The organism is Phenylobacterium sp., assembly GCF_041919955.1.
GTDB lineage: Bacteria > Pseudomonadota > Alphaproteobacteria > Caulobacterales > Caulobacteraceae > Phenylobacterium.
On record NZ_JAYRSU010000014.1, the window covers coordinates 56178 to 111409 of the forward strand.

Genomic DNA, 55232 nt, shown 5'->3' on the forward strand with positions numbered 1-55232 from the left:
GGCCCTGGTGGGGCGCGAAATGCCCGATCCTATCGGCTCGGAGTTCGGCATGGCCTCCGACGAGATCGCCTATGGCGCCACCTTGGAACAGGCGGTGGATCGCATGGCCTTGCGTTGCCAGCATCCTGATGTCGATCTCTTCGCCGCGACGGTGCGACTGCAGGAGCGGGCCGGCGGCAACCTGACCGGCCTGCTCAAGCTGAACGCTGCGACCGTGCGCGATCGCCTGCGCATGCGTCTGAAGGTGAAGGCGGCCTCTGCGGAGGGCAGGGCCTCGGCGCTGATCCTGAGCGCGGCGCCGTTCGTAGCAGGGGGCGCGGTCACCCTGCTGTCGCCGGAATTCTACGGCGATGTGATCCACGAAAGATTCGTGCAGGTCGGGCTGGCCGTCATTGGCGGATGGATGCTGATCGGCAACCTCGTCATGCGCAAGATGATCGACATGCGGATCTGACCGGGATGGACGCCCTGCAGTTCCAGAACCTGCTGACCATGGCCGCCTTCGCCTTGCTGGCGGTTGCGGTGCTTGGCGGAGCCATGGTCCTGGTCGGCGAAATGCGCCTGCGAGCCCAGCGCCAGGCCCGCTTCCAGAGCCCGGCGGCCGCCGCTGCGCGCGGACCTGCCTTGGGCGAGGTGCGGATCTTCGGCCACGCCGTCGATGGTCTGCGGCGGCTTGGCCAGCAGGCGGCCGTGCGTGACCCGTCCAAGGTTTCGGACGTGCGGATGCGGCTGATGCGGGCCGGCTTTTTCAACCGCGATGCGGCGATCTTCTATCTCGGCGCCAAGGCGGCGGCCCTGGCTGTGGCGACCGTGGGAACGATCGTGCTGCTTCCGTTCGCGCTGAAAGGCGGCGGGATGGCGCCGGCTGCGCTGGCGGGTGTTTTCGCGGTAGCCGCCCTGCTGGGGCCCGACCAGGTGCTGAAGTCGCGCCAGAAGAGCCGGGAACTGGAGTATGCCGACGGCTTCCCGGATCTGCTTGACCTGCTGGTCGCCTCGGTCGAGGCGGGGCTCAGCCTGGACGCCGCCGTCGCCAGGGTCTGTGACGAACTCGCGCGCCGCTATCCGCGCCTCACGATCCACCTGAAGATGCTGACCCTGGAACTGCGGGCAGGCAAGTCGCGCAAGGACGCCTGGATGGCGTTCGCCGACCGGCTGGGGATCGACGATGCGCGGGCGCTGGCGACCATGCTTCGCCAAGCCGAGGAGATGGGCACCAGTCTCGGCGAAACGCTTTCGGTGTTCTCCAGCGACATGCGAAGCAAGCGGATGCTGCGGGCCGAAGAGAAAGCGCTTGCTTTGCCCGTCAAGCTGACCGTCCCGCTGATCCTGTTCATCTTCCCCTGCCTGATCGGCGTCCTGCTGTTGCCGGCTATCGTGCGGGTCATGCAGACCATGAGCCATTAGGGATGGCCTGCGCCGCGGAATAGGTTAGAGAGCCGCTTTACCCCTCCAGCGGAAATCCCATGGACAAGGCTGCCCTGGCGCGGAACGCCCATCGCGTCCTGCGCGACGCGATCATTCCGGAACTGCCGAACCCCTATTACGGCAAGGTGCGGGACAATTACGATCTGCCGGATGGGCGGCGCGTCATCATCGCCAGCGATCGGATCAGCGCCTTCGACCGCATCCTGGCGGCCATCCCCTTCAAGGGGCAGGTGCTGACCCAGACAGCCCGATTCTGGTTCGAGCGGACCGGCGACATATGTCCGAACCACGTCATCGAGTATCCCGACCCGAACGTCGTCATCGGGCGGCGGCTGGACATCCTGCCTGTCGAGATCGTCGTGCGCGACTACCTGGCCGGCACGACCGGAACGTCGATCCTGACCCTCTACAAGAAGGGCCAGCGGGAGATGTACGGCCATCGGCTGCCCGATGGTCTGGCCGACAACCAGAAGCTCCCGCAGCCGATCATCACCCCGACCTCCAAGGCGTTTGACGGCGGCCATGACGAGCCGCTGACGCCGGAGCAGATCGTCGAGCAGGGCCTGCTGAGCGCCGAGCAGTGGGAGACGCTGTCGAGATACGCCTTGGCCCTCTTCGCCCGCGGCCAGGAGATCGCCGCGCAACGCGGACTCATCCTGGTCGACACCAAGTATGAGTTCGGGACCGACGCGGACGGCCAGATCGTGCTGGCCGACGAGATTCACACGCCCGATTCCAGCCGCTACTGGTTCGCCGCCAGCTATCCCGAGCGTTTCGCCGCGGGCCAGCGCCCGGAGAGCTTCGACAAGGACTTCGTACGCGCCTGGGTGGCCGAGCGCTGCGATCCCTACAATGATCCGATTCCGGAGATCCCGGAGCAGATGCTGGTCGACACGGCCGCCGTCTACATCCAGGCCTTCGAGACCATCACCGGCCAGACCTTCGAGATCGAGGATGGCGACGAACCCGTCCTGGAACGGGTCCGCCGCAATCTCGCGCGCTACTTCTAGAACGACTTGCGGATGGTGACGCCCACCGTTCGCGGCTGGTTGGTCTGGTAGCCGTAACGCGCGCGCAGGCCGCGCTCGCGGTCAACCGACAGCCAGGCTCGCTCGTCAGTGACGTTCTGCACGAAGATCGCCGCCTCGAAGGCCCCGTACCGGAGACCGCCGCGCAGGTTGACGACCTGGTAGTCGGGCAGTTCCAGCGGGAAGCTGAGCGTCGAGACCGTCGGCGCGCCGATGCCGAACAGGCTGACGGTGCGAGGGTTGTCCTCCTGGTCCGAGATCTGGGTGAAGCGGTCGCCCACATACTGCCAGGTGACGTTGGCGAAGGGCCGCCAGCCGTTTTCCATCTCGTGGGAGAAGTTCAGGCTGATTGCGGCCTGGAACTCCGGCACGGTCGGCAGACGGTTGCCGTCGCGCAGGCCTTGCAGCGGCTTGCCCGAGGAGTCGAGTACGCTCGAAGTCAGTTCGGCGTTGTTGTAGGACGCCGACGCGGCAAGATCGAAGTCGTCGCTGAGCCGGTAGGCGAACTCGGCCTCGACGCCAGCCGACTTGGCGTCCGGCACGTTGACGATCACCCGCGAGGAGCAGCTGCCGGCGTCGATGGTGGCCTGCAGGTTTTCGATGTCGGCGTAGAACGCGGCGACGGTCAGCGACCCGCGGCCCCCGAGCGAAGCCTTCAGCCCGGCCTCGTAGTTCCAGACCGTCTCGTTGTCGAAGCTCGGCTTGGAGAGGGCGTTGAAGGTCGCGAAATCGGCGGCGGTGCAGAGCGGCCGGTTCAGCGGGTCGTTGATGCCGCCTAGCCGGAAGCCCTTCGAGGCCTGGGCGTTGAGGGTCAGAGCGTCGTTGACCTTGTAGGCGACGATTACGCGCGGGGCGAAGTCGTCGGCGTCGGTGCTCCCCGGGACGCCGATGGTGCGTTCGGCGAAGATGCCGTCGAAGGTGAGGCTGCGGGTCTCTTCATAGCTGGACCAGCGCAGGCCGGCGGTGACGTCGAGCCGGTCGTTGACCGACCAGGTCGCCTCGCCGAACAGGGCGTACTGCTTCTGCTTGTACGGGACGGTCGAGTAATAGAGCACATCCTTGGGGGCCGCCGGGCCCTGGGTCGGGATGCCGGTCAGGGCTTCGAAGCCGATCACCGGCAAGGCCTGGGAGTAGTCACGGTCGATGTGGCTGTAGAAGCCGCCGATCACCCAGGTCAGCGGGCCGTCGCCGTTTGACGCCAGGCGGATTTCCTGGGTCAGCGATTTGACGTTCGTCTCGTCCAGCAGCGGTGCGTCGAGCGTGTAGACCGCGGCCGGCAGGCCGATCGAACCGCCGGTGATCGAGCCGGTGAGAGCGGTCGCGTCTCGGACCACCAGCACATCGCGATCGGTGAAGGTCGAGATCGAGGTCAGGGTGACCGGACCGAAGTCGTACTCGATGTTGAGGTCGCCCAGCAGGAAGTCGTCTTCGAACTTCTCCTGGAGCTGGGTGAACTGCTGCAGGTCGCCCAGACGAACGGGCGGCTGGGTGGTTGTGTAGGGGTTGGCGAAGATGTTGAAGAGGTCGACGCGGTTGAACCCGTCGACGTCGATCGTCTGATAGACGACGCGCGGCGTGATCTTCAGCTGCTCGCTCGGTTGGATCAGCATCGAAGCCCGGAAGCCCAGGCGCGAGCCGCCGTTGACGTCGCTGTTGATCTTGCCGCCCGGTTGCACCGCGTCGATGAAGCCCGGGAAGCTGGTGGCGTAGGCGGCGACCCGCAGGGCCAAGCCGTCGGTGATCGGAATATTGACCGCCGCCTTGAGTTCGCCGCCGGTCTCGCCGGACTTGACGCTGTTCACCGTCGCTTCGACCGCGCTCTCGAACTTGTCGAGCTTCGGCTGATTGGTGATGTAGCGAACGGTGCCGGAGAGCGACCCGGAGCCATAGAGCGTGCCTTGCGGCCCGCGCAGAACTTCCACGCGGCTGAGGTCAAAAAGGTCGAGGTCGGGCGTGAACAGCGAAAGCGATATCACAGACTCGTCGAGGTAGACGCCGACCTGTTCCTTCACGCCGGGCTGGTCGCGGACGATCTGACCCGCAGAGATGCCGCGGATGGCCACCTGGCTTTGGCCGGGGCCGAGATTCTGGACGGTGAAGCTGGCGACGTTGCGCGACAGATCCTCGATATTGCTGACCCCCTTCTCGCGCATGCGTTCTTCGCTGACCGCGTTGACGGAGAACGGGACGTCGATCAGGGCTTCATCCCGCTTGCGGGCGGTGACGATCAGTTCCTCGACTTCGGACTGGGCGAAGGCCTGGCCGGCGGGCAAGGCCATCATCAAGGCAAGCAGACTCACCTGAGCCGCCGCACGACTGCGGTGGTACGCCATGTGTTTCCTCCCTATGTCCCCAAGCTCGGCGATCTTTCAGCAGATGCTCGGCATGGGTGTTCTGGGAGGCAGGTAATCCTGCGCCGCCTCAGCCTGTCCAGGGGGCGCGGCGGCGCGAAAAATTAAGCATCTCCAACGCTCTAGGTTGTTTTTGTGCGTTCGCGTCAAATCCCAAAGCCTTGCCGGGCTGGGGTTTGCGCTCGCCGATCTAGGGTGCGGGATCGCCGGCGCGACTGTCACCCAAAACGCACACCTGCGCGGCATTCATCCGGTCATGCCCAGGGCGATGATCGCGACGAGGAAGAGGGTGAAGGCGACGCTGCAGAAGACCAACAGCAGGAAGGTCCGCCAAAGGGCCGAGAAAACCGAGAGGCGGTAGGCGCCCTTCACCTGCGCGAACATGTGCGCGGGAATGACGAAGGGCAGGGCGGCGGACACGGGCGCTAGTGGTCCGCCGTATCGCGCGAAGCCGGCGACCACCATGATCAATATGGCCATGAAGGTCAGCGAATAGAGCACGAAGACGCCATGATCGTAGAGCGTGAAACCTCGCTTCCACACGAAGAGCAGAGCCACGAATGGGATCGATATGGGGATCAGCAGGAACGAGAACTTGTAGAAAGTCTGCTGCAGCTTGTAGAGCGCCAGCTCAGGGTTCTGGAGCTTCTTGTCGAGCTTCTTGTCCAGAGCCTTGTCGCCGGTGTTCGACTTCAGCTCTCCCGACTTCGCCTTGGCGCGGATCTGGTCGGCCCAGCCGGCTCCGATCGCCGCCAGGTCCGGCGCGGACGGCGACTTGGCCATCGCCGCGTCCGCCGCCTTGAGTTCCGTCTCCGCGACCTTCAGCTTCGCCTGCAGCTCGGCGCGGCGCGGCGCCGTCGCCGCGGCCTCGGGGAGGCTTTGGAGTTCGTTTTCGATCTGCACCACGTTGTTCGTGGCCGAATACAGCTGCGTGCCGGTGGAGACGGGGCCGCTCCTTGCGGCGCTGGTCGCGGCCTCGACTTCGTGCTCGCTGACCGGCGCGAAGCTCAGAGCCATGAACATGACGAACACGGTGAACAGGTACATGCCCAGCGGCGAGACATAACGTGTACGCTTGCCCTCGACCCATTCGCGGGTCAGGCGGCCGGGATTGATCAGCAGCAGCGGCAGGGTGCGCCAGATCCTGCTGTCGAAGTGCATGACCCCATGCAGGATCTCCTCGCCCAGGTGCAGCAGGGTCCGATGGGTGTGAGCCGCCTGGCCGCAGTTCGAGCAGAAACGCCCGGTCACCTCCGCGCCGCAGTCGTCGCAGGTTCCGTGGTGCTCGCCAGCCTGTCCGGTGGGTTTTTCGACCGCCGCCGCGATCATCGCGCCGGTCACCACACCACCCGCCGTATCGAGTTCCATCGGAGCCCCCATCCTCAGGCGCCGAGTGTTAGACCCGTTCTTGCGGCCTGCGCTAGCGGCTAGGCCGCTCGGTTGGAATCCGTCATGGTCGCGCGCCATGTCCAAAGAGCCCTTCTTCCGCCGCGTCGGCGCGCTTTACCAACCCACGATCGCCGGCCGCGGCCCATGGAATCCGAACTCCCTCCACGGTCGGGTCGTGATTGGCCTGCTGGGGCTTGTGCTGGAGGAGCGCCACGGCGATCCCGACTTCATTCCGGCGCGGCTGACCGTCGACATGTACCGGCTTCCCGGTTTCGATCCGGTCGAGGTGGCGACGCGCGTCGTGCGCGACGGCGGGCGTATCCGCGTGGTCGATGCAGAATTCATCTCGGGCGGCGTCAGCATGGCGCGAGCGACCTGCCAGTTCCTGCGGCGCGGCGACATGCCGCCCGGCCAGGTCTGGCGCCCAGAGCCCTGGGCCGCGCCGAAACCGGGGGAGATGCCGGCGCCGGACGACAATCGCGCGGGCATGGGCGGCATGTGGGCGATGCGGACGATCTCGGGCGGCTTCGGCCTGGCCGAGCAGCGCCGCACCTGGATGAGCGAGGTCCGCGACGTGGTCGAAGACGTGCCCCTGACGCCGTTCCAGCGCGTGGCCGTCGCCGCCGACTTCGTGAGCCCGATCGCCCATGTCGGCGACCAGGGGCTGGGCTACATCAACAGCGACGTGACGCTCTACCTCCACCGACTGCCCAGCACCGAGTGGGTCGGTTTCGAGACCACCTATCACGGCGCCGACGACGGCGTGGCCGTGGGCGAAGCGCGGCTCTACGACGAACTGGGACCGATCGGCCTAGCCAGTTGCGCGGCGCTGTCGCAAAGGCGGCCGCCCGCGCCGCCGGCCAAGTAGGGGCGCGCCGTGGCGCCGGCGCTGGAGATTTCGGGGCTCCGCAAGTCCGTGCCGGGCGGGCGCGTGTTGTTCGAAGGCCTCCAACTGCGTCTGGAGCCAGGAGACTTCGTCGCCGTGATGGGGGAGTCAGGTGTCGGAAAGTCGACGTTCCTGAATCTGATCGCGGGTCTCGACGTCGCTGACCGGGGCGAGATTCGGGTCGGCGGGGTTGATCTGGCCAAACTGGACGACGACGCTCGGACCCGACTTCGCCGCGATCGGATTGGCTTCGTCTTCCAGGCCTTCCATGTGTTGCCGCACCTTACCCTGGGTCAGAACGTGGCGCTGCCGCTGGCGCTGCAGGGCGCGCGCGAGCCCGGGGCCCTCGCCAAGGCCGGCGAGATGCTCGAAGCGGTCGGCCTGCATGGCCGGGCAAGCGACTATCCCAAGCAGCTCTCCGGCGGCGAGATGCAGCGCGTCGCCATCGCCCGCGCGCTGGTCCACGAGCCGGCCCTGATCCTGGCCGACGAGCCGACCGGGAACCTCGACCCCGAGACCGCGTCGCGCGTACTCGATGTCTTCGCCGAGCAGATCCGGCGGTCCGGGGCCGCGGCGCTGCTGGTCACCCATTCCGAGGTCGCCGCGGCGGCGGCCCACCGGACTTTGGTGTTGGGGCGTTCGGGCCTGACGGCGCGCCATGCGGGGTGAGCACGCAGGCCTCGCCGCGCGCTGGATGATCCTGGGCGAGTGGCGCGCGCATCCGTGGCGGGTGGTGGTGGCCGCCGCCGCGATCGCGATCGGCGTGGCCCTCGGCCTGGCGGTGCACGTGGTCAACGCCTCGGCGCTCAGCGAATTCTCCAAGGCGGTCAGCGCGGTGAACGGCGAGGCGCAGCTCCAGGTGCGCTCGGCGAGCGCCTTCGGCTTCGACGAGCAGCTCTATCCCAAGGTGGCGCGCACGCCCGGCGTTGCGGCGGTCAGCCCGGTCGTACAGGTCGAGGCCGGAACGGGCCGGCCGAACGAGACGATCACGGTCCTGGGGCTCGACGTATTCCGCGCCGCCCAGGTCACGCCCCGGCTGTTGGCGCGCCCGCTCGCAGAACGCGTGGGCGGCGGGCCGACTCCCACGGCGCTGCTGGACGAGGACGCGATCTTCCTGTCGGCGTCGGCGCTGGAGGGGCGGACGGCGGGCCAACAGATCGTACTGGACGCCGGCGGCCGCCAGGCGACGTTCCGGATTGCAGGCGTGCTGCCGGGGGTTGAGGCGGGCCGCAAGGTCGCGGTCCTGGACATCGCCGCAGCGCAGTGGCGGCTTGGCCGCGTGGGGCGGCTGCAACGCCTCGACCTGCGGCTGGAGCCTAGTGCGGACGAGGGACAGGTGCGCGCGGCGATCACCAGCATCCTTCCGGCGGACGCCCAGCTCTCGTCCGGGCGCGACCAGGACAATCGCAGCGACAGCCTTAGCCGGGCCTACCGTGTGAATCTCGACATGCTGGCCTTGGTGGCGCTGCTGACCGGCGGGTTTCTCGTCTACTCCGCCCAGTCGCTCTCGGTCGCGCGACGGCGGCCGCAGTTTGCTCTGCTGCGGGTGCTGGGCGTGCGCCGTCGTTCGCTGCTGGCTCAGGTGCTGACGGAGGGAGTCGTTCTGGGCCTGGTCGGAGGGGCGATAGGCGTCGCCCTGGGCTTCGGCCTCGCCGTCGGGGTGCTGCAGGTGCTCGGCGGCGACCTGGGCGGAGGCTATTTCGGCGATGCAAGGCCGCAGCTGGTGCTGACGCCGGGCGCAGCCTTGACATTCCTGGCGCTGGGCGTGGCGACTTCCGTGGTCGGCACCCTGGCGCCGGCGCGGGAGGCCGCGCGTGCTCAGCCGGCCGTGGCCCTGAAGAACGTCGGCGATGCGGTCGACCCATCGGACGTCCCGCCGATCTGGCTGGCGCTCGTCCTGCTGGGGATGGGCGGCTTGACCGCGCTGGGACCGGCGATCGGGGGCGTGCCGCTGTTGGGCTACGCCTCCATGGCGCTGTTGCTGGCCGGCGGGGTCGCGGCCATGCCGCGTCTGGCGCGCCAGTTGCTGGCGTTGGCCGGTCGACGCTCGGCGGGGAGCGCGCCGGTCGACCTGGCGGTGAAGCGATTGTGGGGCGCTCCGTCACAGGCCGCCGTGGCGCTCTGCGGCGTCGTCGCCAGCACCAGCCTGATGGTCGCCATGGCCGTGATGGTCTCCAGTTTCCGCGGCTCGGTGGAGGAATGGCTCGACCAGCTCCTGCCGGCCGATCTTTATCTTCGCGTCGCCGCCGGAGCTGGCGGCGGTTTCACGCCGCAGGATCAGAAGAGCCTTGCCTCGACGCCGGGCGTGGCCTCGATCGGCTTTCTGCGCACAACCATGCTGCAGATCTCGTCGGACCGGCCGCCTGTCGCCCTGATCGCGCGGCCGGAGGGAGGACTCGGCGCCGGCGCGCCGCCGATGATCGGGGCGACCGCGCCGGCTCCGCCTGGACTGATCCCGGTCTTCGTGTCCGAGCCGGCGTCATGGATCTATGGCTGGCGCCCGGGCGATCGGATCGAGTTGCCTGTCGGCCCGCCGCAGGCCGGGGGCGCGCCACGCTTCTTCGTCACCGGCGTCTGGCGCGACTATGCGCGTCAGCACGGCGCGGTCACGCTGGACAGCGCCGACTATACGCGACTGACCGGCGACGGCGCGCGCGGCGAGGCATCGGTCACCCTGAAGCCCGGCGTCTCGTCCAAAGCCGCCGCACGGTCGCTATTGGCGCGGCTGGATACTGAGACCGCCCGGCTGGTCGAGGTGGCCGAGCCACGCACGATCAAGGCCATGGCCCTGCGGCTGTTCGACCGCAGTTTCGCGGTGACCTACGGACTGGAGGCCATTGCTGTCCTGGTCGGGTTGGCCGGCGTCGCCGCGACGGTCTCGGCCCAAACCCTGGCGCGCACCAAGGAGTTCGGGATGCTTCGGCACATCGGCGTGACGCGCGGCCAGGTGATGACCATGCTGTCCACCGAGGGCGCGCTTCTGGGCGCGGTCGGAGCGGCGGCGGGGGTGAGTCTCGGCCTGGTGATGAGCCAGGTGCTGATCCACGTGGTCAACCCGCAGTCCTTCCACTGGACCATGGAGACACGGCTGCCGTGGGGCCTGCTCGCCCTCGTCGTAACGGCCCTGATCGCCGCCTCGGCCGGGACCGCCGTGCTGGCCGGCAAGCGCGCCCTGTCCCAGGATGCGGTGCGCGCAGTTCGGGAGGACTGGTGATGCGACGCATCCTCTGCGCCTTGAGCCTGATCGGGCTGCTGGCCGCGCCCGCCGCGGCCCAGGCGCCGACCTATCCTGTCGTTCGGCCGGGCGTCGGCCTGACCTTTCCGGCCGATCACGGCGCTCATCCGGCGTTCCGGACCGAGTGGTGGTACGCGACCGGCTGGCTGCGGACCGAGGCCGGCGAGGAGCTCGGCTTCCAGGTGACCTTCTTCCGCTCTCGGCCCCTGCTGGCGGACGGCAATCCGAGCGCCTTCGCGCCTCGACAGGTGCTGTTCGCGCATGCCGCCCTTTCCGACCCCAAGCGTGGGCGGCTGCTGCACGGCCAGCGCATCGCTCGCCAGGGCTTCGGCCTGGCGCAGGCCGCAGCTGGCGACGCAGACGTCGCCATCGACGACTGGCGGCTGCGACGGGCCTCCGACGGCCGCTTTCTGGCCAAGGCGAAAGGCGAGGGTTTCGCGCTCGACCTGGCCTTGACGCCGACACAGCCGGTCCTGTTGCAAGGGCAGGGCGGCTACAGCCGCAAGGGGCCGAAGCCTGAGCAGGCTAGCTACTACTACAGCCTGCCGCAGATGATGGTCGCCGGCTCCGTGGTCCGCGGGGGCAAGGCCGTGAAGGTCACCGGCGTCGCGTGGCTGGATCGGGAATGGTCCTCGACCCTGCTCGATCCGGCCGCGGTCGGTTGGGATTGGGTCGGCCTGAATCTGGACGACGGCGGCGCGCTGATGGCCTTCCAGGTGCGCGACCCCGCCGGCCGGGCGCTGTGGACCGGCGGGGCCTATCGCAGCAAGGCTGGCGCGACGACTCGGTTCGGCCCCGGAGAGGTCCGCTTCGCCACAAGCCGCAGCTGGAAGTCGCCTCGAACTGGCGCGACCTATCCCGTCGAGCGCACGGTCGCCGTGCGGCTGGACGGGACTGAGCGGCGCTGGAGGCTCAAGCCGCTGTTCGACGATCAGGAACTCGACAGCCGCGCCTCGGGCGGGCCGGTTTATTGGGAAGGCGCGGTCAGCGGCGACGGCGCGCGCGGCTATCTGGAGCTGACCGGCTACTTGACGCCGATGAAGCTCTAGGGCTCGACCAGGATCTTCACGTGCGCTTCCGGATCGCCTAGGTCCTTGAAGGCTTGGGCGACGCCGTCCAGGCCGACCTTGCCGGTGACCACGTCGCCGACGTCCAGCCGGCCCTCGGCGATGTCGTGCAGCGTCGCGGCGAATTCCTCAGGCGTGTAGCCGAAGACGAAAGTCAGCTCGATCTCCTTGGTGATCGCGATGGCCGGTTCGATCCGGTCGGTCTCCATGCAGACGCCCGCGACGACGATCTGCGAGCCGGCGGGCGAGGCCTCGATCAGGCTCTGCAGCACGCCGGGCGAGCCGACGCACTCGAAGACGATGGGGCGACCGAATGTCCCACCCATCATCCGGACCATGTTCTGGGCGGCCCGCGCCGTGGGCACGCCGAAGCCTTCCCAGCGGGCGTGCGGGCTTTCGATCGCCGGATCGACGACGACGTCTGCGCCCAGGCGCTCGGCCGCCGCACGGCGGCGCGGCGAGAAGTCGGCGGCGATGACGGGCCCGTGGCCGCGCGCCTTGAGGCCGGCGATGACCGCCAGACCCACCGGACCGCAGCCGACCACCAGGACCACGCTGTTCGGCTCGAGACGCGCCTTGGCCACGGCATGCGCGCCGACCGCGAAGGGCTCGGTCAGCGCCGCTTTGTCGGTCGGCAGGCCGTTAGGCACTGGGAGGAGCATCGCCTCCGATAAGATCATCCGTTCGGAGAAGCCGCCCGGCAGGGTGTTGGAAAAGCCCAGCAACTCGACGCCGCCGGCCGGGGTCAGGGTGGCCGGCACGGACACGACGCGGGTCCCTGCCTTCAGGGCGCCGGTCGTGCCCGGGCCATGTTCGAGGATCTCGGCGCAGAACTCATGGCCGAAGACCGTGTCGGCGGTCGGATCGAAACCCGCGCCCATGCCGCCGGCCCGCCGCGTCAGGTCGATCATGTGCTCCATGTGATGCAGGGCGTGCAGGTCCGAGCCGCAGATTCCGCAGGCGAGGGTGCGGACCAGCACCTGGCCGGCCTCTGGCTTCAGATCCGCGATTTCGTCGCAGACGAGCTGCTTGTTCCGCCGGATCACCGCGCGCATGTGGGCCTCCCGATCTTGTCTTGCGCCGGAAGCTAGCCCCGCCTGGAGCGGGCTGACCAGCCTGTCGTTAGGGAAAGGCCAACTTGCCCGCCCGGGCCTAATCCCCTAACCCTCCGGCTCTGAATCGTAAGGAACTTGGGAGGGCCTTCATGAGCCTCGCCTTCATTTTTCCCGGCCAGGGCAGTCAGGCTGTCGGCATGGGCGCCGACCTCGCCGAGGCCTTCGCCGCGGCGCGCGAGGTGTTCCAGGAGGTCGACGACGCCCTGAACCAGAAGCTCTCGGCGCTGATGCGCGAGGGGCCGGAAGGCGACCTGACCCTCACCGAAAACGCCCAGCCGGCGCTAATGGCGGTCTCGCTGGCCGTGACCCGCACCCTGGAGAAGGAATTCGGCGTTGGGATCGAGAAGGCCGCGTTCGTCGCCGGCCACTCGCTAGGCGAATACTCCGCGCTGGCCGCGGCCGGCGCGATCAGCCTCGCCGACACCGCGCGCCTGCTGAAGCTGCGCGGCCAGGCCATGCAGCGCGCCGTCCCGGTCGGCGCCGGCGCCATGGCCTCGCTGATCGGCCCGAAGACCGACGTGGCCCTCGCCGAAGCCGCCGCCGAAGCGGGTTCGGCGGTCGGGGTGTGCGTCGTCGCCAACGACAACAACAATGGCAATGTCGTCATCTCCGGCGACAAGGCCGCGGTCGACCTGGCCATCGAGAAGGCCAAGGAGCTGGGGGCGCGGGCGATCCCGCTCAACGTCTCGGCGCCGTTCCACTGCCCCCTGATGCAACCAGCCGCGGACGAGATGGCCCAGGCCCTGGCTGGCGCGACCATCATCGCCCCGCGCGCGCCGGTCGTGGCCAACGTCACGGCTCGTCCCACCCTCGATCCGGAGGAAATCCGCCGCCTGCTGGTGGAACAGGTGACCGGCCGCGTCCGTTGGCGCGAGAGCATGATCTGGCTGGCCGGCGAGGGCGAGGTGACCCGCTTCGCCGAGGCCGGCGCCGGCAAGGTGCTGTCGGGCATGGCCAAGCGCATCGCGCCCGACGCAGAGGCCTTGCCGCTCAACACGCCAGCCGACCTCGAAGCCTTCGCCAAGGGACTCTGACATGTTCGACCTGACCGGAAAGACCGCTCTCGTCACCGGCGCCACCGGGGGCATCGGCGGGGAGATCGCCAAGGCGCTGCACGCGGCCGGCGCCCACGTGGTGCTGTCGGGCACGCGTGAAGCGGTGCTGCAGGACTTGGCCCAGCAGTTGGGCGAACGAACCTCGGCCGTGGCGGCCAATCTCTCCGACCCGGAATCGGTCGACAGCCTGATCGCCCGGGCGGAGGAAGCGGCGGGCCGCCCGCTCGACATCGTCGTCGCCAACGCCGGCATCACCCGCGACGGCCTGCTGATGCGGATGAAGGACGAGGATTGGGACGCCGTCCTGAAGGTCAATCTCGAGAGCTATTTCCGCCTCAGCCGCGCCGCCATGCGCGGCATGATGAAGCGTCGTTGGGGCCGAATCATCGGCATCACCTCGGTCGTTGGCGTGATGGGCAATCCGGGCCAGGCCAACTACGCCGCTTCGAAGGCTGGGATGATCGGCTTTTCCAAGGCCCTGGCCCAGGAAGTCGCGACCCGTGGCATCACCGTCAACTGCGTCGCGCCGGGCTTTATCGAAAGCCCGATGACCGACGCGCTGAACGAGCAGCAGAAGGCTCAGATCATGGGCACGATCCCCGCCGCACGGCTGGGAACGGGCGCCGAGGTCGCGGCCGCCTGCGTCTATCTGGCCAGTGAGGAAGCCGGCTACATGACGGGTCAAACCCTGCATGTGAACGGCGGCATGGCCATGATCTGAGCCCGCTGGCGTGGCCGTGGCGAACATGCTACGTCGCCGCGCGAACCGGCGAGGCGAAGGTCTCTACCCGTTATCCGCCACGGTTGACATCCCGTCGGCCGTCGCGGATGGATTTAGCGAAACACAAGGGACTTAAGCGAATGTCCGACATCCTCGAGCGCGTGCGTAAGATCGTCATCGAACATCTCGACGCGGATCCGGAAAAGGTCACCGAGAAGGCGAGCTTCATCGACGACCTGGGCGCCGACAGCCTCGACAACGTCGAACTGGTCATGGCTTTCGAAGAAGAATTCGACATCGAAATCCCGGACGACGCCGCCGAACACATCCAGACCGTCGGCGATGCGGTGAAGTTCATCGGTGAGCGCCTAGGCGCCTAAGGCGAACCAAGGAATTCACTGACTATTTGACCGCCGCGAAGCTCTCCGGAGTTCGCGGCGGTCTGCGTTTGGAGGCCCGCTCATGCGTCGTGTCGTCGTCACCGGCATCGGTTTGCTGACCCCTCTTGGCCAAGGCGCCGAGATCACCTGGAAAGCCATCCTCGATGGCAAGTCAGGGGCAGGGCGGATCACCACCTTCGATCCCACCGACTATGCCTGCCAGGTCGCCTGCGAGGTGCCCCGGGTGGACGGTCGCGGCGGCGGCGGGGCCGATGTTCCGGGCTCGTTCAATCCGGACGACACTCTGGCGCCGAAGGATCAGCGCCGGGTCGACGACTTCATCCTCTATGCGATCGCCGCGGCCGACGAAGCCGTCAAGGATTCGGGCTGGGTCGCCGAGACCGAGGAGCAGAAGGAACGGACCGGCGTCATCATCGGCTCGGGGATCGGGGGCCTGGCCACCATCGAGAAGACCAGCGTCGAGCTGGCCGAGAAGGGCCCGCGCCGCGTCAGCCCGTTCTTCATCCCCTCGGCTCTGATCAACCTGGCCTCGGGCCAAGTCTCGATCCGTTACGGCTTCAAGGGGCCCAACCACTCGGTCGTCACCGCCTGCGCCACTGGCGCGCACGCGATCGGCGACGCCGCCCGCCTGATCAAGTACGGCGACGCGGACGTGATGATCGCGGGCGGCGCCGAGGCGGCCATCTGCCCTGTGGGCATCGCCGGCTTCATCGCCTGCCGAGCGATGTCGACGGGCTTCAACGACAACCCTGAGAAGGCCAGCCGCCCTTACGACAAAGACCGTGACGGCTTCGTCATGGGCGAGGGCGCGGGCGTCCTGGTGCTGGAAGAGTACGAGCACGCCAAGGCGCGCGGCGCGAAGATCTACGCAGAGGTGGCGGGCTATGGCCTGGCGGGCGACGCCTACCACATCACCGCTCCGGCGGAGGACGGCGACGGCGGCTTCCGGGCCATGCGCGCGGCGATCAACGACGCCGGCATCGACGTAGCCGACATCGACTACGTCAACGCCCACGGCACCTCGACCCCGCTCGGCGACGAGATCGAGCTGGGCGCGGTCACCAGGTTGCTGGGCGATGCGGCGAAAAACCTGACGATGTCTTCGACGAAGTCGGCGACCGGCCACCTGCTGGGCGCGGCCGGCGCCATCGAATCGGCCTTCACGGTTCTGGCCATCCGCGACCAGATCGCGCCGCCGACCATCAACCTTGAAAACCCCTCCGTCGAGACCGAGATCGATCTCGTGCCGAACAAGGCCAAGCCGATGAAGATCGATGTGGCTCTTTCAAACAGCTTCGGATTCGGCGGCACCAACGCCTCCGTGGTGTTCAAGAAGGTCTCGTGAGCCGCAAGCCTCGCAAGGGCGGGAAGGGCGGAAGCGGCCGGCGCAAGGCCGCCGGCGGACTGACGCCCCTTCGCCGTCTAACGATCATGCTGGGCAGCGCAGCGGCGACTCTCGGGGTCGTACTGGCGCTCGCTTTCGCCTGGGCGCTCTGGTCCTATCAAGGCCCCGGACCGTCGACCGACGGCGGCGAAACCCGCGTGGTGATGCTGCGGAAGGGCGCGGGCCTGACTGAGATCGCCTCGACCTTGGAACGAGCCGGCGCGATCCGCTCCAAGGCGATGTTCGCCGCCGCGGCCCAGTTCACCGGCGCGGCCAAGTCGCTGAAGGCCGGTGAGTACGAGTTCAAGAGCCGGGCCTCGATGGCCTCGATCCTGCGCGATATCCGCGAGGGCAGGATCGTGATCCATCAGGTGACGATTCCGGAGGGCATGACCTCGGAAGCCGCCGTCGCGGCGCTGATGGCCAAGGCGGACCTGACCGGCGACGTCGCAGCCCCACCTGAGGGATCGATCCTGCCGGAAACCTATCAGTACGAGCGCGGCGAGGACCGCTCGGCCGTGCTGAAGCGAATGATGGACGCCCAGAACGAACTGCTCGCCCTGCTCTGGGAAAAGCGCCAACCGGGCCTGCCGCTGAAGACGCCGCAGGAGGCCGTCACCCTGGCCTCCATTGTCGAGAAGGAGACCGGCATCGCCACAGAGCGGCCGCAGGTCGCCGCGGTGTTCGTCAACCGGCTGCGCAAGGGCATGCGGCTGGAGAGCGATCCGACCATCATCTACGGCCTGAACGGCGGCAAGCCGTTGGGTCGCGGCCTTCGCGCTTCGGAATTGGCGCGGCCGAACGCCTACAACACCTACCAGATCGACGGTTTGCCACCGACGCCCATCGCCAGCCCGGGGCGCGCCGCGCTCGCTGCGGTGCTCGATCCCCCGGCGAGCGACCACCTGTTCTTCGTCGCCGACGGTAGTGGGGGACACGTCTTCGCCTCGACCTATGAAGAGCATCTGAAGAATGTCGCCAAGTGGCGCGCGGTCGAGAAGCGGCAGGCCGAGGCTGCGGCTCTGCAGGAGAAGGCGGCCGGCTTGAAGTCTGACGCGGCCGGGCGCTAGACGCCGGCCGAAAGGCCCCGAGCGTAACGTCCGGGCGACTGGCCGACATGGCGGGTGAAGGCCGTGCTGAAGGCCCCGGTCGAGTTGTAGCCGACGTGTTCGGCGATGTCGGCGAGCGGGGTGCGCCGCTCGCGCAGCAGATGGCGAGCCACCGCCATGCGCCAGCCGAGCAGGTACTCCATGGGCGCCGCGCCGACCACACGGGTGAAGCGCTCGAAGAAGGCCGAGCGCGACATCGCAGCCTCCCGCGCCAGCTCCGTGACCTTCCAGGGGCGTGAGAGATCGCCGTGCATCCGGCGGATCGCCGCCGCAAGGCGGGGTTCGGCCAGGCCGCGCAGCAGGCCCGGCGGCGCCTCGTCGCCCTGGACAGCGCGGACCGCCTCGATGAGCAGGACCTCGACCAGACGCGCCAGCACGAGATCGCGGCCTGGCGCCTGCTGGACCGCTTCCTCCCGGACCAGGCGGACCAGCGTCGCCAGACGCTCGGCGCCGCGCAGGTGGATCAAGGGCGGCAGCAGCGAAACGAGCAGGTCGGCGTCCGGCGAGTCGAACACGAAGTAGCCGCCCTGCAGCCGGACCTCTGGTTCTCCCTCCGACGCGCCGTAACGAATGTCGTCCTGGACCGCGGCGGTCACGTTGGGATCTAGGAGCCGCGGTTCGGCAGGCTCGAAGCCCGACAGCACGAAGCCCGGGGTGGCGGGCAGCAGTACGAAATCGCCGGCCTCGAGGGTCACAGGCGCTTGGCCGTCGACCGCAAGGAGGCAGGCGCCGTCCATCACCGCGCAGAAGCTCGGCTGGCCGAAATCGGCGTAGCGCACGGCCCAGGCCCCTGCGCCGGCAATGCCCTTGGTGAACACGGTCCGTGGACGCAGCAGGGCGATGAGTTCTGAGAGTGGATCGCTCATGACTGGACTATCGTAGATAAATGGTGGACGTAAACGCATATATCGTCTGGATGCGCCGACCTATCGTTCCAACGTCAAGAGACGAAGGAACATTCCCATGAAGACCGTGCTGATTACCGGCTGCTCCTCGGGCTACGGCCTGGAGACCGCCCGCCATTTCCACGCCCAGGGCTGGAACGTCGTGGCGACCATGCGTATGCCCCATCCTGAGCTCCTGCCGATCGACGACCGGATGCGGGTCCTTGCCCTCGATGTCACCGATGCGTCGAGCATCGCGGCGGCGCTGGGGGAGGCCGGTCCCATCGACGTACTGGTGAACAACGCCGGCATCGGGCTGATGGGCGCGCTGGAAGCGGCCACCATGGACAAGGCCCGGGAGATCTTCGAGACCAACACCTTCGGCGTCATGGCGATGACCCAGGCGGTCGTGCCGCAGTTCCGGGCGCGGCGGTCGGGCGTGATCGTGAACGTGACGTCCAGCGTCACCCTGGCAGCGATGCCGTTGGTCTCGATCTATACCGCCAGCAAGACGGCGATCCAGGGCTTCACCGGCTCGCTGGAGCATGAACTGAAGCCGTTCGACGTGCGGGTGAAGCTGGTCGAACCGGGATATGGTCCTGGCACCCGGTTCACCGAGAACACCGACGTGAAGCTGGAAGACGCGATCCCCGAGCCGTACGTGCCTTTCGCGCGGCCGATCCTGGAGGCGTTCGGCCGCCCTGGCGGCGTGACCACGACGGCGCAGGACGTGGCCGAGACGGTCTGGCAGGCGGCGAATGATCGCTCGGACAGGCTGCGCTGGCCGGCCGGGCCGGACGCCGTGGCCTTGGCGCGGAGCGCGGCTGGCTAGTCGCGGTGGACGAGGTCCATCCAGTTGGCGGGCAGCCGGTCGGCGGGCGCCGGGACCGGCTGATCCAGCGGACGCGAGACGGGCGGGGCGAGGTCGGGGCCGGTGAAGGCCTTGCCCGTCCTGTAGTCGTAGAACCAAACTTCGCCAGGCTCGAAGCTGTGGATGATCGGATGACCGGTCTCATGGAAGTGGGCCGTGGCGTGCCGGCTGGGGGAGGTGTCGCAGCAGCCGACATGGCCGCATTCGGCGCAGCGCCGCAGGTGAACCCACCAGCCGCCGCTCTCCAGGCACTCCTTGCAGCCGGTCCCGCTGGGCGGGATCGTCGGGTCGATGCCTTCGCGCATGATGGTCTCCCGGTTGGCGTGGGGACACAGGAGCCCATCGGCGCTCCGATCTCTAGAAAAACTTCGCGCCTGCCTGTCGATCCGCCGGATCGCCGTTCGTCGAGGTTTATGGAAGCGCGGTGATGAGCGCCGGGCCAGACCATAGGAGATACGACGATGGCGAAGTTCATGGCGGTTTACGTGGGCGCCCCGAACCTAGGCGGGCGACCGGATATCGACGACAAGACCATCGCGGCAGGCATGGCCGCCTGGCAGGGCTGGGCTGAACGCTACGCCGGCCGGACCCTCGATGGCGGCGGGCCGCTGGGCAAGACCAAGCGGGTTTCCCGCGAGGGGGTCAGCGACGTCAATAACACGATGACCGGCTATGTGATCATCCAGGCGGATACTCACGAGGCCGCCGCGCAGATGTTCTTGAACCACCCGCACTTCTCGATTTTTCCAGGCGACGCCGTGGAGATCATGCCTTGCATGCCGATCCCGACGGTTTGAGGCGGGATCAGGCGGGGCGTCGCCGATCCGGCGGCGTCCCGTAGCAGGAGTGCTTCTTGTGAATTATGACGAAGGAAGAAGTGCGTAAATTGCGCAATAATTGTCTTCACGATTGCGGTGAATAGACAATAACCAAGTCACTCTGATCGATTGATAGGTTCAGATTTTACAATTCAGGTCGCCAGCTTATCGTCGATCTAAACCTGATGTTGATCTTACCTGCTCTAGATGTCCGGTTGAGCGGGGTAATGCCCTCGGGGCGAGCGGGTGGAACTGGACACCGGGGATTTGCAGGCGAGCGCTGAGCCAATAGGCCGACATCGGGCCGTTGCGGCCGGACAGGATCACGTCCGGCTCGCGCCGCTGATCTACAGCGCGGCGATCTTCATTGTCTCGGTGGCGCTGGTGGCCGCGCTCGGCTTCGCCGGCATGGAGGTGAGCAATATCACCCGGGCCTATGCGGCCGGCGAAGCGCAGTATTCGAAAGCGCAGAAAGAAGTCGTGATCGGCCTGATGCGCTACGCACAGTCTGGGACCGACAAGGACTACGCGCGACTGCAGGGGCCGTTCGAAATTCTCCACGGCGACCGCAAAGCGCGGCTGGCTCTTGAGGCCAACGACCTCGAGCGGGCGGCGGAAGGCATCCTTCAGGGGGGCAACCCACCGCAGGACGTACCGGCGTTGATTATCGGGTTCCGGGTGTTTCATCGCTGGCCGCCGTTCGCCGCCGCGGTGGATGACTGGCGGATCGCTGACGCCCAGTTCGTGCGGCTGGAGCAGTTGGCTTGGGAAATCCGGGCGCGTGTCGTGGCCGGCGGGCGGGTCACGCCAGAACAACTCGCCGAGTTAGAGCGGCTGGATCATGTCGCCAGCCGCAGCGAGGAGCGCTTTTCTAAGCAGATGGGCTTCGTGGCGCGGCAGGTCATCGCCCTGGCCTACCTGTTGATCGGTGGGCTGAGCCTGCTGATCGGTGTCGTCGGTATGGCGGCGGGTTGGCGGCTGCAGCGGGTGCTGCTGCAGGCCAGCGCGCAGCTGGCCGAGGGAAAGCGGCTCGCCGAGGATGCGAACCAGGCCAAGGGCGATTTCCTGGCCAGCATGAGCCACGAGATCCGTACGCCACTGACGGGGATCATGGGCTTTGCGCATCTGCTGAAGACGGTCGGTGGGCTGCCGCCGCGGGCCGGTGATTATGTCGGCCATATCGAGACCGCCGGCCAAGCGCTGCTGGTGGTGGTCAACGACATCCTCGACTTCTCCAAGATCGATGCCGGGCGGGTCGAACTCGAGCCGCAGCCGTTCGAACCGCGGATGCTGCTGAGCGAGACCCTGGCCCTGGTCGCAGCTCAGGCGGAGGGCAAGGGACTGGCGCTGACGCTGGACATCGATCCTGCGGTCCCGAACATCCTGAGGGCAGACCCGGCGCGGTTGCGCCAGATCGTGCTCAACCTTCTGAACAACGCGGTCAAGTTCACCGGCGAGGGTCTGGTGGCGCTGAGCGCCCGCTACGAACCAGACGTACGGCGGCTGCGGGTCGGCGTTAAAGACACTGGGCCCGGCGTGCCGGCCGACCGGCTGGACCGACTGTTCCGGCGCTTCAGCCAGGCGGATGGATCAGTAAGCAGGCGTTACGGCGGTACGGGTCTGGGGCTAGCCATCTGCAAGAGCCTATCTGAGCTCATGGGCGGCGAAATCGGCGTGGTGACGCGCGAAGGCGAGGGGGCCGAATTCTGGTTCACCGTCGAGGCGCCTCCGGCCGCGGCGAGCGCGCATAGGGACCTCTCGGAGGTGTTCGACCCAGGCGAGGCGACGGGCGCGCGCCTCTTGGTGGTCGACGACACGGCGATCAATCGCGAACTGATCGGCGCGATGCTGGCTCCGTTCGGCCATCGGGTGGTCGAGGCCGATGGCGGGGCGCAGGGCGTGGCTATAGCCGAGACCGAGGACTTCGACCTGATCCTGATGGATCTGCAGATGCCGAACATGGACGGCTTGGCCGCGACCCGGGCCATCCGCCAGGGGGCGGGTCCCAACCGCCGCACCCCGATCCTGGCGATCAGCGCCAATGTCCTGCCGGCTCAGGTGGCGAGCTGCCTTGCGGCGGGGATGAATGATCATATCGCCAAGCCGATCAGGCCCGCGGAACTGTTGGCGAAGGTCGAGGGCTGGGCCGGTGCGCCGGTGGATGACCAGATTCCGCCGCCGATCGCCGCCAACGGCTGAGGTGTCGCCCGACTTGGCAAAGGGGCGTCGGATGTGCGACCCCTCGCGGCTTGCCGGAGGTACGTGCAATGCCGTTGAGCGGAATGACCGGGTTCGGACGAGCCGAGGGCGCGGCGGGCGACTGGTCGTGGGCGGTGGAGGCGCGGTCCGTGAACGGCCGAAACCTGGAGGTCCGGTTTCGAGGCCCGCCCGGCTTCGACGGCCTGGACCGTGCAGCGCGTGAGGCCGCACAGAGCCGGTTCGCGCGAGGCCAGGTGACCGTGGGCGTGCAGGCGCGCCGGTCCGAGGGCGCGACCGAAGTGCGGATCAACGAGGCGGTGCTGGAACGCTATCTGGCGCTGGGTGCGCCGCTGGTCGCGGCGGGCCGCGCCAGTCCCCCGGCTCTGGACGGCCTGCTGGCGCTGCGCGGGGTGATCGAGGCGGCAGAGGCCGACGATGATCCGGAGGCGCAGAGTGCGCTGGAGGCGGCCGTCGCCCTGTCGGTCGGCGCGGCGCTGGAAGCACTGGCGACCTCGCGCCGGGAGGAAGGGCTGGCCTTGACGTCGGTGCTGATCGGACTGGTCGACAAGATCGAGGCCCTGGTCGGCCAGGCCTGGACCTTGGCGGAAGGTCAGCCGGCGGCGATCAAGGAGCGGTTCGAGAAGCGCATGACCGAACTGGCCGGCGAGACGGTGGGGGCGGACAAGATCGTCGCAGAAGCCGCAGCCATGGCGGTGAAGGCTGATGTGCGTGAGGAACTGGACCGTCTTCGCGCGCATGTGGACGCAGCGCGCGGCCACATCGCCGCCGATGGTCCCCAGGGGCGGCGGCTGGACTTCCTGACACAGGAATTCATGCGTGAAGCCAACACCCTGTGCTCAAAATCGGCGCTGGGGGCTTTGACCACGGTCGGGCTGGAGCTTAAGGCCACCATCGAGCAGTTCCGCGAGCAAGTGCAGAACGTGGAATAGGTTTCCTTCCCCTTCGCAGGGGAGGGCGGGGAAGACGAGAGAATGACTGACGGACACGACCATCCCCGCCCCTGGGAGACCACCCGACGCGGCATGATGCTGCTGGTCTCCTCGCCCTCGGGGGCGGGCAAGACCTCGCTGTCGCGGCGGCTGGTCGCTGACCACAGCGACCTGATGCTGTCGATCTCCTGCACCACGCGCGCGCCGCGGCCGGGAGAAGAGGAGGGGCGAGAGTACTACTTCGTCGATCGTCCGAGTTTCGACGCCATGATCGAGCGTGGCGAGTTCCTCGAATGGGCCGATGTGCACGATAACCGCTATGGCACGCCCAAGGCGCCGGTGATGGCCGCGCTGGAAGCCGGCAAGGATGTGCTGTTCGACATCGACTGGCAGGGCGCCAAGCAGGTGGCCGACGCTGCCCCCGCGGACAGCGTGCGGGTATTCATCCTGCCGCCGTCCTGGGAAGACCTTTCGCGCCGGCTGCATGCGCGTGCGCAGGACAGCGAAGAGGTGATCCAGAAGCGCCTGGTCAAGGGCAAGGACGAGATCGAGCACTGGCGGCTCTATGACTACGTCATCGTCAACAAGAACTTCGACCGCGCCTATGCCGACCTCGGCCACATCTACCGTTCTGAACGGATGAAGCCGGGTCGCAATCCGTGGCTCCCCGACTTCGTCGATGCGCTTCTGAAGGAGTAGGCGCCGGCCCACAGGGTCGTGCACAGAAATTCGCGTGAGGGCCAGCGCCGGGCGGTTCCGGCGTGGACCGACTCTCCAGATGTTGTGGACCGGTCGAAGGTCACAACCCTGGCGGAGTCGCGCATGTCGACAAGTTCTGCTTTTGTTCTCATTCAGGCTTTGGCTGGAGGAGAGGCGATGACGAGCGGGCTGAACATGCAGCAGGAGCCTTTGCTCGCCTGTGTAGGAAGCGACAAGCATCTGGTCGCGCGGTGTGCGGCTCCTGGCTGTGAGCGGGCGGCGCCGTGTGATCCGACCCACTGGGTGGCTCAGGGTCTGGGGGGGTTGCCCCTGCGGGCGTTCTCAGAGCGGCTGCGCTGCGTCTGCGGCGGGCGGCGGGCCGAGCTGGTGGTGGAGTCGGGACCGCTGCCCGAGCGCGTGGGCGGCGAGGTGTACGTCTTCCGCTGAGGTGATGCAGACCGGCCTAAACGGCTCGATCGGATTCTCGAAAACCGTCGCCAGCGCCGGCCCGAAAGGCGCGGCCACGCAGTAAGCCCGTTGCTGTCGTGCACGGGCTGGTCGGAGGGATCCGGTCGATGACCGGCTCGCTACGTCAACCCGAGACATTCGGGCAAGAAGAAGCGCTCCGCTGGAGGTCGGAGCGCTTCACGCCGAAAGGCTGTCGGCCTACTTCTTGAGCATGGCCTTCAGTTCGTCGGCGGTGGCGTTGATAGTCGCCGAGCCATCGGCGACCGCTAGCTTGTCGGTGTCGACCGTGAAGGAATCGGCGCCCATCTTGATGGTCGCGACCTGCTTGCCCGCAGAGTCCGGCTTCACAGCCGATACGGTGCCGATCGTTGCGCCGGTCTTGTCCTTGACGGTGGCGCCGACCGCCAAGGTGGCGGCCGCGGCGCTCGCGTCGGAACCTTGGGCGTTCGCCGCGGGCGGAGCCTGGGTTTGATCCTGCGCGAAGGCCGGCGCGGCCAGCGAGAGAGCGAGGGCCGCGGCCCCGAAGGTGAGAATGGAACGCATGAGGTCTCCCAATACTGCTGTGAGGCCTCCCCCGAGGACTTGCAGGTTGACCGGTCAATCGGGCGCGGGAAGGGCTGGTTTTGGGCGAAATAGTGTTATTGGTATGTAGCAAAAGCCATCAAAAACAGACGTCCAACAGATGATTTGATGAAGAGGTATGCTCTTCCGGGGGGCGACTGCCCAATCCCGGGAAACTAGTGTAGAGCTTGTTCGTGCAGCCCAGGCGCGTGGCTGGCCGTGGGGATGGACGATGAAGCGCGTAGGGTTGGGATTGGTTGCGGCGCTCGCCTGGGGCGGATTGGCGCAGGCTGCGCAGATCAAGGTCGAGCTGATTCAGACCCTGGCTGCGCCGGTCGAATATCGGGACGGCATGGCCGGCGCCCGATCCACACAGCCGCACAGCGTGGCGGGGCTGATGATCATCCGCGGCATCGTCGATGAGCGCGAAGGGCCGATCCTGGGTGTGGCGGTCGAGAACCAGGGCGTCGTCGCCTTCAATCTGACGCCGCAGGAAGTCGAGGTGCGAACCGACGCAGGCGTGCTGGTGCCGCTGCTGACGCGCGACGAGTTCGTCAGCGCGGCCGAAGAGGTCGCTCGCAAGCGTGAGAAGCGCGCGCGAATAGCGATGGCTCTAAACAGCATGGGCGGCGCTATGCGCGATCAGCCGGAAAGGGCCGATCCGTCTTTCGCGCGTAATCTGGAGCGCGAGCGGGTCGACGGAGCGGCTCTGGTGGAGGCGGCGGAGACCCGTGGCTTCTTGGCTCAGACGGTGGACGCCGGTGAGCGCCACGTGACCGACCTCGGCCTGACCGCCTTGCCGAAGGGAACGACCGGGCTGACGGTGACCGTCACCGTCGGCGGCGAGACCCACACCTTTCCACTGCGCGTGACGCGTTATCGCTAGACGTCCACTGGCTGGGCGATGCGACCGGCGTCGCCGAACACCTGCAGGTAGCGCGCGATCTCGGCCGGATCGCCGGTGGCCTTCTGAGGATTGTCGGACAGTTTCACGGCCGGCCGGCCGGCGGCCTGCGTCACCTTGCAGACCAGCGACAGCGGATCGAGCGCATCGCCGCCGCCGGGCAGGCAGCCCCGGAAGTCGTTGGTCAGGTTCGTGCCCCAGCCGAAGCTCATCCGCACGCGGCCGTGGAAATGGCGGTAGGCCGCCTCGATCGAGTCGATGTCCATGCCGTCGGAGAAGACCAGGAGCTTGCGGCGCGGGTCGACGCCCTTGCTCTTCCACCAGGCGATGATTTCTTCGCCGCCCTCGATCGGTGGAGCGCTGTCGGGTCGGAAGCCGGTCCAGTCGGCGACCCAGTCAGGGGCGTCCTTCAGGAAGGCGCGAGTGCCGAAGGCGTCCGGGAGAGCGATGAGCAGGTTGCCGCCGTAGGTCTGCCGCCACTCGTCCAGCACCTGGTAAGGGGCAGCCCTCAGTTCGGCGTCGTCGCGCGCCTGGGCCGCAGCGACCATAGGCAGTTCATGCGCGTTGGTGCCGATGGCTTCCAGGTCGCCCTCCATGGCCAGCAGCACGTTGGAAGTGCCCAGCAGAACCTTTGGGCCGAGGCCCTCCTTCAGCGCCTCCGCGCACCAGCGTTGCCAGAGGAAGGAGTGACGTCGGCGGGTGCCGAAATCCGAGATGGCGAGGTCAGGAAGGGCGCGCAGGCGCTCGACCTTCTCCCACAGCTTGGCCTTGGCCCGGGCGTAGAGCACATCGAGGGCGAAGCGCCCTTGGCCGCGCAACGCTGCGCGGGTGCGCAGTTCGTTGACGATGGCCAGGGCGGGGATTTCCCACATGGTCGTGTGGGTCCAGGGACCATGGAAGCTCAGTTCGTACTGGCCGTTGCGACGCGCGAGCTCGTAGTCGGGAAGGCGGAAGTCTCGTAGCCAGGCGATGAACTCCGGCGCGAACATCTGGGTCTTGCCATAGAAGGTGTTGCCGGCCAGCCAGATCAGCTCCCGATTGGTGAAGGTCAGGGTGCGGGCGTGGTCGAGTTGCGCGCGCAACTCGCCCTCGTCGACGATGTCGGCCAAGCGCACCGTGCGACTGCGATTGATCATGGAGAAGGTGACGGGCACGTCTCGATGCCGCCGCCAGATGAGCTGCAGCATCAGCAGCTTGTAGAAGTCCGTGTCGAGCAGGCTGCGGATGATTGGATCCAGTCGCCAGCCGTGGTTGTAGGTCCGTGTCGCGATGTCGGTGTGCGCCATACGCCGACTAGAGCACGCCGGCCCGGGCAGCGCAGCCCTTCGCAGGTCGCCCACGCGCAGACCCGCGCTATAATGGGCGCATGCACCGGATCAGCACCGAAGTCGTGATTCCCGCATCGGCCGGTGACGTTTGGGCCGTGCTTGCCGATTTCGCGCGTTACGGCGAATGGAACCCACTCAACCTGGAGGCCAGGGGAAGGGCGCAGGTCGGCGCTCGCGTGGCCATGGTCTTCCGCAACCTCGCTAAGGATGGCGACGCTGTGGTGCGGCAGACCGTGCGGATCGTCGCGGCTGAGCCGGAGCGCGAACTGGCGTGGTCCGGCCACGTGCCCCTGATCTTCGCTGGCCGTCACGGCTTCCTGCTCACCCCACAGCGGGGCGGCACGCACGTGTTGCATACCGAGGTGCTGGGCGGGCTGTTGCCAGCGACCTGGAGCAGGGCGCGGATCGCGCGCGACTTCACACCCGCCTATGAGGCGGTCAACCATGCCCTAACTGCGCGTGTCGCGGCCCTGGCCGCGGCGATGGGCTAGTCGCGGCGCGTTTTCCCCTATCGTTCGGCGATCTTTTGAGAGAGACTCTCAACTGCATGGCGCGCACAGTCTTTCTGCTTCTGGGTCTCGGGTTTACGGCGCTGGGAATAGCCGGCGCGTTCCTGCCGCTGCTTCCGACCACCGTCTTCCTGATCCTGGCCGCGGGCTGCTTCGCGCGCTCCTCGCCGAGGCTGGAAGCCTGGATCTTGAACCACAAGCGTTTCGGGCCGCTGGTGCGGGCCTGGCGTGAGAACGGCGCGATTCCGCGCAAGGCCAAGATCCTGGCCTGCGCAGGCATGGCGGCAGGCTTTGCGATCTTCTTCCTGTCGGCTCATCCGGGCCTTTGGCTGGCGCTCGGCGTCGCCGTCGCACTGGGGGCTTGCGCGGCCTTTGTCGTTTCGCGACCGAGCGCGCCTCAGTAGCCGTTGAATCGGCGTACACTGACCGAGGCCGCCCGACGTCGGCGCGAAGTGGAGCATCCGATGGCTGAGCCGAAGGGAAAACGGGACTTCCGGGACAGCGTGCGGCTCGACGTTCGCGAGCGCCACGAGGTCGCGTTCTGGGCCAAGCGCTGGGGCGTGAAGCCCGAGCAGGTCGTTGCGGCGCACCGCAAGGTCGGTCACAACGTCAAGGACATCGCTGCCGAACTGGGCAAGCGTAAGTGACCTCGCCCTGCTGACAGATCCTTTCTTCTACGCTGTCGCCATCCCTGCGGTGATCCTGCTGGGCTTGGCCAAGGGCGGCTTTGCGGGGATCGGGGTGATCGCCGTTCCGATGATGGCCTTGGCCGTCTCGCCTGTGCTGGCCGCGTCCATCACCTTGCCGATCCTGATCGTCCAGGACGTCGTCAGCGTATGGTCGTTCCGCAAAACCTGGGACGGCAAGATTCTCGCCCTGATGCTGCCCAGCGCGGCGGCGGGCATCGCCCTGGGCTACGCCCTGGCCGCTTTCGTTAAGCCAGGAGCCGTGGAACTGGCGGTTGGCGCGGTCTCCATCGTCTTCGCCCTGATGCGCCTCTGGGCCGAGCGGGCAAGTGCGCCGGTGCGTGTGGCGCGCGCCGAGCGAATTCCCTGGCGGGGCGTGGTCGCCGGCGTCGCGGCGGGCTTCACCAGCCAGATCGCCCATGCCGGGGGGCCGCCGTTTCAAATGTATGTCCTGCCTAAGAACCTTCCACGCGACACCTTCATCGGGACCAGCGCAATCTTCTTCGCCGTGGTCAACTGGATGAAGGTCCCAGCCTATTGGGCGCTGGGCCAATTTACACGCGAAGCGATGCTGACCGCCGCGGCCCTGCTGCCGGTGGCGATCGCCTCGACCTATGCCGGGGTGTGGCTGGTGCGCCGCGTGCCGGCCGCAAACTTCTATCGGATCATCTACCTGCTGCTGATCGCGGTCGGGGCCAAGCTGGCCTGGGACGGCGCGGCCTCGCTGATGGGCTGACCGCGCCATATGCTCGCCGCTTTCATATGGCCCCTTGGACAGCCTTACCGGAGCATCGACCATGCGTAGCCTCGCTCTGACCATCGTCTGTTTCTTCGTTGGGGCCACGGGCGCCTTGGCCCAGGAGGCAATGAGCACGGCTGGCGCATCGGGCAATCCGCCCACGGCCGAGACCGCGCGCCAGATCGACGCCTGGATCGCCGGGTCGCCCGCGGTCCGCGACCAGGAGGAGGGCGTGCTGAGCGGCTTCGGCCGGCCGCGCGATGGCCGCATCCACGGCCAGGTCGAATTGGGTGTCGGCACGGGCGGCTATCGCAGCGGGTCGATCACGACTGTCGCGCCGATCGGCGACAGCGGCACGCTGATGCTGCATTTCGGCCAGTCGAAGAATGACTATCGCTACTGGATGGACGGCTATCGCCTGCGCGACGGTCGACCGCTGCTTCCGTAGGCGCTGCGGCTTCAGCCAAGAGAGCGCAAGACTGAAATCGCCGACGTGGCCGTCACCGGGACGCCCGCCAGGCGTCGGCGAGGGCGAGGAAGCCGGCGACATCAACGGTCTCGGCGCGGGCCTCGGGCGACAGTCCGGCCGCTTCGCAGAGCTCGGCTCCGCCCATGACCTTGAGGCTGGAGCGAAGCATCTTTCGACGCTGCCCGAAGGCCGCCGCGGTAACGGCCTGGAGCGCATCGAGCCGCGCTGGCTCGGGACGATCGGCGCGAGGCGTCAGCCGCACGATGGCGGACGCGACCTTAGGCGGTGGGGTGAAGGCGCGGGCCGGCACGTCCATCACCACCTGGGCGTGATTGGTGGCCTGGGCGATGACCGAGAGGCGGCCATAGGCGTCCTCATCCGGTCGGGCGGCGATGCGATCGGCGACTTCCTTTTGAAACATCAGCGTCATCGAGGCGGGGACGAAGGCGCCCGTCATCCACTTGATCAGTAACGGGGTGCCGACGTTGTAAGGCAGGTTCGAGACCATATGGGCCGGTGCGCCGGCCGCCACCGCCGCCTCGTCCGTGGCCAGAGCGTCCTCAAGCCGCAAGGTCAGGGCGCCGTCGCTGGCGGCGGACAGCTCTTCGAGCAGCGGCGCGAAGCGCGGGTCCGCCTCCACGGCGGTGACGCGAGCACCGGTCTCCAGGAGAGCGCGGGTCAGGCCGCCGGGGCCGGGGCCGACTTCGATGACGTGGTCGCCTTCACTGACCTGAGCCAGGCGCGCGATCTTGCGGGTGATGTTGAGGTCCAGCAGAAAGTGCTGGCCGAAGCTCTTCTTGGCGAGCAGGCCGTGTTCGGCGAGGGTGTCGCGCAGGGGCGGGAGCTGGTCGAGGGTCATTGCGCCCCCGCATAGCAGGCTTGCAGGCGAGACGCCAAAAGGACCGGCGCGGCATGAACGCGGCCGTGCAATTTTACCTAACGATGTTCGTCGAATGCTTGATGCGCGCTGGGCGGGCGGGTATTCTCAACCTGTGGGGGAGATATCATGCTGACCAAGCGTGGGTTGATTTCAGGCGCGGCGGCGTTCGGGGCGATGAGCGCGGTTCACGGTGCGGCGTTCGCCGAAGAGTCGTTTCGGACGCTCTACGATCAGGCGCTGAGCGACCCGTCGCTGATCACGGATGAGCGCGCTGACACCGAAGACAAGAAGGCCGATTTCGAGACACGAGCGGTCGCCCCCCGGGTGAAGCCGTCGGCCTTGCGGATCTCGGATGACGCGGTGGACCTGATCGTCCTCTTCGAGGTCACGAGCAGCAAGCTGTACGAGCAACGGTACCAGAAGCCCGTCTGGCCGGGCGGGGATTCGGGCGTGACCATCGGGGTCGGCTACGACCTGGGCTATGTGAAGCCTGAATGGTTCGACGACGACTGGGGCGGGCGTCTGACGCCCGAGACGCTGAAGCGCCTCAAGCCGAGCTGCGGAAAGCGGGGCGATGCGGCCAAGGCGCTCTACAAGGGCTATGCCGATGTCGCCATCCCCTGGGGCATCGCCAGGCCGCAGTTCCGCGAGAAGCTACTGCCGCTTTACACCGGCCTGGCCGTGGCCAACCTGCCGCCGAGCGCCAAAACCCTACCGCAGGATTGTCTCGGAGCGCTGGTGTCGCTGGTCTACAACCGCGGCGCTCCGTTCAAGAGCGAAAAGGCCCGCTTCAGGGAGATGAAGCGGATCCACAATCATTTGGAAGACGGTGCTCTGGAGAAGATTCCGGCTGAGTTCCTCAGCATGCAGCGGCTGTGGAAGGACAAGCCGAAGATGAAGGGGCTGGTGAAGCGCCGGGAGCTTGAGGCCGCGCTCTTCCGCCAGGGTCTTGAGAAGGCGTGACATGCGCAGGCTGCTTGTTCTGATCGGCCTCTGCCTTGCCCTGGCGCCCGCGGCCGCGACGGCCGAGGCGCCCAGGCGGATCGCGATCCTGGTCGGAAACTGGGATTACGACCTCGACGACGCCTTCACCGATCCGACCAAGCCGGAGTTTGTGAGCGACCTGCGCAACCCCTGCCGGGATGTGGCGCTTGTGAAGGCTGAGCTGAAGAAGGCCAACTTCACGATCCACGACTACTGCAACGTCAAGCAGGGGCAGTTCGCCGGCGAGATAGACAAGATCACCGGCGACCTCGCGACCTTGCCGAAGGGCTCGGTGATCTTCGTCTACTATTCCGGCCACGGCATGCAGTCGGGCGGACGGAATTTTCTGATCCCGGTGATGTTCCGATGGAACGCCGACCAGGTGAATGGGCTCAGCGACGCCAAGCAGCTGGAGTTCTTTCGGGCCCAGGCCAATGAGGTTGGCGCTTTGTTCCGCAAATTGCCGGACGATCCGGATGTGGCGCTGATCGTCGCGCTGGACAACTGCCGCGACAATCCAGTGGACCAGAAGACCGTCTACAACGAAGCGGTCTCAATGCGTACGCCGCCGAACGCCGTCGTGCTGTATGCGACGACAGCCGGCGACACGACCGCCGACCGTGGCGGCGGCGACAACAGCGACTTCGCGCGAGAGCTGGCCGACCAGCTCTCCAAGGGCAAGGACCTGGGCGATATCCTTAGTCAGGTGAACGTGAGGCTGTGGGAGCGCTTTCGGGCCGACAAGCGCGACACCTATGCCGAGCTCGACGCCGGCGCGGCTTTCACGGCCATGCGCAGCGTGCCGCTGCGGGTCGAGACCCCGGTCGCGACCGGCGCCGTCAGCGACGCTCTGCCGCGCAAGAAGGAGATCGTGCGGAACATCTATGACGGCACGAGCCTCGATATCCTCTGGTGCGAAGGGCCGGGCGAGGTCGAGCGCTACGCCTATGCCCGCAAACTGGCTGAAGGCGTGAAGAGCCAGGCGAAGGCCCTGCGGGTCGGCCGCATTCAGCTCAAGCCGTTGTCGCAACAGATCAACGACCACGGCAACTACGGCGTCTATCGTAACCTCATGCGCTACGACGACAGCCAGCCGAAAGAGCGCGAGGTGCTGATGGACGTCGCCCAGGCGTTCCCGGACGCGAACTTCCTCCTGCGCCGGGGGGTGGGGGTGGGCGGCAAGCCGACCCTGAACTACGTCTCGGCCTTCATCTGCGGGCGGGTGGAACCTTGAAGGCTTAAGGGCCGCTTCATTTCCTGGCGGGCAAGATGCCGCGACGCTTAGCAGCGCGAGTCGCGACGTGACGATCACGCCGATCCAGAGTCCGCTGACGCCGCAGGTGGCGATACCGGTGACGCCGGTTCGACCGGTGATTCCGGTGACGCCGCCGGCTGCCCCCTCGATCGAGATCAATTCCGGCCAAGTGCACGCCCAGATTCTGGCCCAGGCGACGCAGGACGCGGCCGGACGCCAGGGCGGCCTGGCGCCCCTGGTGGCGGACCTCGCCCAGGCGGCGCGCAATCCGAACCTGCCCACGCCGGTGCGCTCGGCCGCCGCCCAGGTGCTGGCCCAGGCGATCCCGTTCGATGCTCGGGTGAGTAGCAGCGACGTGGCAAAAGGGCTGTCGAGCTCGGGCCTGTTCCTGGAAGCCCGACTGGCGGCCCAGCCGCAGGTCTCGCCTTTGGGTCAGGATATGAAGGCCGGCCTCCTCGTTCTGCGCCAGGCGCTGACCGCGTGGCTGGCTGGCGCGCCGCGCGCGCCTGACGCCCGCAACCCGGCCAGGACGCCGCCGCCGCCGTACCGCGCCAGCGGGGCGAGGGCGCAGCCAGCAGCGACCCCTAGTCTGTCCGCCGACGCCTCACCCAGCGCCATCGGCCAGCGGCTGCTGGCCGAGACCGAAGCGGCGGTAGCCCGCCAGGAGCTGCTGCAGATAGCCTCCTTGCCGGCTGGAGAGGATCAGCCGCTCGAAGCGCAGGTGACGCGGTGGATGTTCGAGATGCCCTTCGTGACGCCGCAGGGTGCGACTGTGGCTCAATTCGAGATCGCCCGCGACGGCCGCGGCTCCCGTGGAGAGCAGGCCGAGCCGGTCTGGCGCGTGGGCTTCTCGATCGACATCGAACCGCTCGGCCCCATCCATGCCCGAGTGTCGCTAAGCGGACGCCAGGCGATTGTCGGCCTCTGGGCCGAGCAGGAGGCCGGGCTGGCGCGGCTGCAGGCGGATCGTGAGATGCTGGGCCAAGCGCTGGCGCACGCCGATTTCGAGGCCGAGATCGCTCTGCACGCGGGCGCGCCGCGCGTGGCCCCACCGCCGACGGGCCATCTGGTGGACCAGACCTCATGAGCCAGGAACGCAAACGCACGCTCGCCGTGGCGCTGAATTACCAGGCGCCGCATGCCCCGAAGGTGGTGGCTAGCGGCCGCGGGGTGATCGGCGAAAAGATCATCGAGACGGCGAGGGCGCACGGCGTTCCGATCGAGCAGAATGCGCCGCTAGCTCAGGCGCTCTCGACCATCGAACTGGAGCAAGAGATCCCAGAGCGTCTCTACGAGGCGGTGGCCGAAATCCTGGCCTTTGTGCTGACTGCGGCGCGGCACGAGCCACGGCGCTGAGCCCGTGATATGGCGCGGGCATGCTTGCGATCCTTTGCGCCACCCCGGAAGAGACGACCGCCCTCTGCTTGGTGCTGGACGCCGACGCCCAGCCCGAGCCGCACGGCCCCACCAAGGTGTGGCGCGGCCGGTTCGCGGGCGAAGAGATCGTGCTGGCCCAGGCGGGGATCGGCAAGGTCAACGCCGCGGCGGCTGCGACCCTGCTGTTGTCCGCGTTCGGCGCGCGGGGCCTGATTTTCGCTGGCGTAGCGGGCGGCTTGAATCCGGCCTTTCCGGTCGGGTCGGTTCTGCTGGGCGAGCGGCTGGCGGTGCATGACTATGGCATTGTCACCGCCGGACGATTCACGCCCACGGCATATGGGATCATACCCGTCGGCGCGCCTGAGCTGGCGGCGGCCGAGCCGGTGGCCGCGGAAGTCCGCGCTGTGCTGGTGCGGTTGGCGGAGCGCGTGGCCCCGCGGTTGCCCGCGCCGCCACACTTGGGGGCCATCGTCACCGCCGACTACTTCCTGAACTGCGCAGAGACCCGAGACGAGTTGCACGCGCGGCTCGGCGCCGACGCCATCGACATGGAGAGCGGGGCGGTGGCGGTCGTGGCGCGGGCCTGGGGCGCGCCACTCTATGTGATCCGCACCCTGTCCGACCTAGCCGGCGGCGACAGTCACCTGACGTACGACCAGATGGTCGCAGCGGCGGCGCGAAACTCAGCCCTGTGCGTCCAGAGCCTGCTGGAGCTGCTGAGGCGCTAGTCGATCGCCACGACCTCGAGCTCGGCGCCGTTGACCATGGCCAGGTCTCCGACGCTCTTGCCCAGCAGGGCGCGGGCGAGAGGGGAGATGTAAGAGACCGAGCCATGGGTCGGGTCCGCCTCGTCCTCGCCGACGATGGCGTAGGCCTGGCGGCGCCCGTCCTCGCGCTCGAACGTCACCTTGCGGCCGAACTGGACCGTGTCGAGCGCAGGATCGGGCAGGGTGAGTTGGGCGCTTGCGCGGCGTGCGCCGAAGTAGCGCAAGTCCCGGGTGGCGCGGGCCATGGCGGTGCGATCGGCGCTGACGTCGCCGCTGGCTTGGGCGGCGGCGTACGCGGCCCTCGCCTTGGACAGCTCCTCCTCAAGCTGGGCCAGCCCGGCGGCGGTGACCAGATTAGGGTGCGGGGAGATCGGACGGTCGGGCAGGTCGGCGGCGGCGGCCTCGCTGTCCTCCTCCTTGGTGAAAGCGACACTCATGAAGCAATTGTCTCAGGTCTGGGGCGTCATGAATACGTCGTAGCGCAGCGTCTTGCCGATGATCTGGTGGGAAGGGGCCCGCAATCCAGGCATGGAAGGCGCCTTGCGGGGCCATTTCAGCACCACGCGCTTCCGGGCCGCGGCGAGGGCGGCGGTCATAAGCTCCAGCTGGTCGGGATCGGTTCCCACCAGGTCGCGCAGGGTGCGCATGTCCTTTTTCACCAATGCGCTGGAGGTGCGTTCCGGGTGCATCGGGTCGACGGTCACGACATCTGGCGACAGCGCCGTCAGCAACTCGCGCGCATCGCCGTGCAAAAGGGTCATGCGCTCGGCGGCCGCGGCTGTGGCCGGGTCGGCGGCGCGGGCTGTCGCTATAGCTTCGGACAGTCGCGCATAGACCTGGGGCGAGCGCTCGATCAGTGTCACCTGCGCCCCTAGCGAGGCGAGCAGGAAGGCGTCGCGGCCGAGGCCGGCGGTGGCGTCGACGATGGTCGGCGTAAAGCCCTTGGCGAAGCCCGCGGCCTTCGGCAGATCCTGCCCTCGGCCGCCGCCGAAGCGATGGCGATGCCCCACGGCGCCGCCGACGAAGTCGATGGTGAGGTCGCTGGCCAGATCGTCGGACGGGGAGGGCAGGGCGAAGCTCCGATCAAGGAGCCTATGTGACCGACGCCCGTCGAGGCGGCAAGCTATCCTGCGAGCGACTCGACTGCCCGGGCGATCTGCATCCAGGCCTCAGTCTGGCTGAGCGGAACTTCCAGAAGTTGCTGGGCGAGCAGCAGTCCGAGCCCGATCAGGTAGACCGGGTGCGGGCTGCCCCGTGTACGCCAGTCATAGGCGAGGGCCGGGATCAGCAGCAGGTCCGCCACCAGGCCGGGCGGTACGGCCACGAAGACCGGCGGCGGCCCGATCGCACCCGGCGGTGCGAAGAAGGTCATGAAGAGCCGGGCCAAAGCCGGATGCATCAACACGATCATGGCCAGGATCATCAGCCGCTTGTGCAACTCGGGTCGGCGGTTATTGACGATAGCCGCCACAAAGAAGCCGGCGAACAGGACCAGGGCAGTGAGGGATACGGCCGTGAAGCGGCGGGCCCCGTCCCCCATGCCGATCGCCTCGGCCGCCTTGATCAAGTTGATCGCCGCCAGCACGACGGTGAAGCCCATGGCGGTCGCCAACGAAACACCGGCGATTCCCCATGCGCGATGGTCTGCGATGCGCCCGGAGGCGGCGAGACTGGTCTGGACCAGGAAGAACACGGTCCAGCTGAAGAAGATCGCACCATGGACGTGCAGGATCGGCGCGCCGGTGAAGCTGCCGGAGGCCACCTTGGCCCAATAGGTCGGTACGAAGCCGCCGAACGCCACGACCAGGAAGACAAACGCCATGGCCACATAGAAGCGGCTGCGCGCGCGCACGCCGTCGATGGTCGCCGCAACCATTTGATCTTCCCTCGAAAACCGAGCCCAGAATGTCATGAAGCACGGTCGGCGACGAGTGAAATAACGACGTTACGAGCGTGCGCGCGCCCAATCGTCGACGACCTGTTCCAGCACCGCCAGCGGCAGACCGCCGCCCAGCAGAACCGCGTCATGGAAGCCTTTGATGTCGAACCGGGCGCCCAGGGCGGTCCTGGCCTTGGTGCGCATCCGGTCGATCTCGGTATGGCCGATCTTGTAGCCGCAGGCCTGTCCAGGCCAGACGACGTAGCGGTCGATCTCGTTCTCGGCCGCGCCCTGCGGCAGGCCGACGGTCTCGCGCATGTAGGCGATGGCCTGCTCGCGGCTCCAGCCCTTGGCGTGGATGCCGGTGTCGAGGACGATGCGGGCGGCGCGATAGAGGAACGATTGGAGCCAGCCGATACGGCCGGCGGGATAGGTCTCGTACATGCCCAACTCATCACCGAGCTGTTCGGCGTAGAGGCCCCAACCTTCGGAATAGGCGGTGAAGCCGATGTTCTTGAACAGCATCGGGGCTTCGCCGGCTTCCAGCAGCAATGCGCCCTGGAACAGGTGGCCGGGCGCGGCCTCGTGATAGGTAAGGGTCGGCAGCGCCCACTTGGCCCATTCCGTCGTGTCGCGGAGATTGATGTAGTAGGTGCCGGGTCGAGATCCATCCAGCGAGCCGCTCTCGGCGTAGCCGCGCGGCGCGCCGATCTCAATGGCGGGCGGCACGCGTCGAATGTCCATGCCCGAGGTCGGGATGCGGTTGAACACCCGAGGCGCTGCGCCCATCACGGCCTTCATCTGACGATTCAGCTCGGCCAGCAGGGCTTGGCGGCCGGCGTCGGTATTCGGATAGAACTGGGACGGGTCCTTCGCGAAGGCGTCCAGCCGCTGGGCGACGCTGCCGGTCGTCAGGCCTTGCGCCTTGAGCAGAGGGTCCAGGCGGGCGGTGAGGTCGGCGACCTGCTCCAGGCCGATCTTGTGGGCCGCCTCGGGCGTCAGGTTCGTCGTGGTGTGGAAGCGTAGGGCGAACTCATAGAAGGCCTTGGTCGATGCGTTGCGCGCCACCGTTGCGTCGTGGACCGCCGTGCGGCGCTGCTGGGTCAGCAGAGCAATTTGGCGTTCCAGGGCGGCAGAGACTGGCCCATCGACCAGCACCGCGGCGCGGGCGGCCCAGCCGGTCCCCAGCCCTTTGGCGGCGGCGCGCCGGCCCAGCGAAGCAGCCAGACCCGAACTCTCGCCCCGCTGTCCAGCGAGGGCGTTCATCTGCGAAATCGCCTTGTCGAGGATGAAGTCGGGCGGGACGAGGCCCATTTCGGCGTTTTCGCGCGCACGCTGCGTCTCATAGTTCATCTGGAGCGCGAAGTCGGACAAGCGCTCGAGATAGGCCTCCGCGTCGTCCTTGGTTTCGATGACATGCTTGGTGTCGAGTGCGTCAGGCGCCTTTTGATAGGCGCCGGTGAGCTGGCTCAGCACATAGGGCACCGGATAGTCGTAGGAATCGACGCCGACGAAGGGGAAGGTCGCAGCCTCGGCGCAGCGCTCGGACAGCCAAATCGCGGTGTCGAACTGGACACGGTCGCGACCCTGGAAGTTTTCGCGCCCCAGGGCCTTCAGCGACGCGCTGATCATGGACAGGGGGCGGAAAGTTCCCATCCGGCCGGAGTCGGATCGGTCCCCGATGATGCTCTTGAGGACCGCGCGCGGCCCTTTGTCCAGGCCAAGGCCTGACGCGTTCAGCGGATCAGCATAAAGTATCGCTTCGAATGTGAGGTCGTAGATGCGTAGCGCCTCGGCCCGAGCTGGCGAGGGAGCAGCCATCGCAGCACGCGGCAGCAGGCCAAGACCCACAGCGCTGGCCGACCCGGCTAGCCACTGACGACGATCGAGCATCCAGAACCCCTCCCTACGAACCGGCGGCAAAGAGCGCACGCCAGGCGGGAGTCGGCAAGCCGCGATCAGGCGGCGCGGCGCTCGGCGATCTCGGCAGCCATGCGAATGGCGGCGATCAGGCTGTCGGGACGTGCGAGCCCGCGGCCGGCGATGTCGAAGGCGGTGCCGTGGTCGGGCGAGGTGCGGACGATCGGCAATCCGAGCGTGACGTTCACGCCGCCCCAGAAATCGAGCATCTTAACCGGGATCAGGGCCTGGTCATGGTACATGCAGACCACCGCATCGAAGCGGGCGCGGGCGTCGGGATGGAACAGGCTGTCGGCGGGACTCGGGCCGCGGACGTCGATCCCTTCCGCGCGCAGGCGCTCGACGGCCGGGACGATGATTTCGACGTCTTCGCGTCCGATGCTGCCGTCTTCGCCGGCGTGGGGATTGAAGCCGGCGACGGCAAGCCGAGGGGTCTCGATCCCGAAGTCGCGCTTCAGGGCCTGTGCGGTGACCTGGGCCGCGTTGACGATGGCGGCCGTCGTGAGCAGCGCCCCGACCTTGGCCAGCGGCTCGTGCACGGTGACGAGCGTGGTGCGAAGGCCGGGTACGGCCAGCATCATGACGGGGCCGCGGGCGCCTTGGTAACTGGCCGCGGCGGTCAGTTCGCCAAGGAACTCGGTGTGGCCGGGAAACTGGAAGCCGGCCTCATAGAGCGGGGCCTTGGCGATCGGGGCCGTGACCAGGCCGCTAACGGCGCCCGACAGCGCTAGGCCGACGGCGGTTTCGATCCAGCGGATGATCGACGACGCTGCGGCTGGCGATGGTTGGCCCGCTATAACCGGGCTGCGGAGCGGGATGTCGAGGACGGGCAGGGCCTCGCCGAACACCTCCAACGCCTGCTTGGGCGCGGTCACCCGACGGACCAGGTGCATGCCTGAGCCGGAGGCGGAGGCCAGCGCCTGGAAGTCGCCGATCACCACGAAGGGCAGACTTTCGGTCCGCAGCTGGCTCCAGGCCTTGAACACGATCTCAGGTCCGACCCCGGCGGGGTCGCCCAAGGTAAGGGCGAGCGGCGTGGTCAGGTTCACCGCGTCTCGATCGTGGCGGAGGTGCGCAGGTCGCGCATGTAGCGCCGCGCGATCATGCTGAGCTGTTGGCCGAACAGGCGGCTTTCGATCTGCTCGGGCGTGATCGCCTCGGCGCCACCGGCGCGCTTGGCGCAGACCGCCAGGATGTGGAGGCCGGCGCCAGTGCGGATCGGACCGGACACCTGACCAGGCTGCAGCGTCTCGACGGCGGTGCGGAAGGCCGGCGCAAGATCCTTGATCTCCGCCTCGCCCAGGTCGCCGGCGACCACGCCGTTGACCTTGGCCGCCTTGGCTTCGATGTCGCCGCAGCCGCCGGTAAGTTGACCGCGAAGGGTTTCGAGCGTCGCCGTCGCGGCCGCGATCTGGCCCTCGGTGGCCGTCTGCGGAAGCGCGACGGCCGCCTGCTTGAGGTGGACCACCGAAGCGTTGGCGCCGGAACGCTTGTCGCGCAGGAAGATGATGTAGACCCCATCGCGGACCGGGATAGGCTGCGAGAGCTGGCCGGGGCGCATCTGCTCAAGGGCGGCGTCGACCTCAGGCGCCATTTCGCCCGCGGTGATCCAGCCGGCGTCGCCGCCGTTGGCCGCCGTCGCGGAGGCCGAGAACTGCCGGGCCACGGCCGGGAAGGGCGCGCCCTGCTGCATCTGGGTGACGAGCTGGTTGGCGCCGCTGAGCGCCGCCTCAGGTCCGCCGACCCGGTTGGCGTCGATAAAGACTTCGCTGATCTGGTACTGCGGCTTGGACGCGGCGGCTTCCATGCGCTGCTGCACGGCCTTGACCTGATCTTCGCCGACGCGCAGTCGCGAGCCGTAGCGGCCGCGGATCCAGCGCTGCCAGCTCACCTGGGCGCGGATCTGGTCCTTCAGGGTATTGATGCCGATGCCCTGTCCGACCAGCGATCTGGCGAATTGATCGGGGGACATGTTGTTGCCGCGAGCCATCTCGGCCAGCTCTTCATTGACGTCCTCGTCGGAGGCGACGATGGACATCTTCTGCTGCTTTTCCTGGCTGCGGAGCTCCTGGATCTGCAGGTGCTCGTCGACCAGCGAGATCAGCGCCTCGCGCTGGAACTGGCCGATGTTTTGCTGGGTCGGCTGGATCCCGGAGGTGGCGATCAGCAGGCGCATGCGCTGGGCGAGATCATAGGTCGAGATGATGTCGTCATTGACGACGGCGGCGACCGACTCGCTGAGCCCCGCGGGCGCAGGCGCCGCTGCGGGAGCAGGGGCCGGCTGCGGCTGGGCGTCTTGAGCGAAGGCGGCGTAAGGCGGCGCAGCCGCAGCGGCGAAGGCGGCGGCCAGAGCGACGCCGCGCGCCGCAAGGCCCGTGACTTTACGCGCGCGGTTCATGGATGAGGTCTTCCTTAGCGTAGCCGTAGCAGGCGGCGCCCACCGGCGGCCGCGGTTGTCAGTTGCCATATATCGGTTCGCCCAATGTGGCGAGGGTTAGGCGGACGGTGAAGGACTCCGAAGGACCGAGGCGGCCAACGATGACGTCTTCCTTGCGATAGATGAAGTCGATGCGGGTGCACTCGTCGCGATAGACGACGCCGAAATCGCGAATAACCCACGCCTCTTGCTGGAGATCGCGGTTGCCGTAGAGCGTCAGGCCCCAGTTCTTGGTCAGATACACCTCGCCGCCGAGATCGAGGTTTTCGACCGTGGTGGTGCCGGGGATGGCGTTCGGGCTCGACCGGTCGCGTAGATAACGGACGTAGCCGTAACCCCACTTCGTCGAGACGTTGGCGCCGGTTTCGGCCCGCTGGATCTCGTAGTTGTCGGCGTCGAGGCGAGCGCGTCCGAAGAGCGAGAGGCCCGGCAGGGGTTCGGCCGTGGCCGCGACGATCCAGTCGGAAGCCTTGTCGCGCAGGCCGCTGTTGGGTCCGAAGACGTCCTTGCTCTCGCTGCGGAGCGAGCGGCCGACCAGCAGGGTCGCCCGGCGCCCGTCGTCCCACAGGATCGATCCGCGCAGGCCGACATTGGCGCGCAGGCCGTCCTCGTAGAGATCGTAGCCTGGGAATTTGTTCGGACGGAACAGGTTGGTCTCGTCGAACTCGAAGGTGAGGGCGTCCTCGTTCAGATAGACGATTTCCCCCGCAGCGTTGCGTCCAAGCTCGATCTGCTTGAGATCCGGTGACGCCGCGAGCTGGACGACCGGTTCAACAATCGCCGTGAAATTGTTGTAACGCTTGAAGAAAGGATAGCTGATGTCAGCCCCTACCACGCCGAGAGCGCGGGTCATGCTATCCGACTTCTTGGCGATGGATCCGACGCCCAGATAGTTGTCGTCGATCGAGTAGGCGTCGACGCGGGCCTGTACGTAGGGGGAAATCCGCAGGCCGCCGGCGGTCGTGTAGGTCGTGCGCCAGTCGACTTCCCCGGTCGCCCGGCGGCTGTCGAGGCCGTCGATGCGCAGCGGAGGCGCCCCGAGCGGCGACTGCTCGCGGGTCAGGGCGACGGCGCTGGCGCGGATACGGAGCCGACCGCCAGCGATCTCCTGCGGGGCCTCCCAACGCGATTCGATCAGCGGCCCCACGACCGGGAAGGTGCGCTCGTTGTCGCCGGGGCGCAGGCCCTGGATGGTGAAGGCCGCCGCCGAGAAATAGGACCGCTGATCTTCACGCGTCACGTAGACTTGGCTGATCAGGCGGCGATCGTCGGCGATGTAGGGCCCGCGAGACTCGTAGACGCCGCCGATTTCATACTTGTCGAACAGCAGGTCGTCGGAAGTGCGCTCGGCGGTGAACCCCCAGCGCCACTTGTCGTTGATCGCGAAGGCGCCCGACGCGAGGATGTAGCTGCGCGAGCTTTCGCCGCCCGAGCGGTTGCCCTTGCCGTCGAAGTCTTCCTCGTAGGTGTAGCCCAGCCGGGCGTCCAGAGCGCCGGAATAGAAGCGCTTGCGGTAATGGACGTTGAGGAAGGGGTTGACCTTCTGGTTGATCTGCGGGCTGAGCGTCAGATCAGAGTGCGGCGAGAGCACGAACAGGTAAGGCTGCTCATAGCTCACGCCCCGGCGGTTCGACGGCGAAATCTCGGGGGTCAGCAGGCCGGACTTGCGCACCGCCTGAGGGTCCGGATGCCAGAATATCGGCAGGAAAACGAGCGGCGCGCCCATGATCCTGACGACCGCATTGCGGTAGTAGACGAGCTGCTTGTCCTTGTCCTGGACGACCTTGTCGGCCTTGATCGACCAGGTGGGCGTCTTTGGCGTCGTTCCGTCGGCGGCGCAGATGTCGCAAGGGGTGTAGATCGCCCGGTTGAGCTCGTTGACCTTTTCGGACCGATGCACCGCGCTGGCCGCGGCCATCTTGACGTTCTGGGGCATGCGGGCCGCGAAACCCGTGGCCACGCCGGCCTTCATCTGGTCGTCTAGGACGATCTCATCGGCATACTCGACGCTGCCGTCGGCGTTGACAATCGAGGTGTTCCCCCTGGCCCGCATGAGGCCCTTGGCTTCGTCGTAGACGAGCTCCTGGGCGCGCAGGGTCCGGCCCTGGTAGCGGACCTCGATGTCGCCCTTGGCGGTCGTGATCTTGTTCTTGTCGTCACGGATGACGAGGTCGGCTTCCATGTAAAGCTGACCGGGGGCCAGACCGTCAGGCGAGACCGGCGCGGCGCGCGCGGCCTCCTGCGCCTGGGCTGCGCCGCAGAGCACCATGAGCGCCACGCCCGCAAGCAGGCCGCGCTTGGCGTAGGCTGAACGCCTGCCGAGACTCATGAACTCCCCTCGTCGCGGTTCGAGATCGGTTGATAGCCGTTGCGACCGGCGATTCAACCGTCTTCGGTGTAGCAGAGCAGCGCAAGCCCCGACAGCAGGGCCACCAAAGGCGGCGCCCAGGCGGCGGCGTACAACGGAATGATGTCGGCGTCGGCCAGGGCGCCGGAGAACTCGTTGAAGAAGAAGACCACGAAGCCCAGCGCCACGCCCGCACCGGCCAGGCCCGCCAGGCCGCCGAGCCGGGCCAGGCGCAGCGAGAAGGCCGCCGCAAGGATCGACATGGCCGCGAAGAGGATCGGGGTGGCCAGCAGCTGCTGGAAGCGCAGGCGATAGCCATTGGCCGAGAAGCCGGCCTGTTCGGTCAGACGGATCGCTGCCGGCAGGCGCCAGAAGGCGACGGACTCGGGCGCGGCGAAGCGTTCCATCGCCGACTCCGCATCGAGCGTCGAGCGGATCGACAGAGAGTCCGAGCGCACCGAGCTTTCGCCCGCCCCGGCCTCGCGCACGTCGGTGAGCTTCCAGTAGCCCGGGTAGAGCTGGGCCTCCACGGCCTCCAGCCGGCGCTTGAACTCAGGCCGGCCGCTCTTGTCCTTCTGGTAGACGAACAGCGATACGCCCTTCAGGCGCACGCGGCCCTGGGGGCTGTCGCGCTGCTTGGCGTGGATGACCATCTGGGTGCGGTCGTCGCCCTGGCGCAGCCACACCTCCTTGGGTGCGTCCGTCAGGTAGTTCTCCATAAGGTTGGCGCGCTCGGATTCGTAGCGGGCGCTGAAGGCGGCGGCCAGGGGATTGAAGACCAGCACCACGGCGACCCCGATCACGAAGGCTGCTGCGGCCGAGGGCAGGATGAAGCGCCAGGCCGAGACCCCGGCGGCGCGCATGGCAACCAGCTCGGACCGGCGGTTCAGACCGACATAGGCTGCGATGCCGCCGAACAGGAACACGAACGGCAACAGCAGCAACACGATGGCCGGCGCCTGCAGCAGGGTGAGAGCGAAGAGCTGGGTCACGCCGACGTCGGCGCGCACCGCGACCTCGCGCGAGAGATTGACGAAGGAGACCAGGATGATCACCGCCGCGATCACCGCCAGGGCCGCCCCGACGCTGGCCAGGGTGCGGCCCATCACATAGCGCTCGAGCTTGCCTGCGCCGATCATGCGGCGGCCTCCGCTCGGCGGCTGATTCTGTGAGGTTTCTTGCGCATGTCGATGAAGCGCGAGACTTTTTCGCGAAACACGCCGCGCAGGGCGACATAGGTCGCGGCCGCCGGGACCAGGTATTGCAGCACGTTGATCCAGGCCGCTTCTTCGGACGCCGCCTGGACGACGAAGCCGAGGATGCGGAAGGCGACGGCCACCGCGCTGACAATGGCGATCCGCCGGCCGTAGCCCATGCGGCTGAACCCGCCGCCGATGATCGCCGACACCGCCATGGCCATCAAGGCGATGTTGTAGAGCGGGCTGGCGATCCGGTTATGTCCCTCCGCCAGAAGCTTGAGACGGTTGCGCTTTTCCCAATCCTGCTGAAGGTCCGGGAAAAGCAGTTCGTGCAGGTAGCGGTCGGACGGCTTGTAATGGATCAGCTCGTCGGTGCGCATGAAGGGCGAGAGGTCGTAGGGATAGTCGTCGAAGGTCAGGTAGTTCAGGACGTCGGCGTCGCTGAACTCTTGCATCGAGCCCTTGTGCATCGCCAGCACGGGCTTGCCGTTGCGCTTTTCCAAGCGGCCCTGGTCGGCGGTGTAGGTCGTGGCGCCGCCGCCGTCCTTTTCCTGATGAATGAAGAGGTTGTGGATCAGGCCGGTGGCGTCGACGCTCTGCGCGTAGACGGTCAGGCCTGGCGCCGGGTTCGTGAACTCGCCCTCGCGGATCAGCGTCGACGCGAGGTCGGTGCGGACCTCGAACAGCGTCTGGCGCATCTCGCGGGCGGCGAGGGGTTGGATCCAGAGGTTCATCACGAGGGCCAGGACTGCGATCATCGAGGCCAGGCGGATCGCCGGCGCGATCACCCGCCAGCGGCTCATCCCGCCAGCGAAGCAGACGACGATCTCCTGCTCGGTGTGCAGGCGGTTCAGCGACACCAGGGCCGCGACGAACACGGCGATGGGCAGCACCATGTTCAGGAGCTGCGGCATCGCCAGCACGGTGACCTTGGCGAAGACCAGGGCGCTCTGCCTCTGGCTGACGATGATGTCGAGGGCCGACAGGCTCTGCGAGAGCAAGGCGACCGCGGTCAGGGCGAGCGTGGCCAGCACGGTCGGTCCCAGGAGCTGGCGGAGCAGATAGCGGTCGATCAGCGGCATGGAAGAAATGTGGGGCTGGCCGGGGATTTTTGCGCGCCCCGGACGTGATCCTGCTCTAAATCATGCGTCGCCGCGTCACACAACCGCCGCACGAACAGCCAAGCTTGTTGTCACGAAGGGCGCGGGCCCAATTTCTATTCGGAGTTCGAGACTTATGCAGATCGAGTTCGTCGCGGCCGGCGCCGCGATCGGCGAGAAGAGCGTGCTGGCCCTGGGCGTGTTCGAGGGCGAGATCCTGGCCGGCGCGGCCGGGCAGGCCGACGCCGCCGCGGGCGGGGCGATCGGTCGGGCGGCCGGCGCCCAGCGCTTCACCGGCGCCAAGGGACAGGTCCTGGACGTCCTGGGCGCGGCAGGCGAAGCGGCGCGAGTGGTGCTGGTCGGGCTCGGCAAGAAGGACGGTTTCGACGACCTGGGCGCCGAGAACGCCGCCGCCAGCGCCTATAACGCCGTGAAGACCTCCGGCCTGACCACTCTGCGTGTCGTGCTGCCTGATGCGGCCTCCGCCGCGCGCGCGGCGCTGGGCCTGCGCCTGGCCTCGTACCGTTTCGACCGCTACCGGACCAAAGAGCCGGCGGACAAGAAGCCGTCGATCGTCAACGCCCAGATCGTCGCCGCCGACGCCGACAAGGCCGGCGCCGACTTCGCCCCGCTGGCGGCCCTGGCCGATGCGGTGGCGTTCTCGCGCGACCTGGTGTCCGAGCCCCCGAACGTACTCTATCCGGCCGAGTTCGCCGCCCGCGTGAAGGCGCTGGAGACCCTCGGTCTCGAGGTCGAGGTGCTGGGCGAGGCCGAGATGATGAAGCTCGGCATGGGCAGCCTGCTGGGCGTCGGCCAGGGCAGCGTCCGCGAAAGCCAGCTGGCGATCATGAAGTGGTACGGCGCCGAAGACAAAAAGGCGCAGCCCATCGCTTTCGTCGGCAAAGGCGTCTGCTTTGACACCGGCGGCATCTCGATCAAGCCGGCCGACGGCATGGAAGACATGAAGTGGGACATGGGCGGCGCGGCCGCCGTGGCCGGCGTCATGCACGTGCTGGCCGGCCGCAAGGCCAAGGTCAACGCCATCGGCATCCTCGGCCTGGTGGAGAACATGCCTGACGGCAACGCCCAGCGCCCGGGCGACGTGGTCACCTCGATGTCGGGCCAGACCATTGAGATCATCAACACCGACGCCGAAGGCCGCCTCGTGCTGGCCGACGCCGTCTGGTACTGCCAGGAGCGTTTCAAGCCGAAGTTCATGGTCGACCTGGCCACCCTGACCGGCGCGATCATCATCAGCCTGGGCAACGACTATGCTGGGCTGTTCTCGAACAACGACGAGCTGTCGGCCAACCTGCTGGCGGCCTCGGCTGCCGAAGCCGAGCCGCTGTGGCGGATGCCGCTGCCGGCCCAGTACGACAAGAACATCGACTCGATGATCGCCGACATGAAGAACACCGGCGGCCGTCCGGGCGGCTCGATCACCGCGGCGCTGTTTATTCAGCGCTTCGTCAACGGCGTGCCGTGGGCCCACCTCGACATCGCCTCGACCGCCTGGAAGAAGCCGTCGACCGTGCCGACCATCCCGGACGGGGCGACCGGCTATGGCGTGCGCCTGCTGAACCGCATGGTGCAGGACAAGTACGAAGGCTGATCGTGCTGGATTTCCCTCCCCCTCGTGGGGAGGGACGGGTCGCGATGCGATCAGGGGGGGACTGCTGACTCAGCAAAGCCCCACCCGTCTCGCCGCTGTGCGGCGATCCACCCTCCCCATGAAGGGGAGGGAGAAGAAGGGCTTCATGCGATTCATCCTCCTGCACAGTCCGCTGACCGGCCCGGCGGCCTGGACGCCGCTGGCGACCGAACTGGCTCGGCGGGGGATCGAGGCCACCGTGCCGGCGATCCCGCCGCTGTCGGTGCTGGCCGCGCCCTACTACGAGAGCGTCGCGCGCGCGGTGGCCGTGCAGGCGCTGGGGCAGGGCGGACCCTTTGTGTTGGCCGTGCATTCGGCCGCCGGAGGCCTGGCGCCCGGCGTGGTGGCGGCGATGCGCGGCCAGGTGCGCGGGGTGCTCTATGTGGACGCGATTCCGCCTCATCCGGGCCGCTGCTGGTTCGAGACGGCCGGCGAGGGACTGGTCGCCAGCCTGAAGGCCAAGGCAGAAGGCGGTATGATCCCGGCCTGGGACCAATGGTTCCCGCCCGGCGCGCTGGAGGCGCTGTTGCCCGAAGGGGCGCTGCGCGAACGCTTCACGGCCGAACTGTCCCCGACGCCGCTGACCTGGTTCGAGGAGACTGCGCCGCAGACCGATTTGCCGGGCGACGTCGGCTGGGGCTTCCTGCGGCTGTCGAAGGCCTATGAGCGCGAGGCCGGCGAGGCAAGGCGGCTGGGCTGGCCCACGCTGCGGCGGGACCTGCACCATCTAGCCATGGCGACGCATCCGGCCGAGACTGCGGACGCCATGTTGGCCCTGACGCGGCTCTTGGGACTGAGGACGACGGCTTGAGCGAGGCGCCCTGTGAGGTCTGGTTCTACCACCTGGAGCGATCCGGGCTGGACCAGGTGCTGCCCGAACTGCTGGAGCGGACTTTGGGACGCGGCTGGAAGGCGATCGTGCGCGCGCGGGAGGCCGACCGCGTGGAGCATATGGACGGCTGGCTGTGGGCTTATCGCGACGACAGCTTCCTGCCGCACGGCCCGTCGGGCGAGCCGCAGGCCGAGCGCCAGCCGATCCTCCTGACAACAGGCTTCGAGAACCCGAACGGGGCGGATGTGCTGTTCCTGGTCGACGGCGCCGAACCAGGAGAGCTTGCCGGATACGCCCGATGCATGATCGTCTTCGACGGACGTGACGAGGCGCAGCTTGCCGTGGCGCGCAGCCAGTGGAAGGCGGTCAAGGCCAAGGGCCACCTCGCCACTTACTGGAAGCAACAGGATCGGGGATGGGAGAAGCAGGCATGAGGAAGGTCCTGGCGTTCGGTGTGATCCTGGTCGCCCTGAGCGGCTGCGTGAGCGAGCCGTCTGCGCCCGCGCCCCCGCCGCCTGCGCCCTCGCGGCCGGCCCCGCCGCCTCCGCCGCCGCCGAAGGAGCCAGACCACTGCGGCGCCGCCGAGGCGCAGAAGTTCGTCGGCCGCCCGCGCAGCGAGATCCCGGTCCCGCTGAAGCCGAACTCGCAGCGAGTGGCTTGCACGACCTGCCCGATGACCATGGACTATCGCCAGGACCGGCTGAACTTCCTCTTCGACGCCGCGACCGGCATCGTGAAAGAGGTCAAGTGCGGGTAGGGCGGGCCGCGGCCTAGGGCTGCTTCGGCGGCGTAGGCGGCGAGATGAAGGAACCCGCCGGCCCCGGGAACACGACCGGGCTCTGGGAGCCGTCGGCGGCGAGCGACGAGACACCGAAGAACCAGTCGTCGATGACGATCCCCTGCAGCGTGGTCGAGGTTCCGGTCACGTCGCGCGACTGGCTCCACTGAGGCTCGGTCGTGCCGCGCCAGTGGACGCGGTAGCCGGCTGCGCCGTCGACGGGCATCCAGCTCAGCTTCGTGTCGGGCGACACGGCGCCTTCGATCTTCACGCCTTCTGGCGGGGCCGGGGCGCGGGCCAGCGCGGCCATGGTCATCGCGTTCAGGCGGGTGACGCGGGCGAGATAGGGAAAGTCGACGCCATCGATGGTGTCGCCATAGACGCGGCCGTTCTCGGTGCGCAGATCCTGGTGCTGGCGGTCGTAGTGTTCGGCCGCCTCGGTCACGCGTACGGCCGGGAAGCCTTTGGCCAGCATCTCGACCTGATCGCCGCCGCGGCCATAGCGGTCGGTGCGGTAGACCATCATCACGTCCAGCTTTCCGAGGTCGGCGGCCTGCCGGTCGGCAAGGGCGTCGACGAAGCGGGCGAGGTTGCGCGAGGGACTGTCGACTTCGCCGCCATTGTAGCGGCGCTGATTGGCCTGCTCGGGCGTCTCGACGCTCTTGGTGCCTTCGGAGAACACCCGGACGCGGTCGCGAACGACGACGCCGGACTGGCCGTGGGTGTTGCCGACGATGTCGTTGTTGAGATTGGCCTCGACCTTCCAGCCGCGCTGGACGGCGAAGTCGGCGAGCACCTTGCCGCCGAGCAGACCCTGCTCCTCGCCTTCGAGGGCGGCGAAGACCAGGGTGGCGGGGAATTTGTATTTGGAAAGCACGCGGGCGGCTTCCATGACCGCGGCCACGCCTGAGGCGTCGTCATTGGCGCCTGGCGCGTCGCTGATCGCGTTCATCGGGTCACTGACCCGGCTGTCGATGTGGCCAGAGATGACGATGACGCGGGCGGGGTCGCTGGTTCCCCGCTGAATGGCCAGGATCGCGCCCACCTCGCTGGGTGTGGGGACGCGTTTCCCGGTGAAGGTCTGCTTGGGGACCTGGACCTCCAGGCAGCCGCCGCACTCTTTCGACATCGCTTCGAACTGCGCCGCAGCCCAGCGTTCGGCCGCACCGATGCCGCGAGTTGGGGAAGCGCGGTCCGACAAGGTGTGACGGGTGCCGAACCCGATGAGTTTCTCGATGGTGGCGCGCAGTCTGGCCTCGTCGACGGACTTGGCGATGGCCGAGAGTTGGGCGTCGGGCTTTTCGGCGGCGCCGGCAGGGCCGGCGGCGAGCAGGACGGCCGTCGAGGCGGCGAGGATGGCGCGCATGGATCGTTTCCCCCGTTTGAAGGATGATCAGTACGCCGCCTTCGCCGCTGGGCTCAAGCTCAGGGCGCCAGACGCACGGTCACGGTCGTGGAAAGACCGGGCCGCAGGCGCGTCAGGTCGGGCTGGCCGGCGTCGAGCGCGATACGGACGGGCACCCGCTGGACGATCTTGGTGAAGTTGCCGGTCCCCGGCTCGAACGGCAGCAGCGAGAACTGCGACCCCGAGCCCGGCGCGAAGCTGTCGACCTTGCCGTGCAACTCGACGCCGGGCAGGGCGTCGATCTTCACCTTTGCGGCCTGGCCCGGCGCCATGCGTGCGACCTGCGTCTCCTTGAAGTTGGCGGTGACGTAGAGGCTGCGCATCGGGACCACCGTCAACAGGCGCGAACCCGGCTGGACATAATCGCCCGGTTCGACCTGGCGGTCGCCGACCACCCCGTCGATCGGGGCCAGCACGACGGCGTGGGCCTGATCCTGGCGGGCGAGGTTCAGCGCGGCCTCGGCCCGAGCGACCCCGGCCTCGGCCTGGGCGAGACCGGCCGCCAGGGTGGCGCGCTTGGCGCCGGTGACGGCGGCCTGGTTGCGGCTGACCTGGTACTGGGCCTCGCTGCGCTGGACGTCGGAGGCGGCGGTGATGGCGGCGGCGCGCACCTGGTCGGCGTCGCGGCGGGCGACCGCGCCGGAGGCCACCAGGCTGTCGAACCGGGCGCGGTCGGCCTGGGCCCGTTCGTTCTGGGCGTTTGCAGAGCGAACGCCAGACTGGGCGGCAGTGATGTTGGCGGCCGCCAGACGCTCTTCGGCCTCGAGGGCGACGAAGGCGGCGCGGGCCGAGAGCACGGCGGCCTGGGCGTTCTGCAGGTCGGCGGAGGCCGAGGCGACGCGGGAATCGAACTCCTCGGAATCGATGCGCACCAGCGGCTGGCCGCGGCGGACCGGCTGGTTGTGGGCCACCAGCACCTCGGCGACCAGGCCGCGGACCTTAGGGGCGACGGTGGAGCTGTCGGCCTGGACATAGGCCGCATCGGTCGAGACCGACGACTTGGGCATGGCGATGACCGCGCCGCCGGCGACTGCTGCGGCGATCGCCGCGCCGACCGCAAGAGTCGTGCGTCGCGAGAAGGGCAGCCCACGGCGAGGCGCGGCGGCAGACTCGGCTGCGAGCGAGACGGCGGCTTCGGACATCAGGCGGCCTCCAGGCCGAGGCGGGTGAAAAGACCTTCGCGCGACCGGCGCAGGATCAGGTCGGAGCGGTCCGGGTCGGGCTCGGCCCGGGAGAGGGAAAGGGCCCCGACCAGCTCGGCCAGGACGCAGCCGGCCTCCAGATCGGGTTCCGGGCGGCCGAGCTCGGCGAGATTGCGCGCCATCTGGGTTTCGAGATGGGCGACGCCGGCGGCGAAGCGCTGGCGCGAGGCGGCGGTCAGCCGCGGTGCGTCGGCGTTCAGGAATGGCAGCGGGCAACTGGCGCTGCGCGTGTCGCGGTGCTGAGGCGACAGGTAGAAGCCGATGTAGGAGGTAAGGCGCTGAGCCGCCGTGAGATCGGTCGCGTCGAGCACCATGCGGCCCTTGGCTTCCTCGAACATCTGGCCAATGCCGGCGGCGACGAGGTCGTCCTTCGACTTGAAGTGGGCATAGAAGCCGCCGTGGGTCAGCCCAGCCTTGGCCATCACATCGGCGACGGCGACGCGGTGCGGGCCCACGGTGCGGATGGCCTTCGCGGCCTCGATCAGCACCCGCTCGCGGGTCTTTTCCTTATGTCCGGCCTCGTAACGCATGCTTGCGGCCTCCTTTTATATGATGCACATCATATCATAAATCTGAGGAAGGCAAGGTCGGTCGATGGGTGAAGTGGTCGCCATGGGGCCCGCCAGGGGCGAGGCGTTCGATCCGCAGGCGCTGCCGACGTCGCGCAAGTTCCTGATCTTCGGGGTGCTGGCGTTCGGGCAATTCATGGCCCTGATCGACATCCAGATCGTCGCGGCCTCGCTGAACAGTGTGCAGGCCGGACTTTCGGCGGGCCCGGACGAGATCAGTTGGGTGCAGACCGGCTACCTGATGGCCGAGCTGGTGATGATTCCATTCGCCGCCTTCCTGGCCCAGGCGTTGTCGACGCGGTGGCTGTTCGCGGCCTCGGCCGGCCTCTTCACCCTGGCCAGCGCCCTGTGCGGCATGGCCTGGGACATCGATTCGATGATCGCCTTCCGGATGATCCAGGGCTTTGTCGGCGGGGCGATGGTCCCGACGGTGTTCGCGACGGGCTTCACCCTCTTCTCAGGTCCGCAGCGGGCGATGATCCCGGCGATCCTGGGCATGGTCTCGGTGCTGGCGCCCACCCTGGGCCCGACGGTCGGCGGCTGGCTGACCGAGGTCGCCGGCTGGCGCTGGATTTTCTATATCAATATCGTGCCGGGCATCGCCGTGACGGCGCTGGCCTTGCTGCTGGTGCGGGTGGACCGGCCGAACCTCTCCATGCTGCGCAAGATCGACTATTCGCACCTGGCGGCGATGGCGGTGTTCCTGGGCGGGCTGGAATACGTCCTGGAGGAAGGGCCGCGACACGATTGGTTCGGCGATCCTTCCATCGCCACGGCGGCCTGGCTTTCGTTCGTGGCCTTCCTGCTGTTCCTGGAGCGCTCGTTCCGCTCGGGCGGACCGATCGTGCGGCTGAGCCCCTTCCGCCGGCCGACCTTCGCCATGGCCTGCGCCTTCAATCTGGTGATCGGGTTCGGGATCTATTCCTCGACCTACCTGATCCCGCTTTTCCTGGGGCGGGTGCGCGGATTCAACAGCATGGAAATCGGCACGACGGTGTTCGTGACGGGCCTGGCGCAGATCATCTCGACAGTGATCGCAGCTCGCCTGTCGCAGCGGGCCGATCCGCGGCACGTGATCACAGTCGGGCTGGTTCTCTTCTCGCTGAGCCTGTGGTGGACAGCGCATCTGACGCCGGACTGGGGCTTCTACGACCTGCTGGGGCCGCAGCTGCTGCGCGGCTTCTCGGTGATGCTCTGCATCGTGCCGAGCGTCAACCTGGCCCTGAACGGGTTCGAGCAGGCGGAGCTGCGCTACGCGTCGGGTCTGTTCAACCTGATGCGCAATCTGGGCGGGGCGATAGGCATAGCCGTGGTCAACACCTGGCTGGGCGACCAAGCCCGCATCCACGTGGCGCGGATGGGCGAGAGCCTGGGGGAGGCGGGCCGCTCGGCGCCGGACTTCGCCGCGGGCCTGGCCGCCCGCTTCGCCGCGATCACGCCTGACCCGGTCCACGCCGCCCTGCTGGCCCAGGCCGAAATGGCCAAGGCGGTCGGGCGCCGGGCCCTGACCTACGCCTTCAACGAATCTTTCCAGCTGATGGCCTGGATGTTCCTGGCGGCGCTGATCATGGTCCCGTTCTGCCGGCCCGCACCTCAGGGCGCGCCGCCGCCTGCCGACGCGCACTGATCAGCGGTCGTCGCGCTTCTTCATGATCCGCTTCCAGGCGGCCCAGGCGCCGGGCGCGACGATCACGGCCGCGAGCAGCAGGTAAACGATGCGAGCTTCCTCAGGCATGTTCAGAACTCGTCGTCGTTGGGGATGTTGAGCAACTCGCCGCAGGCCTTGCAATGGACGGCGTCCACGTCGTGCCGCCGTAGGCCGCAGGTCGGGCAAGTGAAGCGGATCTTGTAGGGCCGGAACAGGGCCTGGGCCAGGCGCACGAACAGTGTAATCCCGGTCAGCATGGTGACGATCGAGATCACCCGTCCCCAGGTTCCCGGCAGGGTGATGTCGCCGAAGCCGGTCGTCGTCAGGGTGGCGATGGTGAAGTAGAGGGCGTCCAGATAGCCATCGATGCCCTCGGTCCGCGCGAAGCTGGTGTAGACGAACCCGGTCATGATGAAGACGAAGGTGATGAGGGTGGAAGCCGCCCGGATCACGTCTTCCCAACGGGTCTCGTTATAGCGCCGCCCGACCGTGTCCCAGAAGAACTCGGAGTGAATGAGCGTCCAGAGGCGCAGCACCCGCAGGAAGGCCAGGTTGAACAGCCAGAGCGGGAAGAGCAGCGTCACCAGGACGAAGAGGTCGATCCATGTCACCGGCCGACGCAGCCAAACGCCCAGGTTGTCGCTGGCGATCGCGCGCGCCACCAAGTCCGCCGCCAGGATCAGGGCCATGGCGTAGTCTACGAACAGGAAGACCGGCGTATCGCGCAGCAGCGGCGAGGCGATGAAAAAGGCGATCATCACGAAGTCGATGGCGATGACCGTCAGGCGGAAGCGGACCGAGCGGTCCGACGTTCCGAAATAGAGCTCGTGCAGGCGCGCCCGGATCCGGGGCGCCAGGCGGCGCTGACCAGGTTCAGGCGAGGAGGCGGCGTCGGCGGGCATGGCGTCAGCTTAGCCGGGCCGGCCGAATGCGGAAGGCCCTAGCCGTCGGCCTTCAGCGCTTCATAGGCCTCATTGGCGTCGAGCCACTCCAGTTCGGCCGCTTCGAGCGCGGCCTGAGCCGTTTCCCGCTGGCGGCCGAGTTCAGCGGCCTTGGCGGGGTTTTCGGTGAAGATCTTCGGGTCGGTCAGGGCCTTGTCGATCCTGGCCACGGCGTCGGTCGCACGGGCGAGCGCGGCCTCTGCGGCCTCGGCTCTGCGGCGCGCCGTGCCGGTCGGGATCTTGGCTTTCGGCGCTGGAATCGGCTTGGACGCGGCGGGTGGTTCGGCCTCCCGCACCTGGGTAGGCGCCTTCCCGGCAAGCTTGGCGCGGTCGATGACGAACTTGGCGTAGTCGTCCATGTCCCCGTCGAAAGGGGCGATGGTCCCGTCCGAGGCCAGCCACAGGCGGTCGGCGACCAACTCCATCAGCGAGCGGTCGTGGGTGATGAGGATCACTGCGCCCTCGTAGTCGTTCAGGGCGTCGAGCAGGGCCCGGCGGCTATCGATGTCCAGGTGGTTGGTCGGTTCGTCGAGGATCAGCAGGTGCGGCTTCTCGGCCGCGACGAGGTTCAGCAGCAGGCGCGCGCGCTCGCCGCCGGAGAGGTTGGCGACCGTGGTCTCGACTTTCTCGTGTCCCAGCCCGTACTGGGCCAGGCGGGAACGGCGGGACGCCTCGGAGGCCTCCGGCATCTCGCGGCGGATGATGTCGAGCGGCGTGTCGTTGGGATCCAGCGCCTCGATCTGATGCTGGTGGAACCAGCCGACCTTGAGCCGTGCCGAGCGCTTCAGGTCGCCGGTCCGGGCGTCCAGC

Annotated in this window: 56 protein-coding genes (2 of these 56 cut by a window edge); 34 read left to right on the forward strand and 22 right to left on the reverse strand. The window is 67.8% G+C overall.

What is annotated here, in order from left to right:
- The 3 genes in view from ACE3T2_RS13030 to ACE3T2_RS13040 are tightly spaced (at most 59 nt apart) and all read left to right on the forward strand, a layout consistent with a single transcriptional unit that may run on beyond the window.
- Positions 1-454, forward strand: the 3' portion of a protein-coding gene (locus ACE3T2_RS13030) for a type II secretion system F family protein (protein ID WP_374658002.1). It extends 512 nt beyond the left edge of the window; only the last 454 of its 966 coding nucleotides appear in the window; its start codon lies off the left edge, out of view; it ends in the stop codon at positions 452-454.
- A 5-nt stretch (positions 455-459) separates the two neighbouring features.
- Entirely contained in the window at positions 460-1404 is a 945-nt protein-coding gene (locus ACE3T2_RS13035) for a type II secretion system F family protein (protein ID WP_374658004.1), read from the forward strand.
- 59 nt (positions 1405-1463) lie between these two features.
- Complete coding sequence (locus ACE3T2_RS13040) at positions 1464-2435, forward strand: phosphoribosylaminoimidazolesuccinocarboxamide synthase (RefSeq protein ID WP_374658006.1); 972 nt, start codon at positions 1464-1466, stop codon at positions 2433-2435.
- On the opposite strand, the gene ACE3T2_RS13045 is transcribed toward ACE3T2_RS13040, so the two are convergent.
- Together ACE3T2_RS13045 and ACE3T2_RS13050 are read right to left on the reverse strand one after the other, a co-directional pair.
- Complete coding sequence (locus tag ACE3T2_RS13045; protein WP_374658008.1) at positions 2432-4786, reverse strand: TonB-dependent receptor; 2355 nt, start codon at positions 4784-4786, stop codon at positions 2432-2434. The two genes, ACE3T2_RS13040 and ACE3T2_RS13045, sit on opposite strands and share 4 nt — an antisense overlap.
- Positions 4787-5050: 264 nt before the next feature.
- On the reverse strand, positions 5051-6172 hold the full coding sequence (locus ACE3T2_RS13050) for a DUF3667 domain-containing protein (RefSeq protein WP_374658010.1): 1122 nt from the start codon (positions 6170-6172) through the stop codon (positions 5051-5053).
- Positions 6173-6269: 97 nt separating this feature from the next.
- Here ACE3T2_RS13050 and ACE3T2_RS13055 point away from each other — a divergent pair, with 97 nt between their 5' ends.
- Genes ACE3T2_RS13055 through ACE3T2_RS13070 form a run of 4 tightly spaced genes read left to right on the forward strand, consistent with a single transcriptional unit; the run spans position 6270 to position 11363 of the window.
- Positions 6270-7061 (forward strand): thioesterase family protein, encoded by a 792-nt coding sequence (locus ACE3T2_RS13055; protein WP_374658012.1) that lies wholly within the window; start codon positions 6270-6272, stop codon positions 7059-7061.
- Between the two features lie 9 nt (positions 7062-7070).
- Positions 7071-7748, forward strand: a complete 678-nt coding sequence (locus tag ACE3T2_RS13060; protein WP_374658014.1) for an ABC transporter ATP-binding protein — start codon at positions 7071-7073, stop codon at positions 7746-7748.
- Positions 7738-10293 carry an FtsX-like permease family protein gene (locus ACE3T2_RS13065; protein ID WP_374658016.1) on the forward strand — a complete coding sequence of 852 codons (2556 nt, stop codon included), beginning with the start codon at positions 7738-7740 and terminating at the stop codon, positions 10291-10293. The genes ACE3T2_RS13060 and ACE3T2_RS13065 overlap by 11 nt, the downstream gene beginning before the upstream one ends.
- A complete protein-coding gene (locus ACE3T2_RS13070) occupies positions 10293-11363 on the forward strand; it encodes a lipocalin-like domain-containing protein (protein WP_374658018.1) in 1071 nt (356 codons plus the stop codon). Before ACE3T2_RS13065 ends, ACE3T2_RS13070 begins: the two co-directional genes overlap by 1 nt.
- On the opposite strand, the gene ACE3T2_RS13075 is transcribed toward ACE3T2_RS13070, so the two are convergent.
- Positions 11360-12436 (reverse strand): zinc-binding dehydrogenase, encoded by a 1077-nt coding sequence (locus ACE3T2_RS13075; RefSeq protein ID WP_374658020.1) that lies wholly within the window; start codon positions 12434-12436, stop codon positions 11360-11362. The genes ACE3T2_RS13070 and ACE3T2_RS13075 overlap by 4 nt on opposite strands.
- 149 nt (positions 12437-12585) lie before the next feature.
- On the opposite strand from ACE3T2_RS13075, the gene fabD reads away from it, so the two are divergent.
- From fabD to mltG, 5 genes are all read left to right on the forward strand, one after another.
- Positions 12586-13530, forward strand: a complete 945-nt coding sequence (gene fabD, locus ACE3T2_RS13080) for an ACP S-malonyltransferase (RefSeq protein ID WP_374658022.1) — start codon at positions 12586-12588, stop codon at positions 13528-13530.
- A gap of 1 nt (position 13531) precedes the next feature.
- A complete protein-coding gene (gene fabG, locus ACE3T2_RS13085; protein WP_374658024.1) occupies positions 13532-14272 on the forward strand; it encodes a 3-oxoacyl-[acyl-carrier-protein] reductase in 741 nt (246 codons plus the stop codon).
- 140 nt (positions 14273-14412) lie between these two features.
- On the forward strand, positions 14413-14652 hold the full coding sequence (locus tag ACE3T2_RS13090) for an acyl carrier protein (protein ID WP_056019455.1): 240 nt from the start codon (positions 14413-14415) through the stop codon (positions 14650-14652).
- 82 nt (positions 14653-14734) lie between these two features.
- Positions 14735-16018: a beta-ketoacyl-ACP synthase II gene (gene fabF / locus ACE3T2_RS13095; RefSeq protein ID WP_374658026.1), complete on the forward strand. Its 1284-nt coding sequence runs from the start codon at positions 14735-14737 to the stop codon at positions 16016-16018.
- Positions 16015-17127 carry an endolytic transglycosylase MltG gene (gene mltG, locus ACE3T2_RS13100; protein WP_374658028.1) on the forward strand — a complete coding sequence of 371 codons (1113 nt, stop codon included), beginning with the start codon at positions 16015-16017 and terminating at the stop codon, positions 17125-17127. Before fabF ends, mltG begins: the two co-directional genes overlap by 4 nt.
- Here the strand turns inward: mltG and ACE3T2_RS13105 are convergent.
- On the reverse strand, positions 17124-18032 hold the full coding sequence (locus tag ACE3T2_RS13105; RefSeq protein WP_374658030.1) for an AraC family transcriptional regulator: 909 nt from the start codon (positions 18030-18032) through the stop codon (positions 17124-17126). The genes mltG and ACE3T2_RS13105 overlap by 4 nt on opposite strands.
- Positions 18033-18129: 97 nt before the next feature.
- Here ACE3T2_RS13105 and ACE3T2_RS13110 point away from each other — a divergent pair, with 97 nt between their 5' ends.
- Positions 18130-18882, forward strand: coding sequence for an SDR family oxidoreductase (locus ACE3T2_RS13110; protein ID WP_374658032.1), 753 nt, complete (start codon positions 18130-18132; stop codon positions 18880-18882).
- Here the strand turns inward: ACE3T2_RS13110 and ACE3T2_RS13115 are convergent.
- Entirely contained in the window at positions 18879-19226 is a 348-nt protein-coding gene (locus ACE3T2_RS13115; protein ID WP_374658034.1) for a UBP-type zinc finger domain-containing protein, read from the reverse strand. The two genes, ACE3T2_RS13110 and ACE3T2_RS13115, sit on opposite strands and share 4 nt — an antisense overlap.
- Before the next feature lie 156 nt (positions 19227-19382).
- Here ACE3T2_RS13115 and ACE3T2_RS13120 point away from each other — a divergent pair, with 156 nt between their 5' ends.
- The 5 genes from ACE3T2_RS13120 (at position 19383) to ACE3T2_RS13140 (ending at position 24034) form a co-directional block, all read left to right on the forward strand.
- Positions 19383-19718, forward strand: a complete 336-nt coding sequence (locus tag ACE3T2_RS13120) for a hypothetical protein (protein ID WP_374658036.1) — start codon at positions 19383-19385, stop codon at positions 19716-19718.
- Positions 19719-19985: 267 nt separating this feature from the next.
- Positions 19986-21938, forward strand: a complete 1953-nt coding sequence (locus ACE3T2_RS13125) for an ATP-binding protein (protein WP_374658038.1) — start codon at positions 19986-19988, stop codon at positions 21936-21938.
- Positions 21939-22006: 68 nt separating this feature from the next.
- Positions 22007-22888: a YicC/YloC family endoribonuclease gene (locus ACE3T2_RS13130; RefSeq protein WP_374658040.1), complete on the forward strand. Its 882-nt coding sequence runs from the start codon at positions 22007-22009 to the stop codon at positions 22886-22888.
- 42 nt (positions 22889-22930) lie between these two features.
- A complete protein-coding gene (gmk, locus tag ACE3T2_RS13135; protein WP_374658042.1) occupies positions 22931-23587 on the forward strand; it encodes a guanylate kinase in 657 nt (218 codons plus the stop codon).
- Between the two features lie 303 nt (positions 23588-23890).
- Complete coding sequence (locus ACE3T2_RS13140; RefSeq protein WP_374658044.1) at positions 23891-24034, forward strand: hypothetical protein; 144 nt, start codon at positions 23891-23893, stop codon at positions 24032-24034.
- A 219-nt stretch (positions 24035-24253) separates the two neighbouring features.
- On the opposite strand, the gene ACE3T2_RS13145 is transcribed toward ACE3T2_RS13140, so the two are convergent.
- Positions 24254-24598, reverse strand: coding sequence for a hypothetical protein (locus tag ACE3T2_RS13145; RefSeq protein WP_374658046.1), 345 nt, complete (start codon positions 24596-24598; stop codon positions 24254-24256).
- Positions 24599-24848: 250 nt separating this feature from the next.
- On the opposite strand from ACE3T2_RS13145, the gene ACE3T2_RS13150 reads away from it, so the two are divergent.
- Positions 24849-25502 carry a hypothetical protein gene (locus ACE3T2_RS13150; RefSeq protein ID WP_374658048.1) on the forward strand — a complete coding sequence of 218 codons (654 nt, stop codon included), beginning with the start codon at positions 24849-24851 and terminating at the stop codon, positions 25500-25502.
- On the opposite strand, the gene pncB is transcribed toward ACE3T2_RS13150, so the two are convergent.
- The gene (pncB, locus tag ACE3T2_RS13155; protein ID WP_374658050.1) at positions 25499-26806 is read right to left on the reverse strand and encodes a nicotinate phosphoribosyltransferase; all 1308 of its coding nucleotides are present in this window, start codon (positions 26804-26806) and stop codon (positions 25499-25501) included. The two genes, ACE3T2_RS13150 and pncB, sit on opposite strands and share 4 nt — an antisense overlap.
- Positions 26807-26886: 80 nt before the next feature.
- On the opposite strand from pncB, the gene ACE3T2_RS13160 reads away from it, so the two are divergent.
- From ACE3T2_RS13160 to ACE3T2_RS13180, 5 genes are all read left to right on the forward strand, one after another.
- Positions 26887-27339, forward strand: a complete 453-nt coding sequence (locus ACE3T2_RS13160; RefSeq protein WP_374658052.1) for an SRPBCC family protein — start codon at positions 26887-26889, stop codon at positions 27337-27339.
- 56 nt (positions 27340-27395) lie between these two features.
- Positions 27396-27761 carry a YbaN family protein gene (locus ACE3T2_RS13165; protein WP_374658054.1) on the forward strand — a complete coding sequence of 122 codons (366 nt, stop codon included), beginning with the start codon at positions 27396-27398 and terminating at the stop codon, positions 27759-27761.
- 60 nt (positions 27762-27821) lie between these two features.
- The gene (locus ACE3T2_RS13170) at positions 27822-28004 is read left to right on the forward strand and encodes a DUF3606 domain-containing protein (RefSeq protein WP_374658056.1); all 183 of its coding nucleotides are present in this window, start codon (positions 27822-27824) and stop codon (positions 28002-28004) included.
- A gap of 7 nt (positions 28005-28011) precedes the next feature.
- A complete protein-coding gene (locus tag ACE3T2_RS13175) occupies positions 28012-28779 on the forward strand; it encodes a sulfite exporter TauE/SafE family protein (RefSeq protein ID WP_374658118.1) in 768 nt (255 codons plus the stop codon).
- Between the two features lie 61 nt (positions 28780-28840).
- On the forward strand, positions 28841-29230 hold the full coding sequence (locus ACE3T2_RS13180) for a hypothetical protein (RefSeq protein ID WP_374658058.1): 390 nt from the start codon (positions 28841-28843) through the stop codon (positions 29228-29230).
- A 52-nt stretch (positions 29231-29282) separates the two neighbouring features.
- Here the strand turns inward: ACE3T2_RS13180 and rsmA are convergent, their stop codons facing one another.
- Positions 29283-30110 (reverse strand): 16S rRNA (adenine(1518)-N(6)/adenine(1519)-N(6))-dimethyltransferase RsmA, encoded by an 828-nt coding sequence (gene rsmA / locus ACE3T2_RS13185; protein ID WP_374658060.1) that lies wholly within the window; start codon positions 30108-30110, stop codon positions 29283-29285.
- 147 nt (positions 30111-30257) lie between these two features.
- Here rsmA and ACE3T2_RS13190 point away from each other — a divergent pair, with 147 nt between their 5' ends.
- From ACE3T2_RS13190 to mtnN, 5 genes are all read left to right on the forward strand, one after another.
- Positions 30258-31094 carry a hypothetical protein gene (locus ACE3T2_RS13190; protein WP_374658062.1) on the forward strand — a complete coding sequence of 279 codons (837 nt, stop codon included), beginning with the start codon at positions 30258-30260 and terminating at the stop codon, positions 31092-31094.
- A 1-nt stretch (position 31095) separates the two neighbouring features.
- Positions 31096-32349: a caspase domain-containing protein gene (locus ACE3T2_RS13195; protein ID WP_374658064.1), complete on the forward strand. Its 1254-nt coding sequence runs from the start codon at positions 31096-31098 to the stop codon at positions 32347-32349.
- A gap of 67 nt (positions 32350-32416) precedes the next feature.
- Entirely contained in the window at positions 32417-33457 is a 1041-nt protein-coding gene (locus tag ACE3T2_RS13200) for a flagellar hook-length control protein FliK (RefSeq protein ID WP_374658066.1), read from the forward strand.
- A complete protein-coding gene (locus ACE3T2_RS13205) occupies positions 33454-33726 on the forward strand; it encodes an EscU/YscU/HrcU family type III secretion system export apparatus switch protein (protein WP_374658068.1) in 273 nt (90 codons plus the stop codon). The genes ACE3T2_RS13200 and ACE3T2_RS13205 overlap by 4 nt, the downstream gene beginning before the upstream one ends.
- Before the next feature lie 20 nt (positions 33727-33746).
- Complete coding sequence (gene mtnN / locus ACE3T2_RS13210) at positions 33747-34475, forward strand: 5'-methylthioadenosine/S-adenosylhomocysteine nucleosidase (protein WP_374658070.1); 729 nt, start codon at positions 33747-33749, stop codon at positions 34473-34475.
- On the opposite strand, the gene greA is transcribed toward mtnN, so the two are convergent.
- From greA to lptF, 9 genes are all read right to left on the reverse strand, one after another.
- Positions 34472-34951: a transcription elongation factor GreA gene (gene greA / locus ACE3T2_RS13215; protein ID WP_374658072.1), complete on the reverse strand. Its 480-nt coding sequence runs from the start codon at positions 34949-34951 to the stop codon at positions 34472-34474. The two genes, mtnN and greA, sit on opposite strands and share 4 nt — an antisense overlap.
- A 12-nt stretch (positions 34952-34963) precedes the next feature.
- Positions 34964-35680, reverse strand: coding sequence for a class I SAM-dependent methyltransferase (locus tag ACE3T2_RS13220; RefSeq protein WP_374658120.1), 717 nt, complete (start codon positions 35678-35680; stop codon positions 34964-34966).
- Positions 35638-36390, reverse strand: coding sequence for a hypothetical protein (locus ACE3T2_RS13225; RefSeq protein WP_374658074.1), 753 nt, complete (start codon positions 36388-36390; stop codon positions 35638-35640). Before ACE3T2_RS13225 ends, ACE3T2_RS13220 begins: the two co-directional genes overlap by 43 nt.
- A gap of 69 nt (positions 36391-36459) precedes the next feature.
- On the reverse strand, positions 36460-38286 hold the full coding sequence (locus ACE3T2_RS13230; RefSeq protein WP_374658076.1) for a DUF885 family protein: 1827 nt from the start codon (positions 38284-38286) through the stop codon (positions 36460-36462).
- A 65-nt stretch (positions 38287-38351) separates the two neighbouring features.
- A complete protein-coding gene (pdxA, locus tag ACE3T2_RS13235) occupies positions 38352-39356 on the reverse strand; it encodes a 4-hydroxythreonine-4-phosphate dehydrogenase PdxA (RefSeq protein ID WP_374658122.1) in 1005 nt (334 codons plus the stop codon).
- Between the two features lie 2 nt (positions 39357-39358).
- Positions 39359-40711 (reverse strand): peptidylprolyl isomerase, encoded by a 1353-nt coding sequence (locus ACE3T2_RS13240; RefSeq protein WP_374658078.1) that lies wholly within the window; start codon positions 40709-40711, stop codon positions 39359-39361.
- A 58-nt stretch (positions 40712-40769) separates the two neighbouring features.
- Positions 40770-43079: an LPS-assembly protein LptD gene (locus ACE3T2_RS13245; protein WP_374658080.1), complete on the reverse strand. Its 2310-nt coding sequence runs from the start codon at positions 43077-43079 to the stop codon at positions 40770-40772.
- Positions 43080-43132: 53 nt separating this feature from the next.
- Positions 43133-44236: an LptF/LptG family permease gene (locus ACE3T2_RS13250; protein ID WP_374658082.1), complete on the reverse strand. Its 1104-nt coding sequence runs from the start codon at positions 44234-44236 to the stop codon at positions 43133-43135.
- The gene (lptF, locus tag ACE3T2_RS13255; protein WP_374658084.1) at positions 44233-45378 is read right to left on the reverse strand and encodes an LPS export ABC transporter permease LptF; all 1146 of its coding nucleotides are present in this window, start codon (positions 45376-45378) and stop codon (positions 44233-44235) included. The genes ACE3T2_RS13250 and lptF overlap by 4 nt, the downstream gene beginning before the upstream one ends.
- A 154-nt stretch (positions 45379-45532) precedes the next feature.
- Here lptF and ACE3T2_RS13260 point away from each other — a divergent pair, with 154 nt between their 5' ends.
- The 4 genes from ACE3T2_RS13260 (at position 45533) to ACE3T2_RS13275 (ending at position 48636) form a co-directional block, all read left to right on the forward strand.
- A complete protein-coding gene (locus ACE3T2_RS13260; protein WP_374658086.1) occupies positions 45533-47008 on the forward strand; it encodes a leucyl aminopeptidase in 1476 nt (491 codons plus the stop codon).
- 145 nt (positions 47009-47153) lie between these two features.
- On the forward strand, positions 47154-47858 hold the full coding sequence (locus ACE3T2_RS13265; protein ID WP_374658088.1) for a hypothetical protein: 705 nt from the start codon (positions 47154-47156) through the stop codon (positions 47856-47858).
- Positions 47855-48313: a DNA polymerase III subunit chi gene (locus ACE3T2_RS13270; protein ID WP_374658090.1), complete on the forward strand. Its 459-nt coding sequence runs from the start codon at positions 47855-47857 to the stop codon at positions 48311-48313. The genes ACE3T2_RS13265 and ACE3T2_RS13270 overlap by 4 nt, the downstream gene beginning before the upstream one ends.
- Positions 48310-48636, forward strand: a complete 327-nt coding sequence (locus ACE3T2_RS13275) for a peptidase inhibitor I78 (RefSeq protein ID WP_374658092.1) — start codon at positions 48310-48312, stop codon at positions 48634-48636. Before ACE3T2_RS13270 ends, ACE3T2_RS13275 begins: the two co-directional genes overlap by 4 nt.
- A 13-nt stretch (positions 48637-48649) precedes the next feature.
- On the opposite strand, the gene ACE3T2_RS13280 is transcribed toward ACE3T2_RS13275, so the two are convergent.
- From ACE3T2_RS13280 to ACE3T2_RS13290, 3 genes are read right to left on the reverse strand one after another with little or no spacing between them, the layout of a single operon-like run.
- Positions 48650-50023, reverse strand: a complete 1374-nt coding sequence (locus ACE3T2_RS13280) for a M20/M25/M40 family metallo-hydrolase (protein ID WP_374658094.1) — start codon at positions 50021-50023, stop codon at positions 48650-48652.
- Positions 50024-50082: 59 nt separating this feature from the next.
- The gene (locus ACE3T2_RS13285) at positions 50083-51204 is read right to left on the reverse strand and encodes an HlyD family secretion protein (RefSeq protein WP_374658096.1); all 1122 of its coding nucleotides are present in this window, start codon (positions 51202-51204) and stop codon (positions 50083-50085) included.
- Positions 51204-51794: a TetR/AcrR family transcriptional regulator gene (locus tag ACE3T2_RS13290; protein WP_374658098.1), complete on the reverse strand. Its 591-nt coding sequence runs from the start codon at positions 51792-51794 to the stop codon at positions 51204-51206. The genes ACE3T2_RS13285 and ACE3T2_RS13290 overlap by 1 nt, the downstream gene beginning before the upstream one ends.
- 64 nt (positions 51795-51858) lie before the next feature.
- Here ACE3T2_RS13290 and ACE3T2_RS13295 point away from each other — a divergent pair, with 64 nt between their 5' ends.
- Positions 51859-53460 carry a DHA2 family efflux MFS transporter permease subunit gene (locus ACE3T2_RS13295; RefSeq protein WP_374658100.1) on the forward strand — a complete coding sequence of 534 codons (1602 nt, stop codon included), beginning with the start codon at positions 51859-51861 and terminating at the stop codon, positions 53458-53460.
- Positions 53461-53570: 110 nt separating this feature from the next.
- Here ACE3T2_RS13295 and ACE3T2_RS13300 read toward each other — a convergent pair whose 3' ends face one another.
- Positions 53571-54383: a potassium channel family protein gene (locus tag ACE3T2_RS13300; RefSeq protein WP_374658102.1), complete on the reverse strand. Its 813-nt coding sequence runs from the start codon at positions 54381-54383 to the stop codon at positions 53571-53573.
- A 38-nt stretch (positions 54384-54421) separates the two neighbouring features.
- On the reverse strand, positions 54422-55232 hold the final stretch of the coding sequence (locus tag ACE3T2_RS13305) for an ABC-F family ATP-binding cassette domain-containing protein (protein WP_374658104.1). 1076 nt of this gene lie beyond the right edge of the window; the window shows 811 of its 1887 coding nt (coding positions 1077-1887); its start codon lies off the right edge, out of view; its stop codon occupies positions 54422-54424.

Coding starts and splice junctions, on each gene's coding strand:
- ACE3T2_RS13035 (WP_374658004.1), top strand. CDS start 460: ATGGACGCCCTGCAGTTCCAGAACCTGCTGACCATGGCCGCCTTCGCC.
- ACE3T2_RS13040 (WP_374658006.1), top strand. CDS start 1,464: ATGGACAAGGCTGCCCTGGCGCGGAACGCCCATCGCGTCCTGCGCGAC.
- ACE3T2_RS13045 (WP_374658008.1), bottom strand. CDS start 4,786: ATGGCGTACCACCGCAGTCGTGCGGCGGCTCAGGTGAGTCTGCTTGCC.
- ACE3T2_RS13050 (WP_374658010.1), bottom strand. CDS start 6,172: ATGGAACTCGATACGGCGGGTGGTGTGGTGACCGGCGCGATGATCGCG.
- ACE3T2_RS13055 (WP_374658012.1), top strand. CDS start 6,270: ATGTCCAAAGAGCCCTTCTTCCGCCGCGTCGGCGCGCTTTACCAACCC.
- ACE3T2_RS13065 (WP_374658016.1), top strand. CDS start 7,738: ATGCGGGGTGAGCACGCAGGCCTCGCCGCGCGCTGGATGATCCTGGGC.
- ACE3T2_RS13070 (WP_374658018.1), top strand. CDS start 10,293: ATGCGACGCATCCTCTGCGCCTTGAGCCTGATCGGGCTGCTGGCCGCG.
- ACE3T2_RS13075 (WP_374658020.1), bottom strand. CDS start 12,436: ATGCGCGCGGTGATCCGGCGGAACAAGCAGCTCGTCTGCGACGAAATC.
- fabD (WP_374658022.1), top strand. CDS start 12,586: ATGAGCCTCGCCTTCATTTTTCCCGGCCAGGGCAGTCAGGCTGTCGGC.
- fabG (WP_374658024.1), top strand. CDS start 13,532: ATGTTCGACCTGACCGGAAAGACCGCTCTCGTCACCGGCGCCACCGGG.
- ACE3T2_RS13090 (WP_056019455.1), top strand. CDS start 14,413: ATGTCCGACATCCTCGAGCGCGTGCGTAAGATCGTCATCGAACATCTC.
- fabF (WP_374658026.1), top strand. CDS start 14,735: ATGCGTCGTGTCGTCGTCACCGGCATCGGTTTGCTGACCCCTCTTGGC.
- ACE3T2_RS13105 (WP_374658030.1), bottom strand. CDS start 18,032: ATGAGCGATCCACTCTCAGAACTCATCGCCCTGCTGCGTCCACGGACC.
- ACE3T2_RS13110 (WP_374658032.1), top strand. CDS start 18,130: ATGAAGACCGTGCTGATTACCGGCTGCTCCTCGGGCTACGGCCTGGAG.
- ACE3T2_RS13115 (WP_374658034.1), bottom strand. CDS start 19,226: ATGCGCGAAGGCATCGACCCGACGATCCCGCCCAGCGGGACCGGCTGC.
- ACE3T2_RS13120 (WP_374658036.1), top strand. CDS start 19,383: ATGGCGAAGTTCATGGCGGTTTACGTGGGCGCCCCGAACCTAGGCGGG.
- ACE3T2_RS13130 (WP_374658040.1), top strand. CDS start 22,007: ATGCCGTTGAGCGGAATGACCGGGTTCGGACGAGCCGAGGGCGCGGCG.
- gmk (WP_374658042.1), top strand. CDS start 22,931: ATGACTGACGGACACGACCATCCCCGCCCCTGGGAGACCACCCGACGC.
- ACE3T2_RS13145 (WP_374658046.1), bottom strand. CDS start 24,598: ATGCGTTCCATTCTCACCTTCGGGGCCGCGGCCCTCGCTCTCTCGCTG.
- ACE3T2_RS13150 (WP_374658048.1), top strand. CDS start 24,849: ATGAAGCGCGTAGGGTTGGGATTGGTTGCGGCGCTCGCCTGGGGCGGA.
- pncB (WP_374658050.1), bottom strand. CDS start 26,806: ATGGCGCACACCGACATCGCGACACGGACCTACAACCACGGCTGGCGA.
- ACE3T2_RS13160 (WP_374658052.1), top strand. CDS start 26,887: ATGCACCGGATCAGCACCGAAGTCGTGATTCCCGCATCGGCCGGTGAC.
- ACE3T2_RS13165 (WP_374658054.1), top strand. CDS start 27,396: ATGGCGCGCACAGTCTTTCTGCTTCTGGGTCTCGGGTTTACGGCGCTG.
- ACE3T2_RS13170 (WP_374658056.1), top strand. CDS start 27,822: ATGGCTGAGCCGAAGGGAAAACGGGACTTCCGGGACAGCGTGCGGCTC.
- ACE3T2_RS13180 (WP_374658058.1), top strand. CDS start 28,841: ATGCGTAGCCTCGCTCTGACCATCGTCTGTTTCTTCGTTGGGGCCACG.
- rsmA (WP_374658060.1), bottom strand. CDS start 30,110: ATGACCCTCGACCAGCTCCCGCCCCTGCGCGACACCCTCGCCGAACAC.
- ACE3T2_RS13190 (WP_374658062.1), top strand. CDS start 30,258: ATGCTGACCAAGCGTGGGTTGATTTCAGGCGCGGCGGCGTTCGGGGCG.
- ACE3T2_RS13195 (WP_374658064.1), top strand. CDS start 31,096: ATGCGCAGGCTGCTTGTTCTGATCGGCCTCTGCCTTGCCCTGGCGCCC.
- ACE3T2_RS13205 (WP_374658068.1), top strand. CDS start 33,454: ATGAGCCAGGAACGCAAACGCACGCTCGCCGTGGCGCTGAATTACCAG.
- mtnN (WP_374658070.1), top strand. CDS start 33,747: ATGCTTGCGATCCTTTGCGCCACCCCGGAAGAGACGACCGCCCTCTGC.
- greA (WP_374658072.1), bottom strand. CDS start 34,951: ATGAGTGTCGCTTTCACCAAGGAGGAGGACAGCGAGGCCGCCGCCGCC.
- ACE3T2_RS13225 (WP_374658074.1), bottom strand. CDS start 36,390: ATGGTTGCGGCGACCATCGACGGCGTGCGCGCGCGCAGCCGCTTCTAT.
- ACE3T2_RS13230 (WP_374658076.1), bottom strand. CDS start 38,286: ATGCTCGATCGTCGTCAGTGGCTAGCCGGGTCGGCCAGCGCTGTGGGT.
- ACE3T2_RS13240 (WP_374658078.1), bottom strand. CDS start 40,711: ATGAACCGCGCGCGTAAAGTCACGGGCCTTGCGGCGCGCGGCGTCGCT.
- ACE3T2_RS13245 (WP_374658080.1), bottom strand. CDS start 43,079: ATGAGTCTCGGCAGGCGTTCAGCCTACGCCAAGCGCGGCCTGCTTGCG.
- ACE3T2_RS13250 (WP_374658082.1), bottom strand. CDS start 44,236: ATGATCGGCGCAGGCAAGCTCGAGCGCTATGTGATGGGCCGCACCCTG.
- lptF (WP_374658084.1), bottom strand. CDS start 45,378: ATGCCGCTGATCGACCGCTATCTGCTCCGCCAGCTCCTGGGACCGACC.
- ACE3T2_RS13260 (WP_374658086.1), top strand. CDS start 45,533: ATGCAGATCGAGTTCGTCGCGGCCGGCGCCGCGATCGGCGAGAAGAGC.
- ACE3T2_RS13265 (WP_374658088.1), top strand. CDS start 47,154: ATGCGATTCATCCTCCTGCACAGTCCGCTGACCGGCCCGGCGGCCTGG.
- ACE3T2_RS13275 (WP_374658092.1), top strand. CDS start 48,310: ATGAGGAAGGTCCTGGCGTTCGGTGTGATCCTGGTCGCCCTGAGCGGC.
- ACE3T2_RS13280 (WP_374658094.1), bottom strand. CDS start 50,023: ATGCGCGCCATCCTCGCCGCCTCGACGGCCGTCCTGCTCGCCGCCGGC.
- ACE3T2_RS13285 (WP_374658096.1), bottom strand. CDS start 51,204: ATGTCCGAAGCCGCCGTCTCGCTCGCAGCCGAGTCTGCCGCCGCGCCT.
- ACE3T2_RS13290 (WP_374658098.1), bottom strand. CDS start 51,794: ATGCGTTACGAGGCCGGACATAAGGAAAAGACCCGCGAGCGGGTGCTG.
- ACE3T2_RS13295 (WP_374658100.1), top strand. CDS start 51,859: ATGGGTGAAGTGGTCGCCATGGGGCCCGCCAGGGGCGAGGCGTTCGAT.
- ACE3T2_RS13300 (WP_374658102.1), bottom strand. CDS start 54,383: ATGCCCGCCGACGCCGCCTCCTCGCCTGAACCTGGTCAGCGCCGCCTG.